Annotated in this window: 55 protein-coding genes (1 of these 55 running past the window's edge); 26 read left to right on the forward strand and 29 right to left on the reverse strand. The window is 58.2% G+C overall.

What is annotated here, in order from left to right; translation table 11 throughout:
• The first annotated feature begins 202 nt into the window (after positions 1-202).
• Both GFB49_RS09875 and GFB49_RS09880 read left to right on the forward strand, forming a co-directional pair.
• The gene (locus GFB49_RS09875; protein ID WP_425505203.1) at positions 203-1939 is read left to right on the forward strand and encodes a tetratricopeptide repeat protein; all 1737 of its coding nucleotides are present in this window, start codon (positions 203-205) and stop codon (positions 1937-1939) included.
• Entirely contained in the window at positions 1932-2765 is an 834-nt protein-coding gene (locus tag GFB49_RS09880) for a 4-(cytidine 5'-diphospho)-2-C-methyl-D-erythritol kinase (RefSeq protein ID WP_153215708.1), read from the forward strand. The genes GFB49_RS09875 and GFB49_RS09880 overlap by 8 nt, the downstream gene beginning before the upstream one ends.
• A 255-nt stretch (positions 2766-3020) precedes the next feature.
• On the opposite strand, the gene GFB49_RS09885 is transcribed toward GFB49_RS09880, so the two are convergent.
• Positions 3021-4019 (reverse strand): polyprenyl synthetase family protein, encoded by a 999-nt coding sequence (locus tag GFB49_RS09885; RefSeq protein WP_153215890.1) that lies wholly within the window; start codon positions 4017-4019, stop codon positions 3021-3023.
• A gap of 57 nt (positions 4020-4076) precedes the next feature.
• Here GFB49_RS09885 and GFB49_RS09890 point away from each other — a divergent pair, with 57 nt between their 5' ends.
• From GFB49_RS09890 to GFB49_RS09900, 3 genes are all read left to right on the forward strand, one after another.
• Positions 4077-4292 (forward strand): putative signal transducing protein, encoded by a 216-nt coding sequence (locus GFB49_RS09890; RefSeq protein WP_153215709.1) that lies wholly within the window; start codon positions 4077-4079, stop codon positions 4290-4292.
• The gene (locus tag GFB49_RS09895) at positions 4264-5058 is read left to right on the forward strand and encodes a tRNA1(Val) (adenine(37)-N6)-methyltransferase (protein ID WP_343032536.1); all 795 of its coding nucleotides are present in this window, start codon (positions 4264-4266) and stop codon (positions 5056-5058) included. The genes GFB49_RS09890 and GFB49_RS09895 overlap by 29 nt, the downstream gene beginning before the upstream one ends.
• 183 nt (positions 5059-5241) lie before the next feature.
• On the forward strand, positions 5242-5409 hold the full coding sequence (locus GFB49_RS09900) for a YdcH family protein (RefSeq protein WP_153215710.1): 168 nt from the start codon (positions 5242-5244) through the stop codon (positions 5407-5409).
• A 160-nt stretch (positions 5410-5569) separates the two neighbouring features.
• Here GFB49_RS09900 and yddG read toward each other — a convergent pair whose 3' ends face one another.
• Positions 5570-6445, reverse strand: a complete 876-nt coding sequence (yddG, locus tag GFB49_RS09905) for an aromatic amino acid exporter YddG (RefSeq protein WP_153215711.1) — start codon at positions 6443-6445, stop codon at positions 5570-5572.
• Positions 6442-7389 carry a transcriptional regulator GcvA gene (locus GFB49_RS09910; protein WP_153215712.1) on the reverse strand — a complete coding sequence of 316 codons (948 nt, stop codon included), beginning with the start codon at positions 7387-7389 and terminating at the stop codon, positions 6442-6444. The genes yddG and GFB49_RS09910 overlap by 4 nt, the downstream gene beginning before the upstream one ends.
• A 112-nt stretch (positions 7390-7501) precedes the next feature.
• Between GFB49_RS09910 and GFB49_RS09915 the strand changes: the two genes are divergently transcribed.
• Entirely contained in the window at positions 7502-7648 is a 147-nt protein-coding gene (locus GFB49_RS09915) for a hypothetical protein (RefSeq protein WP_153215713.1), read from the forward strand.
• Between the two features lie 76 nt (positions 7649-7724).
• Here GFB49_RS09915 and phbB read toward each other — a convergent pair whose 3' ends face one another.
• From phbB to GFB49_RS09935, 4 genes are all read right to left on the reverse strand, one after another.
• On the reverse strand, positions 7725-8447 hold the full coding sequence (gene phbB / locus GFB49_RS09920) for an acetoacetyl-CoA reductase (protein WP_153215714.1): 723 nt from the start codon (positions 8445-8447) through the stop codon (positions 7725-7727).
• Positions 8448-8637: 190 nt separating this feature from the next.
• A complete protein-coding gene (locus GFB49_RS09925) occupies positions 8638-9813 on the reverse strand; it encodes an acetyl-CoA C-acetyltransferase (RefSeq protein WP_153215715.1) in 1176 nt (391 codons plus the stop codon).
• Between the two features lie 244 nt (positions 9814-10057).
• A complete protein-coding gene (locus tag GFB49_RS09930; RefSeq protein WP_153215892.1) occupies positions 10058-10876 on the reverse strand; it encodes an EAL domain-containing protein in 819 nt (272 codons plus the stop codon).
• 210 nt (positions 10877-11086) lie between these two features.
• Entirely contained in the window at positions 11087-11650 is a 564-nt protein-coding gene (locus tag GFB49_RS09935; protein WP_153215716.1) for a TlpA disulfide reductase family protein, read from the reverse strand.
• Between the two features lie 20 nt (positions 11651-11670).
• On the opposite strand from GFB49_RS09935, the gene argH reads away from it, so the two are divergent.
• The 4 genes from argH (at position 11671) to GFB49_RS09950 (ending at position 17585) form a co-directional block, all read left to right on the forward strand.
• A complete protein-coding gene (argH, locus tag GFB49_RS09940; RefSeq protein ID WP_194269306.1) occupies positions 11671-13065 on the forward strand; it encodes an argininosuccinate lyase in 1395 nt (464 codons plus the stop codon).
• A gap of 42 nt (positions 13066-13107) precedes the next feature.
• Positions 13108-13284, forward strand: a complete 177-nt coding sequence (locus tag GFB49_RS21010) for a hypothetical protein (RefSeq protein ID WP_194269307.1) — start codon at positions 13108-13110, stop codon at positions 13282-13284.
• Between the two features lie 292 nt (positions 13285-13576).
• Positions 13577-14842 carry a diaminopimelate decarboxylase gene (lysA, locus tag GFB49_RS09945; protein ID WP_153215717.1) on the forward strand — a complete coding sequence of 422 codons (1266 nt, stop codon included), beginning with the start codon at positions 13577-13579 and terminating at the stop codon, positions 14840-14842.
• 37 nt (positions 14843-14879) lie between these two features.
• The gene (locus GFB49_RS09950) at positions 14880-17585 is read left to right on the forward strand and encodes a TIGR02302 family protein (RefSeq protein WP_153215718.1); all 2706 of its coding nucleotides are present in this window, start codon (positions 14880-14882) and stop codon (positions 17583-17585) included.
• A 15-nt stretch (positions 17586-17600) separates the two neighbouring features.
• Here GFB49_RS09950 and GFB49_RS09955 read toward each other — a convergent pair whose 3' ends face one another.
• On the reverse strand, positions 17601-18533 hold the full coding sequence (locus GFB49_RS09955) for a zinc-ribbon domain-containing protein (RefSeq protein ID WP_153215719.1): 933 nt from the start codon (positions 18531-18533) through the stop codon (positions 17601-17603).
• A 212-nt stretch (positions 18534-18745) separates the two neighbouring features.
• Between GFB49_RS09955 and GFB49_RS09960 the strand changes: the two genes are divergently transcribed.
• The 5 genes from GFB49_RS09960 to GFB49_RS09980 all read left to right on the forward strand — a co-directional run bounded on the left by GFB49_RS09960 (position 18746) and on the right by GFB49_RS09980 (position 22241).
• Positions 18746-19423: a cell division ATP-binding protein FtsE gene (locus GFB49_RS09960; RefSeq protein ID WP_343032543.1), complete on the forward strand. Its 678-nt coding sequence runs from the start codon at positions 18746-18748 to the stop codon at positions 19421-19423.
• The gene (locus GFB49_RS09965) at positions 19420-20310 is read left to right on the forward strand and encodes a cell division protein FtsX (protein ID WP_153215721.1); all 891 of its coding nucleotides are present in this window, start codon (positions 19420-19422) and stop codon (positions 20308-20310) included. The genes GFB49_RS09960 and GFB49_RS09965 overlap by 4 nt, the downstream gene beginning before the upstream one ends.
• Before the next feature lie 50 nt (positions 20311-20360).
• Positions 20361-21053, forward strand: a complete 693-nt coding sequence (locus tag GFB49_RS09970; protein WP_153215894.1) for a lysophospholipid acyltransferase family protein — start codon at positions 20361-20363, stop codon at positions 21051-21053.
• On the forward strand, positions 21031-21636 hold the full coding sequence (locus GFB49_RS09975) for a pyridoxamine 5'-phosphate oxidase family protein (protein WP_153215722.1): 606 nt from the start codon (positions 21031-21033) through the stop codon (positions 21634-21636). The genes GFB49_RS09970 and GFB49_RS09975 overlap by 23 nt, the downstream gene beginning before the upstream one ends.
• 119 nt (positions 21637-21755) lie before the next feature.
• Positions 21756-22241, forward strand: a complete 486-nt coding sequence (locus tag GFB49_RS09980) for a hypothetical protein (RefSeq protein WP_246149671.1) — start codon at positions 21756-21758, stop codon at positions 22239-22241.
• 59 nt (positions 22242-22300) lie between these two features.
• Here the strand turns inward: GFB49_RS09980 and GFB49_RS09985 are convergent, their stop codons facing one another.
• The 10 genes from GFB49_RS09985 to sucC all read right to left on the reverse strand — a co-directional run bounded on the left by GFB49_RS09985 (position 22301) and on the right by sucC (position 33389).
• Complete coding sequence (locus GFB49_RS09985) at positions 22301-22825, reverse strand: hypothetical protein (protein WP_153215723.1); 525 nt, start codon at positions 22823-22825, stop codon at positions 22301-22303.
• Positions 22826-22887: 62 nt separating this feature from the next.
• The gene (gene lpdA, locus GFB49_RS09990; RefSeq protein WP_153215724.1) at positions 22888-24282 is read right to left on the reverse strand and encodes a dihydrolipoyl dehydrogenase; all 1395 of its coding nucleotides are present in this window, start codon (positions 24280-24282) and stop codon (positions 22888-22890) included.
• Between the two features lie 60 nt (positions 24283-24342).
• On the reverse strand, positions 24343-24846 hold the full coding sequence (locus GFB49_RS09995; protein WP_153215725.1) for a hypothetical protein: 504 nt from the start codon (positions 24844-24846) through the stop codon (positions 24343-24345).
• A 70-nt stretch (positions 24847-24916) separates the two neighbouring features.
• On the reverse strand, positions 24917-26413 hold the full coding sequence (gene odhB / locus GFB49_RS10000; RefSeq protein WP_153215726.1) for a 2-oxoglutarate dehydrogenase complex dihydrolipoyllysine-residue succinyltransferase: 1497 nt from the start codon (positions 26411-26413) through the stop codon (positions 24917-24919).
• Between the two features lie 13 nt (positions 26414-26426).
• Entirely contained in the window at positions 26427-29384 is a 2958-nt protein-coding gene (locus GFB49_RS10005) for a 2-oxoglutarate dehydrogenase E1 component (protein ID WP_153215727.1), read from the reverse strand.
• 42 nt (positions 29385-29426) lie between these two features.
• Positions 29427-29702: a hypothetical protein gene (locus tag GFB49_RS10010; RefSeq protein WP_153215728.1), complete on the reverse strand. Its 276-nt coding sequence runs from the start codon at positions 29700-29702 to the stop codon at positions 29427-29429.
• 237 nt (positions 29703-29939) lie between these two features.
• A complete protein-coding gene (gene sucD / locus GFB49_RS10015; RefSeq protein ID WP_153215729.1) occupies positions 29940-30824 on the reverse strand; it encodes a succinate--CoA ligase subunit alpha in 885 nt (294 codons plus the stop codon).
• Positions 30825-30842: 18 nt separating this feature from the next.
• Positions 30843-31682 carry a glycosyltransferase family 25 protein gene (locus GFB49_RS10020; protein ID WP_153215730.1) on the reverse strand — a complete coding sequence of 280 codons (840 nt, stop codon included), beginning with the start codon at positions 31680-31682 and terminating at the stop codon, positions 30843-30845.
• 3 nt (positions 31683-31685) lie between these two features.
• Positions 31686-32192 (reverse strand): hypothetical protein, encoded by a 507-nt coding sequence (locus GFB49_RS10025; protein ID WP_153215731.1) that lies wholly within the window; start codon positions 32190-32192, stop codon positions 31686-31688.
• A gap of 3 nt (positions 32193-32195) precedes the next feature.
• Entirely contained in the window at positions 32196-33389 is a 1194-nt protein-coding gene (gene sucC, locus GFB49_RS10030) for an ADP-forming succinate--CoA ligase subunit beta (RefSeq protein WP_153215732.1), read from the reverse strand.
• Between the two features lie 571 nt (positions 33390-33960).
• On the opposite strand from sucC, the gene GFB49_RS10035 reads away from it, so the two are divergent.
• Positions 33961-35001, forward strand: coding sequence for a glycosyltransferase family 2 protein (locus GFB49_RS10035; protein ID WP_194269308.1), 1041 nt, complete (start codon positions 33961-33963; stop codon positions 34999-35001).
• A 91-nt stretch (positions 35002-35092) separates the two neighbouring features.
• Here the strand turns inward: GFB49_RS10035 and mdh are convergent, their stop codons facing one another.
• Both mdh and GFB49_RS10045 read right to left on the reverse strand, forming a co-directional pair.
• Positions 35093-36055, reverse strand: coding sequence for a malate dehydrogenase (mdh, locus tag GFB49_RS10040; RefSeq protein WP_153215734.1), 963 nt, complete (start codon positions 36053-36055; stop codon positions 35093-35095).
• Between the two features lie 418 nt (positions 36056-36473).
• On the reverse strand, positions 36474-36794 hold the full coding sequence (locus GFB49_RS10045) for a hypothetical protein (protein ID WP_153215735.1): 321 nt from the start codon (positions 36792-36794) through the stop codon (positions 36474-36476).
• Positions 36795-37132: 338 nt separating this feature from the next.
• Between GFB49_RS10045 and GFB49_RS10050 the strand changes: the two genes are divergently transcribed.
• From GFB49_RS10050 to GFB49_RS10090, 9 genes are all read left to right on the forward strand, one after another.
• The gene (locus GFB49_RS10050; RefSeq protein WP_153215736.1) at positions 37133-37987 is read left to right on the forward strand and encodes an HpcH/HpaI aldolase/citrate lyase family protein; all 855 of its coding nucleotides are present in this window, start codon (positions 37133-37135) and stop codon (positions 37985-37987) included.
• Positions 37988-38021: 34 nt separating this feature from the next.
• Positions 38022-38570, forward strand: coding sequence for an NnrU family protein (locus tag GFB49_RS10055; protein ID WP_153215737.1), 549 nt, complete (start codon positions 38022-38024; stop codon positions 38568-38570).
• 23 nt (positions 38571-38593) lie between these two features.
• Positions 38594-38797 (forward strand): DUF1737 domain-containing protein, encoded by a 204-nt coding sequence (locus GFB49_RS10060; protein WP_153215738.1) that lies wholly within the window; start codon positions 38594-38596, stop codon positions 38795-38797.
• Positions 38797-39828 carry a MaoC family dehydratase gene (locus tag GFB49_RS10065; protein WP_153215739.1) on the forward strand — a complete coding sequence of 344 codons (1032 nt, stop codon included), beginning with the start codon at positions 38797-38799 and terminating at the stop codon, positions 39826-39828. Before GFB49_RS10060 ends, GFB49_RS10065 begins: the two co-directional genes overlap by 1 nt.
• A gap of 491 nt (positions 39829-40319) precedes the next feature.
• Positions 40320-40703: a succinate dehydrogenase, cytochrome b556 subunit gene (gene sdhC / locus GFB49_RS10070; protein WP_153215740.1), complete on the forward strand. Its 384-nt coding sequence runs from the start codon at positions 40320-40322 to the stop codon at positions 40701-40703.
• Positions 40704-40713: 10 nt separating this feature from the next.
• The gene (sdhD, locus tag GFB49_RS10075) at positions 40714-41085 is read left to right on the forward strand and encodes a succinate dehydrogenase, hydrophobic membrane anchor protein (protein ID WP_153215741.1); all 372 of its coding nucleotides are present in this window, start codon (positions 40714-40716) and stop codon (positions 41083-41085) included.
• 24 nt (positions 41086-41109) lie between these two features.
• Positions 41110-42918: a succinate dehydrogenase flavoprotein subunit gene (gene sdhA / locus GFB49_RS10080; protein ID WP_153215742.1), complete on the forward strand. Its 1809-nt coding sequence runs from the start codon at positions 41110-41112 to the stop codon at positions 42916-42918.
• A gap of 12 nt (positions 42919-42930) precedes the next feature.
• Positions 42931-43710 (forward strand): succinate dehydrogenase iron-sulfur subunit, encoded by a 780-nt coding sequence (locus GFB49_RS10085; protein ID WP_153215743.1) that lies wholly within the window; start codon positions 42931-42933, stop codon positions 43708-43710.
• Positions 43711-43873: 163 nt separating this feature from the next.
• Positions 43874-44191, forward strand: coding sequence for a hypothetical protein (locus GFB49_RS10090; protein WP_153215744.1), 318 nt, complete (start codon positions 43874-43876; stop codon positions 44189-44191).
• A gap of 315 nt (positions 44192-44506) precedes the next feature.
• Here the strand turns inward: GFB49_RS10090 and GFB49_RS10095 are convergent, their stop codons facing one another.
• Positions 44507-44875, reverse strand: a complete 369-nt coding sequence (locus tag GFB49_RS10095; RefSeq protein ID WP_153215745.1) for a winged helix-turn-helix transcriptional regulator — start codon at positions 44873-44875, stop codon at positions 44507-44509.
• A gap of 93 nt (positions 44876-44968) precedes the next feature.
• On the opposite strand from GFB49_RS10095, the gene GFB49_RS10100 reads away from it, so the two are divergent.
• A complete protein-coding gene (locus tag GFB49_RS10100; protein ID WP_153215746.1) occupies positions 44969-45745 on the forward strand; it encodes a nuclear transport factor 2 family protein in 777 nt (258 codons plus the stop codon).
• A gap of 138 nt (positions 45746-45883) precedes the next feature.
• Here GFB49_RS10100 and deoD read toward each other — a convergent pair whose 3' ends face one another.
• The 8 genes from deoD to GFB49_RS10140 form a co-directional block, all read right to left on the reverse strand.
• Positions 45884-46591 carry a purine-nucleoside phosphorylase gene (deoD, locus tag GFB49_RS10105; protein ID WP_153215747.1) on the reverse strand — a complete coding sequence of 236 codons (708 nt, stop codon included), beginning with the start codon at positions 46589-46591 and terminating at the stop codon, positions 45884-45886.
• 20 nt (positions 46592-46611) lie between these two features.
• A complete protein-coding gene (locus tag GFB49_RS10110; protein WP_153215748.1) occupies positions 46612-46929 on the reverse strand; it encodes an H-NS histone family protein in 318 nt (105 codons plus the stop codon).
• Positions 46930-47041: 112 nt separating this feature from the next.
• Complete coding sequence (locus tag GFB49_RS10115; protein WP_343032544.1) at positions 47042-49066, reverse strand: methylmalonyl-CoA mutase family protein; 2025 nt, start codon at positions 49064-49066, stop codon at positions 47042-47044.
• Between the two features lie 771 nt (positions 49067-49837).
• Complete coding sequence (locus GFB49_RS10120) at positions 49838-52045, reverse strand: PAS-domain containing protein (RefSeq protein WP_425505204.1); 2208 nt, start codon at positions 52043-52045, stop codon at positions 49838-49840.
• A gap of 6 nt (positions 52046-52051) precedes the next feature.
• The gene (locus GFB49_RS10125) at positions 52052-53221 is read right to left on the reverse strand and encodes an FIST N-terminal domain-containing protein (protein ID WP_153215751.1); all 1170 of its coding nucleotides are present in this window, start codon (positions 53219-53221) and stop codon (positions 52052-52054) included.
• A 41-nt stretch (positions 53222-53262) separates the two neighbouring features.
• Complete coding sequence (locus GFB49_RS10130; protein WP_153215752.1) at positions 53263-53949, reverse strand: response regulator transcription factor; 687 nt, start codon at positions 53947-53949, stop codon at positions 53263-53265.
• Positions 53950-54096: 147 nt separating this feature from the next.
• Positions 54097-55860, reverse strand: a complete 1764-nt coding sequence (locus tag GFB49_RS10135) for a PQQ-dependent methanol/ethanol family dehydrogenase (protein WP_153215753.1) — start codon at positions 55858-55860, stop codon at positions 54097-54099.
• Positions 55861-56125: 265 nt separating this feature from the next.
• Positions 56126-56468, reverse strand: the 3' portion of a protein-coding gene (locus GFB49_RS10140) for an SEL1-like repeat protein (protein WP_153215754.1). 206 nt of this gene lie beyond the right edge of the window; 343 of the gene's 549 nt are visible here — the last part of the coding sequence; its start codon lies beyond the right edge, outside the window; its stop codon occupies positions 56126-56128.

The following is a 56468-nucleotide window of genomic DNA, read 5'->3' on the forward strand; positions in this document are numbered from 1 at the left end:
GGGTCACAGTGACCAGACAGATTGGAAACCGCCGGTTCCGTTTTGGAGCTGGCGGTTTTTTATGGTTGGGTAACCTTCCTGCCCATAGAATTTGCGCGCCGTTGTGCGAATGGCAGCAAGTTGATCCAAGTGCCATTGCCTCCGGCAGGCCAAGCGCCTAGCTTAAACGTTAAAGATTTGCCCCTTTGATATGGAGACCCGTGTGGCCCTTCGCATTTTCCGCTCCCTGACCCTCGCCGCCACCTCTGTCGCGCTGCTTGCGACGACATCCCCTGCAGCTTTGGCCCAAAACACAGCCCATGGGCTGGCCGGGGCCTATCTGGCGGGGCGCGCGGCGACCTACGAAGGGGACTATGCCGCCACCGCCGATTACTTTGCCCGCGCCCTGGCGCGCGATCCCGAAAATGTGGTGCTGATGGACAATGTTGTCTTTTCACGCATGGCGCTGGGGGAATTGGAGCGGGCGGAACCCATCGCCCGCCGCCTGTGGGCGCAGGGCGCGGTCAGCCAGATTGCAAATGTGGCCGTTGCTGGCGCCATGGCCAAGGATGAGAACTTCTCGGGTCTCTTGGCACGGGATCTCGACACCCAAGGGGCGGGCAAGCTGACAGATGCGCTGATCAATGCCTGGGCCCAACTGGGCAACGGCTCTGTTAGCAAAGCGGTCGCCGAACTCACCACCCTGGGTGAGGATGAGAATCTGAGGTTCTTTGCCGATTTCCACCGGGCCCTCGTTTTGGCTTCGGTTGGCGATTATCAAAGCGCGGCCGCCTTGATGGAAGAAGGCGATCAACGTCTGGCCCGAGCCTCGCGCCGGGCCGCCTTGGCCTATGTGCAGATCCTGTCGCAACTGGACCGCAACGATGAGGCGGTGGACTATATGGCGCGCGCCTTTGGTGGTGGTTTTGACCCCGCTCTGGCACGGGTTGTGGATGCGCTCCAAGCCGGAGAGACGCTGGCATTTGACATCGCGCCAACGCCAGTTGATGGGCTGGCTGAAACCTTCTTTACCCTCAGCGTGGCATTGAACGGAGAGGCCAGCGCCGATCTGTCGCTGATTTACAGTCAGCTGGCCGTGGCTCTGCGGTCCGACCATGTGGATGCACTGTTGCACACCGCCAGCGTGCTGGACCAACTGGGGCGCTATGACCTCTCGATCGAGGCCTACAGCAAGGTGCCGGCAACCCATCCTGAATTCCACGCCGCGGAACTGGGCCGGGCCGAAGCCCTGCGCCGTTCAGCCAAGCCGGATGCTGCAGCCGAGGTTCTGCGCAATCTGGCCAAGGCACAGCCGGATGATCCCGCCGTTCATCTTGAACTGGGCGATCTGATGCGCCAGCAGGAAGACTACGCCAAGGCCGTGCCAGCCTATGATCGCGCATTGGAGCTGACACCTGCGGGTGCAGGGCGTGCCTGGGTCTTGCATTATGCCCGTGGTATCAGTCACGAGCGGCTGAAAAACTGGGAACAGGCCGAGGCGGATTTTCGCGCCGCTTTGGCCCTGAACCCGGATCAGCCGCAGGTGCTAAACTACCTAGGGTATTCCATGGTGGAGAAACAGATCAAACTGGACGAAGCGCTGTCAATGATCGAGCGCGCCGTCGCGGCGGAACCGCAATCCGGCTATATCGTCGATTCTCTGGGCTGGGTGCTTTATCGCCTTGGCCGCTATGAAGAGGCGGTGGGCCATATGGAAACCGCAGTTGAGCTGATGCCGGTCGATCCGGTGGTCAATGATCACCTGGGCGATGTCTACTGGGCGGTGGGCCGCGCGCGCGAGGCAGAGTTCCAATGGCGCCGTGCGCTGTCTTTCATTGATCCCGAAGAGGTCAATGGCGAAGCAGATCCCGACCGTATCCGTCGCAAGTTGGATGTGGGGCTGGATGCGGTTCTGGCCGAAGAAGGTGCCGAGCCGTTGAAGGTCGCCCAGGATGGCTGAGGCCTTTGCGCCCGCCAAGGTCAACCTGTCTCTCCATGTGGTCGGCCAGCGGGCCGATGGCTATCACCTGCTCGACAGCCTTGTGGTCTTTGCGGATATCGGCGACCGGGTGAGGGTTGAACCACGCCCCAGCGGATCGGGTCTCAGCTTGACGGTGACCGGCCCATTGGCCGCTGGCGTGCCCACGGGCCCCGAAAATCTGGTGATCAAAGCCGCCAAATTGGCGGGCGTTCGCGATGCCGCGATCACTCTGGACAAACACCTCCCCGCAGAGGCGGGGATTGGCGGCGGCTCCTCCGATGCTGCGGCCACTTTGCGGGCGATCCAAACGGCCCTGGATGTGCCAATCCCAAAAGGGCTGGAGCAACTTGGTGCCGATGTGCCGGTCTGCGCTGTGGCGCAGGCAGCGCGTATGGAAGGCACCGGTGAGCGGGTCACTGCCTTGCCCCGTTTCACGCCGCTCTCTGCGGTGCTAGCAAACCCCCGCGTGGCGGTTGCAACACCGCCGGTGTTCAAGGCACTGTCGGCAAAGGATAATGCGCCAATGCCAGCGGAGCTGCCCGATTTTGCAGCACCGTTTGATCTGCTGGAATGGCTGCAAAACACCCGCAACGATTTGCAGGATGCGGCCTGTGGTTTGCACTCTGCTATCGGTGCAACCCTTGATGCATTGTCCGCGCTGGAAGGCGCCAGACTTGTACGCATGTCGGGATCCGGTGCCACGTGTTTTGCGTTGTTCGCCAATCGGACAGCAGCCGAAGAGGCGGCAAGGGTGCTGCAGCAAAGAGAGCCCAATTGGTGGGTTGAGGCCTGTACGCTCTCCTAAGGACGCCTCGCTTTTTGAGCGATTGTCAGACGATGTGCTCCCGCCCGTCCTTGCCCCCTACCGGGGGCGGCGTCCCGTTGGGCGTGGCGCCGTGCTGACGCACGGCGTGCGCGACCGGTTGAATGGTGTGTAACACTGGCGCGGTTACGCAACCGCGCCGCGCGTCAGCGCGGCGCTTGGCCCAATGCTGTTTGCGATTTTTTGCTACAGCAAAGCATCGCACAGGCGCGGGAGACCACGCCTGCTGCCGTTAGCCTACTTGAGACGAGCCACCACATATTCCGCAAGGTCAGACAGGATCTGTCGCAAGGGATGCTCTGGCAATTTGGCCATCGCGGTTTGCGCTTTGGCGGCCCAGGCGAGCGCATCTTGGCGGGTGGCATCCAGAGTGCCGTATTTCGCCATCAATCCCAACGCCTGTTCTAGATCACCGTCTTCTTGGCGACCTTTCTCGATCGTGCGCACCCAAAACGCGCGTTCTGCGTCGGTTGCTTGCGCCACGGCCTTAATCACCGGCAGCGTCAGCTTGCGCTCGCGAAAGTCGTCACCGACGTTCTTGCCGGTCACTTTGCTGTCACCTTGGTAGTCCAACAGGTCATCCGCAATCTGGAAGGCAATCCCCAGCGCATCGCCATAGTCAAACAGCGCCTGCACCGCATCCTCTGACACGCCTGCAATCACGCCGCCCACCTCGGTGGCTGCAGAAAACAGCGCTGCGGTTTTGCCGCGCACCACCTGCAGATATACCGCCTCGTCTGTGCGCAGATCGCTGGCCGCTGTCATCTGCAGCACTTCTCCTTCGGCAATGGTTGCAGAGGCATTGGCCAGAATATCCAGAACCCGCAGGGATCCTGTCTCAACCATCAACTGGAAACTGCGAGAGAACAGGTAATCGCCCACCAGTACCGAGCTTTTGTTGTCCCACAAAAGATTCGCAGTTGGACGCCCGCGCCGCTGACCGCTTTCATCGACCACATCGTCGTGCAGCAGGGTCGCAGTGTGGATGAACTCAACCGTTGCGGCCAGCTTCAGGTGATCATCGCCTGCATAGCCGCACAGTTTTGCGGCGGCCAGCGTCAGCATCGGGCGCAGCCGCTTGCCGCCGGCTTCCACCAAATGCGCGGTCACCTCAGGGATGCGGGGCGCGTGTTTTGATGCCATACGGTCCCGGATCAAGGCGTTTACAGCCGTCATTTCCTGGTCCAATTGTTCCGCCAGCTGTTCATGCGGCTTTTGCGAGTTGACTTGATCCATCATTTTCCCGTTTGCAAGGCTCGACAATCTCGGTCCCTTGGCCTTAGATCCATCCCCATGAAAGAACTCTTGCGCAGCACAGATCCAACCATCCTGGCCTATGCTTCAGCCCTTCTTGAGGGTGAGGATATAGACTGCTTTCAGATGGACGTAAATATGAGCGTCTTGGAAGGTGGAATAGGAATTTTCCCGCGTCGCCTGATGGTGCGTACAGATGACCACGCCGCGGCAGAACGTGTGATGCGTGACAACGACATTCCACTGGGACGCTGAGACCGTGTTTGTGGAGGAAACCCTCAGCCAGGACGCATTCCTCGGCGGGCAAGTCACTCTGTTACAACCAAAAAACGGGTATCGCGCGGGCGTAGACCCGGTGTTGCTTGCGGCAGCTGTTCCGGCCAAGCCCGGCGACAGCGTGCTGGAACTGGGCTGCGGAGCGGGGCAGGCGCTTTTGTGTCTGGGGCATCGTGTCACGGGGCTGTCCCTGACCGGGGTTGAGCTGCAGCCGCCTTATGTGGATCTGGCGCGTCGCAACGGTGATTTGAATGAGCAGACACTCGACATTGTCCAAGCGGATCTGGCCGATCTGCCGCTGGATCTGCGCCAGCGCCGCTTTGATCATGTGATCGCCAATCCGCCGTATTACCGCAATGGCGCGCACAGCCCGGCGCAGGATGATGGCCGTCGCACTGCCCTGGGTGAAGAAACGCCCCTTGCGCACTGGATTGATACCGCGTCGCGCAGGCTTGCACCCAAAGGGTATCTGCACCTGATCCAACGGGCCGACCGGCTGGCGGATGTGCTGGTGGCCTGCACCAACAGACTGGGCAGTCTTGAGGTTTTGCCAATCGCGCCGCGTGTGGGGCGCGCGGCTGAACTGATCCTGGTCCGGGCGCGCAAAGCTGGCCGCGCGGATCTGCGCCTTCATGCGCCGTTGATTTTACACGAACATTCCACCCATCCCGGCGATCGGCCCGATTACCGCGCCGAGGTGGAGGCGATCCTGCGCAGCGGTGCGGCGCTAGAATGGCCAAAGTGATCAATGCTGCGCGCAAAATGCGTAATTTTGGCCCGAATTGCTCTATTTTCGGCATTTTAGCGCCGATCTGCCGAGATTGATTAGAATTTCTCGCAGCTGCAGCGTGACAGATGTTCCTGTTTCTGGTCCACTGTTTCAGCCGGGAACGCCCGGCGCACATCAACGCTCAACAGGAGGATAGCCATGAGCCTCAGCTCGCATCTTAATGAACTGAAAAAGAAGCACGAGCACCTGAGCAATGAAGTCGAGGTCGCCCAGCGGTCGCCAGGCGTGGATGGCCTGGAAATCGCGGTCCTCAAAAAACAAAAGTTGAAGATCAAGGAAGAAATATCCCGACTTTCCGGGGAGTAATAGGCAGATCTGGCTGCACATCCAGTTGGAATACGGCTGCACAACGGGCAGCGTGACACAAGGCTGTGGCAGTCAACACCCAAGGGTCATCGTGAGATGACCCTTTCTTTATTCCACGGGTCATCGTGAGATGGCCCTTTTTAGTTTTTTGGGGGCTAAATCAGGTCTTTGCCGCCTGCGCCCGGCTGGCCATGGCGGCAGATACAGCCGCCAGAGTGATTAAACCCGCCGCCGCTGCCAGGTTCCAGCTGAGCGCCGCAAAGCCGGTCACCACCAAAACAAGCGTCGACAGCAAAGGCGTGGCATAGGAAATCGTGCCCAGCATTTGAATGTCGCCCTTTTTGACCCCAACATCCCAGACAAAGAAGGCAAGCCCCACTGGCCCGAGCCCCAGCCCCAGCGCAGACATCCAGGCAATTGTGGTGGCAGGCCAGATCGTGTCCTCAACGGCGAAATGTAATCCCCATGAGGCGACGGCTGCGATCAGGCAATAAATGGTTACAGAGCTGGTTGGCACCGCCGAAAACCGGCGCGACAGGACCGAATAGCTGGACCAGGTCAGCGCACACAGCAACGCCAGCCCATATCCCGGCAGGTACTCGGTGCGAAACCCCGCGCCGCCGCCGGTCACGATCAACCCCGCTCCCACAAAGCCAAGCGCCGCCCCCAGCAGATGCCCGCCGCGCAACCGCTCGCCGGGCAGCAGCCCGGAAAAAAGCACGATAAGCAAAGGCCAGAGATAGGCAATCAACCCCGCCTCGGCCGCAGGCGCCAGTCGCAGGGCCGAGAAATAAAGCACGTGATAGCCAAACAACCCCAGCGCACCAAAGGCATAGATCTTCCAGGGCACGTCCCGCAGCGCGGCAAACCCACCGTTGACGGCAACCCAGGCCGCCCCCAAGGTTCCGCCGATCGTGAAACAGATCGCATTCAGCAGCAGGGGCGGGGTGGGTGCGGATCCTACGGTGAACAGGGCCAACAAGGCCCACAGTAAAATCGCGACAAAGCCAATGGCGGTTGCGCGGGGTTTGCTCATGTCGGGGAGACATCCTCAACTGGGACAATATCAAAATCTTCCGCGATATAGGCGGTTTTGGCCATCTCATCAATGAACCAATCCCGAAAGGCCACCACTTGGGGGCGATCCTCACTGCCGGGCGCGCTGATCATTCTGAACTTGGCTTTGGTCTGAAGGGCGGTTTTGAACGGGGCCACCAGACGTCCGGTGTGCAGATCCGTCAAAACCATGCTGCGGCGGCCCAACACAACGCCCGCACCGGTGATCGCCGCGTCAACCGCGTGATCAGCCTGGGAAAACCGCAACCCATGGGTCGGAACATAGCCGATGTTTTGGGTGCGAAACCAGGTGGGCCAATCACAGGGCGGATCCAGAAAATCGATGGATTCGTCAAAGATCAGCGGCGCTTTCATCAGGCTTTCAGGCGTGGTGTAGCGATCCGCCAGCTCGGGCGTCATCACCGGTGTGACCCATTCCGGCGGCACCGGAACCACATTCAACCCCTCGTCCGGGCCGAGGCCAAACCGCAGGGCGATGTCCACATCCTCCCGCTCCAGATCCACCATCCGCAAGGTAGCCGAAAACCGCAAATCAATATCCGGGTGACTGCGGGCAAATTCATACAGACGCGGTGCCAGCCACTTGGCGGTCAATGCCGGGCCCGCCGTCACTGTCAACGTGCTGTTGTCCTGCAGGCGTCGGGTTGCGGTCCAGGCTTCTGACAGCGTTAAAAATCCTTCGGCCACACCCGGTGCCAGGGTGCGTCCGGCCTCGGTCAGGGCGACGGCGCGATTGAGGCGGCGAAACAGCTTCTCTCCCAGATGCTCTTCCAAGGTCTTGATCTGGAACGACAAGGCCGCAGGCGTCACGTTCAATTCTTCTGCCGCCTTGGCAAAAGACATGTGGCGCGCGGCAGCATCAAAGGCACGCAAGGCGGTGAGAGGGGGCAGGCGGTCAGACATGTTCACACAAGTAATACTTAACTGAAGGTCTGAAAAGTCTCGTTTGTGCGTTTGAAACGAAAAGTGCATTTTGATTGCAGTTAAGACACGCTAACCCGAACAGGAGGCCAAGATGATTGAAGCAACAACCCAGGCGCATATCGCACAGGCCATGCACCGTGCCCATGCCGAACGGAGCAAGGCATTTTCGGTCCTTTGGGGCTGGCTGTGGAATCTATCAGTTCGGCGCAGCCGCGCCCCGTCTTCCCGCTGGGCCTAGGCGCCAGGTCCTTACGGGATACACAAGAGGGCCGCTCCGGTGTGGGCGGCCCTTGCTGTTGACACTGTAACGTCGCTTAGACGACGAATTGCGCCCCATTGGCGGAAATGGTCGAGCCGTTGATAAACGAGGCATCGTCCGACGCCAGGAAGGCAACACAGCGCGCGATTTCCTCAGGCTCACCCAGGCGGCCGGTTGGGATCTGACCGATGATCATGTCACGGACCTTCTCAGGAACCGCCATCACCATTTCGGTTGCAATGTAACCGGGGCAGATCGCGTTGGCGGTGATGCCTTTGGCAGCGCCTTCTTGTGCCAGCGATTTCACGATGCCCAGATCGCCCGCTTTGGTCGCAGCATAGTTCACCTGACCAAATTGACCCTTTTGACCGTTGATGGAAGAGATCACGATGACCCGGCCAAAACCGCGCTCACGCATGCCCGGCCACACCGGATGCACGGTGTTAAAAACGCCGGTCAGGTTGGTGTCGATCACTTGCTGCCACTGTTCTGGTGTCATCTTGTGAAACGGTGCGTCACGCGTGATGCCGGCATTGGCAACAACAACGTCAATCCCACCCAGCTCTTCTTCAACTTTTGCGATACCGGCTTTCGATTCTTCGTAATCGCCCACGTTCCACTTGAACGTTTTGATACCGGTCTCTTCGGTAAAATTGGCCGCGGCTTCGTCATTTCCCGCGTAGGTCGCTGCAACGGTATAACCCTCTGCTTTGAGGGTCTTAGAGATCGCTGCGCCGATTCCACGGGAACCCCCGGTGACGAGTGCAGTACGTGCCATGATAATCTTCCTCCACTTGAGTAGTCTCTTGGTAATTAAATTGCAAAATTCTGCGTCGCAGCGCAAGCAAATTGCGAGTATGATTTCACTTTTTTCAAAGTTCATTTTGCACGACTTATCGTAACGGGCAGATGTCAAAACAAAAGGGCACCCCTAGGGGTGCCCTCATAAATGACGGTATTTTAATCGTTTATGGACGTTCGACGCACAATGCGACACCCATGCCACCACCGATACACAGGGTCGCCAGACCCTTTTTGGCATCGCGGCGCTTCATCTCAAACAAAAGCGTATTCAGAACGCGGCAGCCCGAAGCACCAATTGGGTGACCGATAGCGATGGCACCACCGTTGACGTTTACGATCGCCGGATCCCAGCCCATGTCCTTGTTCACGGCGCAGGCCTGCGCTGCAAAAGCTTCGTTGGCTTCAACCAGATCCAGGTCATCAACGCTCCAGCCGGCTTTCTCCAGCGCTTTGCGCGATGCATAGATCGGGCCAACACCCATGATCGATGGATCCAGACCTGCGGTTGCATAAGAGGCGATTCGCGCCAGCGGCTCGATGCCGCGCTTTTCGGCCTCATCCGCGCTCATCAGCAGGGTTGCAGCCGCACCGTCATTCAGACCGGATGCGTTTGCAGCGGTGACAGAGCCGTCCTTGGCAAAGGCCGGGCGCAGTTTCTGCATGCCTTCGATGGTGGCACCGTGGCGGATGTATTCATCCGCATCCACGGTGATGTCACCTTTGCGGTGCTTTACGATAAACGGCACGATCTCATCGGCGAATTTACCGGCCTTTTGTGCCGCTTCCGCTTTGTTTTGCGAGGCCAGTGCGAACTCATCCTGCATCTCGCGGCTGATCTGCCATTTCTCAGCCACGTTTTCCGCAGTCTGACCCATGTGATAGCCATTAAACGCATCCCACAGACCGTCGCGGATCATGGTGTCGATGTATTTCATGTCACCCATCTTGTGACCGGCACGCAGGTTTGCGGCATGGGGCGACAGGGTCATGTTTTCCTGGCCACCGGCGGCCACAATCGATGCATCGCCCAGCATGATGTGTTGTGCACCCAGGGCAACAGCGCGCAGACCCGAGCCACAGACCTGGTTGATCCCCCAGGCGGCGCTTTCTTGCGGCAGGCCTGCGTTGATATGCGCCTGACGCGCGGGGTTCTGGCCTTGGGCGGCGGTCAGCACCTGGCCCAGAATGGTCTCTGATACTTCGGCTTTGTCGACGCCTGCGCGTTCAACCACGGCTTCCAGAACAGCTTTGCCCAGATCGTGGGCTGGCGTGGTGGCGAAAGAGCCGCCAAAGCTACCGACTGCGGTACGCGCAGCGGATGCAATTACAACATTGGTCATGACTTTTGGTCCTTTGACATCCAGATATTGCGGAAGCGGGTCACACGTATTTACGCTGTCTGTCGACCGGCATTCCCCCTCCCATCAGCGGTACATTACGCGAAGCTATGCACCTGCAGCAATTCGCAAGGTGTCGCAGCCACGGGTGCAAAGTCAACCGAAACCGGTGTTTTTTACCGTGTGTTGTCAGGGGAAATTAGCGCTAAAGTTGAGGTGGGGGTTGTCCCAACACTCCCCAATTAGGTCACGCGCGATGGCGTTGCTTCAAATCTTCGACCCAAGGTGCGCGCACAGTTGGCGCCCCAAACAGATACCCCTGCAGGCAGTCCACACCAATGGAAATCAGGAATTCTGCATCGTTCTGGGTCTCGACCGATTCGGCAACGGTCAGCATATCAAACTGCTTGGCCACGCCCACCAGCGCCCGCACAACAGCTTGATTATCATAGTTTTCTGAGACCTTACGCACAAACTGCCCGTCCAGTTTCACCGCATCAAAGAAGAACTGCCGGAAATGGGCAATCGACATGCTGCCTGCGCCAAAGTTATCCATGGCAAAGGCGATGCCATGCTCCTGCATCCGGGTCATGAAATCCAACACCAGCTCGGGCGCGCCCTGGGTGGAGGCTTCGGTGATTTCCAACAACAACCGCTCGCCAATGGTGCTGTCATTTTTCAGGAACCGTTTCAGCGCCTGATTCCAACGTTCATAGCCGATAGAGCGGGCCGACATGTTGATCGACAGGCGAATATCGGGATGTTTGCTGAGCGCCCGAAGGCCGTGTTGCAGGGCCAGACAGTCCAGTTCGCGCCCCAATTCTGTGTCTTCGACCACATCCATAAACTCACGCGCGGGAATCACCCGGCCGGTGGCATCCAGCACCCGGATGTAGCCTTCATAAAAGGCCACACCATTGGGCGGCAGCGCCTGCATGATCGGCTGATAGGCCAGCATCGTTTGGTCGTATTTGATTGCATCCGCAACCATATCCAGCGTCGACCGGTCCCGATTGGCCACGGCAGAGCCCAAAGGGGTGTCCGATCCCTCGGACATGTCGGCCATCTTGATGCGATCTTTCTTCACGGCAAAGGCTCCAGGCGGGTCACGTCGTCCAATATGCGTCAAACCACAGGATCCTGCAAAAGAGTGAAGCGGTGATTAAAGTTCGGATTTTAAACAGTGTTCCCGAAACAGAAAGAGAGCGGCTGAGGTCATCAGCGCTCTCTTCAATTTCTGTATCACAGCAGGTCTTTGCGGTTGGTAAAGCCGCGGTTACTCGGCGTCGATCATCGCCTGAACAATGGCCTTGGCGCTGTCGGAATTCCATTCCGCATCCCCCAACAGCCGGGCGACCTCTTCACCGTCGCGGTTGAGCAATACGGTAATCGGCAGACCGATGACGGCCATATTGCGAGCCAGGTTCTGACGGTCGTCTTGGTGGCGGGGCAGGTTGGTGATGCCGTTTTCGTCAAAAAACTTGCGGATGCCCGCCGGTGAATTGCGGCCTGTGGCAATGGTCAGGACCTCAAAATCCTCACCGCCGAACTCCTCTTGCAACTCGGCGATCTGTGGCATTTCCTTGCGGCAGGGCGCGCACCAGGTAGCCCAGAAGTTCAACAGAACAACTTTGCCTTTGTAGTCCTGCAGGGTTGCCGTGCCCGCATCATCGGCCAGGTTAAACGGCTGGTCCGAGACAGCTTTGGGCGCGCTGTGAACCACAAGACGGCGCAGGCTGTCTTCACGCAGCGCTTCCAGCGCGGCAGGATCCGCTGCATGAGCGGCATTTGCACCTATGGCCAAGGCCATATAAAGGGTGAGGTGACGAAACAGACGCATAATTTCTCCAGGGTTCCACCATGACAGATCAAACCTCGAACCAAATGTGGGGCGGCCGCTTTGCCGCTGGTCCAGACGCGATCATGGAGGCAATTAATGCCTCGATCGGTTTTGACAAGCGAATGGCAGCACAAGACATTGCCGGTTCCAGGGCCCACGCAGCGATGCTCGCTGCCACAGGCGTTATTACGGATAATGACGCGGACGCCATTCGGGAAGGTCTGCTCACCGTTTTGTCAGAGATTGAAACGGGAAAGTTTGAATATTCCACCGCTTTGGAAGACATTCACATGAATGTAGAGGCGCGGCTGAAGGAAATCATCGGCGAACCCGCTGGCCGACTGCACACCGGCCGGTCCCGTAACGATCAGGTGGCGACCGATTTCAAACTCTGGGTGCGCGACCAGTTTGACGCGGCGGAGAAAGGCCTGTTGGCGCTGATCGCGGCTTTGGTCGATCAGGCAGAAGCCGGCGCCGATTGGGTGATGCCGGGCTTCACTCACCTGCAAACCGCGCAACCGGTGACCTGGGGCCATCATATGATGGCCTATGTGGAGATGTTTGGCCGCGATCTGTCCCGTGTGCGTGACGCCCGCGCCCGGATGAACGAATCACCCCTGGGTTCGGCGGCTTTGGCGGGCACCTCTTTCCCGATTGATCGGGACATGACCGCCAGCGCGCTTGGCTTTGACCGTCCAACCGCAAATTCGCTGGATGCCGTCTCGGACCGGGATTTTGCGCTGGAATTCCTGTCGGTCGCCTCGATCTGCGCCATGCACCTGTCCCGCTTTGCCGAAGAGCTGGTGATCTGGTCCTCCGCCCAGTTCCGATTTGTGACGCTCTCGGACCGTTTCTCCACCGGCTCCTCGATCATGCCACAAAAGAAAAACCCCGACGCGGCTGAACTGATCCGCGCCAAGGTTGGCCGGATCTTTGGCGCCAACACCGCGCTGATGATGGTAATGAAAGGGCTGCCGCTGGCCTATTCCAAGGACATGCAGGAAGACAAAGAACAGGTCTTTGACGCCGCTGACAACTGGATGCTGGCGCTGGCAGCAATGGAAGGCATGGTCAAGGATATGACCGGCAACCGCGAAAGCCTTGCAGCAGCAGCCGGCTCTGGCTTCTCCACTGCCACGGATCTGGCCGACTGGATGGTCCGGGTGCTCAAGGTGCCGTTCCGCGACGCGCATCATGTGACCGGCACGCTGGTGGCCATGGCAGAAGCCCGCGGCTGTGATCTGCCGGACCTGAGCCTTGAGGACATGCAGGGCGTGCATGCGGGCATCACCGATGATATCTTTAGCGTGCTTGGCGTGGAGAACTCGGTAAACTCCCGTATGAGCTATGGGGGCACCGCACCGGCACAGGTCCGCGCGCAGGTCGCCCGCTGGAAAGAGATCCTGAACAGCTGATCCCGAAAGGGTCAGCGCGTGTAAAAAAGAAGGAGGCCCGATATGTCCAAATTGTTCTGCCTGATGGCGGCTTTGATGGTTCTGGCCTCCTGCGGCGCGGATGGCGAACCCATTCGCCCGACCTTTGGCGTTGGCGTCAATGTCTCCAGCAGCGGTGTGCATGTGGGCAGCAGCGTCGGCGTCAGCAAAGGGCCGGTGTCTGTCGCAGTTGGCCTGTAATCAGGCGACGTGGCAGTACGCACGGCATAACAAAAAAAAGGATATCCCCTTGCGAATTCTTTGCCTCTTGCTTCTCCTCGCGCCACTTGCAGCATGTGAAACAAGCCCGCGTTATCCTGATGCCGAACCCGACGCGTCAGACCAAACCCCAAAAACCGGCATCACGATTTCGGGCAGCGCACGGGTTGGCGTTTCGACAAAGCTGTAATCGCGTGTCATGTCTTTTGCTCTATTGTGTTGATCCACTCAGAAATGATTGATCCCCCGCGCCCTTTTCCCTAAACGCGGGGCCATGGATCATTTTCTCTACCGCGACGGCGCGCTTTACGCCGAGGACGTGCCGGTGGCCGAGATTGCGGCCGCCGTTGGCTCCCCGTGTTACATCTATTCCACCGCCACATTGTTGCGGCACTTCCGCCTGTTTGATGAGGCTCTGGAGGGCACCGAACACCTGGTCTGCTATGCGATGAAGGCCGCCTCCAATCAGGCGATCCTCAAGACACTGGCCCAGGCCGGGGCCGGTATGGATGTGGTGAGCCAGGGCGAATATCTGCGGGCCAAGGCTGCAGGCGTGCCAGGGGACAAGATCGTCTTTTCGGGCGTTGGCAAAACGGCTGAGGAGATTCGCACCGCTCTGACCGGTGGCATCCGCCAGTTCAACGTGGAATCCGAGCCCGAAATGGTTGTGATCAGCCGCGTTGCTCAGGAATTGGGCAAAACCGCGCCGATCACCATCCGGGTCAACCCAGACGTGGACGCCAAGACTCATGCCAAGATCGCAACTGGTAAGTCCGAGAATAAATTTGGCATTCCGATTTCGCGCGCCAAAGAAGTCTATGCGCTGGCGGCCTCGCTGCCGGGGCTCGAAGTGGTGGGGATCGACTGCCACATCGGCTCGCAATTGACCGAATTGGAACCGTTTAAACTGGCCTATGAGAAAGTCGCCGAGCTGACAGAAGCCCTACGCGCCGAAGGTCATAACATTCGCCGTCTTGATCTCGGCGGGGGCTTGGGCATCCCTTACGCGCGCTCCAACGAAGCGCCGCCCTTGCCGGTTGAATATGGCCAGCTGATCAAGGACACATTGGGCCACCTTGGCTGCGAGATTGAGATTGAGCCAGGCCGTCTGATCGCAGGCAACGCAGGCATCATGCTGTCCAAAGTGATCTATGTAAAATCCGGCGAAGACCGCGATTTCCTGATTGTTGACAGCGCCATGAACGACCTGATCCGCCCGGCCATGTATGAGGCGCATCACGATATCGTGGCGGTGAAGGAACCGGCACCGGGTGTCGAACAGCGCCCCTATGACATCGTGGGCCCGGTCTGTGAAACCGGCGACACCTTTGCCAAAGCGCGCAATATGCCCCCCTTGGAGGCGGGCGATCTGATCGCTTTCCGCAGTGCGGGCGCCTATGGTGCGGTGATGGCCAGCGAATACAATTCACGCCCGCTGATTCCCGAGGTTCTCGTTAACGGAAATCAATTCGCAGTTATTCGCCCGCGCCCAAGCTTTGACGAAATGATAAATCGCGATACCATGCCAGAGTGGCTCTGAAGCGTTTCGCCTTCGGAGCAAGCGGAGGCAACGCCAGATGGCCATTCACGACCGCCAAGGCAGCTCTGACACCAACAGGGCTGAACAACAAGACAGGGCTGAAACAGCCAGCGCCGAAAACCCGGCGCGCGCAGCAGGGAAGACAGGGCAACATCGCACGCCGTTTGGCGCGGCGGGTTTGGACGCACGGCTGTGGCCCCTGCGCCGTCAGCTCTGGCTGACCCGTATCGGTCTTCTGAGCGAGCAAATCCTGCGGGCCTTCTGGCCTGCGGCGTCGGTTCTGTTCCTGTCACTGGCTGCGGTGATGATTGGCGTCGCGGATTTCCTACCAATCGAAGCTTTCTGGGCTGGAAGCGTGGCACTTGGCCTGTCTTTGCTGGCGGCCATCATCTGGGGGCTGCGCAATCTGCGCTGGCCCAGCTGGCAGCGAACCCAGGACCATCTGGATAAAACCCTCAAAGGTCGCCCAATTGCGGCTCTGTTGGATGATCAGGCCATCGGGCGCGGCGATGCGGCGTCCTCTGAATTGTGGCGCCTGCATCAGGCGCGCATGGCCAAACGCGCCCAAGCGGCAAACGCGCCTGCGCCCAATTTGCGACTGGCGGCGGCCGACCCCTTTGGCATTCGGTTTATGGCGCTGACATTGTTTCTGGTGGCGCTGCTCTTTGGCTCGATCCTGCATGTGGGCAACCTGCGCCAAATGGCACCGGGAACCCAGCAGGCCCAGATCGGCCCCACCTGGGAAGGCTGGCTGGAGCCGCCCCATTATACTGGCCTGCCGGTTCTGTACCTTGCCGATCAACCAGGCAGCCGCTTGAACGTGGCCGCAGGTAGCACGGTAACGCTCAGGTTTTATGGCGAAATTGGCGATCTCACACTGGCCGAAACCGTCTCAGGCCGCACCGATGCGCTGCCATCTGCCGCTGACCCGGAACAGCGGTTTGAAGTGACACAAAGCGGTGTGATTGAAATTCAGGGCCCCGGCGGTCACAGCTGGCAGGTCACCCTGTTGCCGGACACGCCCCCGCAGGTCTCTGTCGCCGCAGAGCCCGAGGCCTCTGTGGATGGCAGTATGGAGATGCCGTTTACCGGACAGGATGATTACGGCATCGAACGCGGGCAGGTGACGATTGACCTCGACCTCCTGGCGCTGGAGCGCAGCCACGGGCTGGCGGCGGACCCAGACCCGCGTGCCCCAATTGTTCTGGACCTGCCGCTGCCGCTGACCGGTGACCGGCGGGAGTTTACCGAAGTGCTGACCGACAATTTCGCGCAGCACCCCTGGGCCAATATGCCCATGGTCTATACCTTCATGGTCGAAGACGCTGCGGGCCAAACGGGACAAAGCGCGGGCTTTGGCGCGCCCTTGGCCACCCGACGGTTTTTCGATCCAATGGCGGCGGCAATCATTGAACAGCGCCGCGACCTTCTGTGGACGCGCGCCAATGCCCCCCGGATTACCCAGATCCTGCGCACTTTGACCCACCGGCCCAAAGATCTGTTCCGTGACAGCGGCGATTACCTGCGCCTACGCGCAATCCTGCGGCGGCTGGAAACCTATGTGACACAGGCCGGAGCTGACGGGCTGCAAGAACCTCAGCAGGAAGAGATTGCCGCCGCTCTGTGGGATCTGGCGATCGAGTTGGAAGAGGGCGACATCGGCGACGCGCTGGAACGGATGCGCCGTGCACAGGACCGACTTAGCCAGGCGATGCGCGATGGGGCATCAGAACAAGAAATCGCCGAACTGATGCAGGAGCTGCGCGAGGCGACCCAGGATTACCTGCGCCAGTTGCAGCGCCAGGCCGACGCAGAGGCCGAGGATCTGGATCCGGGTGAGCGGGCGGAAAACACGCTTGAGCTCAGCCAGGACGACCTGCAGGCGATGATGGACCGGATCCAGGAGCTGATGGAACAGGGCCGCATGGCCGAAGCGGAGCAGGCTCTGCGTGAATTCCAGCAGATGATGGAAAACATGCAGGTCACGCAGGGCCAGCCGGGGCAGGGCAATTCTCCCGGTGATCAAGCCATGCAAGGCCTGGCAGAGACGCTGCGCGAGCAACAGGGCCTGTCGGATCAGGCCTTCCGCGATCTGCAGGAACAGTTCAATCCCAATGCGCAATCCGGTGAAAGCAGCCAGAATGAAGGTCGCAACGGCGGTCAGGGCCGCGGCCAAAGCCATGAACCGGGCCAAAGCCCTGATGGTCAAAGCGCCGAAGGCCAAGAGGGCGAGGGTGGCCAAGGCGCGCCGCAGTCGGGTCAGCAGCAATCACTGGCAGACCGTCAACAACAGCTGCGCGACGAGCTGCAGCGCCAGCAGGATGGTTTGCCCTTTGGCAGCTCACCCGAAGGCCAAGACACGCGCGAAGCGCTGGACCGGGCGGGCCGTGCCATGGAAAACGCCGAGGATGCGCTGCGGCAAGGTGACATGGCCGAAGCGCTGGATCGCCAGTCCGAGGCGATGGAAGCCCTGCGTGACGGTATGCGCTCCTTGGGCGAAGCGATGGCACAACAGGAAAGCGCACCGGGCAATCAGGGGCAAAACAGCCAGCAATCCAGATCAGAGAGCACCGACCCGCTGGGGCGTGGCAACCGGGGTGCCAGCCAGGGAGGCACCATTGGTGATGAACAGGCCTATCGCCGGGCATGGGATCTGCTCGAAGACATCCGCCGCCGCTCAGGCGATCAAAACCGCAGTGAAAGCGAACGCAATTACCTGCAGCGCCTGCTGGACCGGTTTTAACCGGAACCAGTTAGATTATTCCGCAGGGGCGGGTTGCTGGGCCAATTGTTCAACCTGCGTGTGCAGCCACACGCGGGTTTCATTGACCCAATCCACATAGGATTCCAGATAGGGGGCCGCCTCTGGCACTTGGGCCGCTAGGGTTCCAGCATTCTGATAGATCAACGCCGCGCCCACAGCCAACAGGATCACAATGGTAAACCCGCGCAGAAAGCCACTGCGCTGCCGTGGAGCCATCTCGTCATAGGCCAGCGCCTCCGCGGGGCCTGGGACTTCATAATTGCCCTTAAGCGTCGAGTTGATCTCTTCAATATCGGGCAACAACCCGCGGCGCGATCCCGGTAGATCCTCTGAAGGCTCATCAGGGTCTTCGCCACGCAACCGCGCCATACGCTCGCGGGTTTGCTGTGCGCGATGCGCGGTGTCATCCACCGATACCGCATCCAACCCCAGTTCAGGCTGCGTCTCCACGCCTGTCGCTTCAGCGGCCCGCAGCGCGGCTTCCCGTTCGGCTTCGGCGCGCAAGATATCCTTGACCGAAGTATCAAGCCCCCGGCCGCTGCGTTCTGGTTGAACGACAGGGACCTCTTCGGCATCGGCCTCATCAGGTTCCGGCTCAGGAGGTGGGGTTGCAAAATCTTCTTGCGGTGGATCCAGATCGTCGTCTGCATCAAAATCACTGTCTGCAACAGGGGCTTCTAAAGCTTCATCCTGGTCCAGATCCTCTTCTGGGACCGCTGACGGCACATTCTCAGGTTCAGCCTCAAGTGCGGGTTCAGCCGCAACGGGCTCCTCTTTTGGCGCTGGCGCTTGCAGCTCGTCCACATAGGGGCCGTCTTGAAACCACGTCGATCCGCAATTGGAACACTGCACATCCCGCCCCTCAGGGGGGATCACATCATCGGGCACCTCATATTGGGCCCCGCAATTGGGACATGTCAGACGCATCTGTCTCTCCTCACTCGCAGATGGTCTCAGCGCTCACCACCTTTGATTTTCCAGAAATCATAAGCATTTCCAACACATCGCGAAAGGCACAAATGCCCAAGCCCGGTTCCAATGGGGCGCATCGCGCCCTCAGTGGGACACCAGGGCCACAGCAACCATTGAAACCCGCTCCGGCCTGGGGCACAACGGGCGGGTATTTTGAGGGAGCAGCCGTGATCGAGCTGGACAATATAGCCTATAATTATGGCGGAGGAGAGCTGCTGAGCAATGTCTCGGTCGAGCTTGCGCCGGGGTCGTTTTATTTCCTGACCGGGCCGTCCGGGGCGGGAAAAACCACATTGCTGAAGCTCTGCTATGGCGCGCTGGCCCCCACCGCAGGCCGGGTGCGTGCCTTTAACATGGATGTGAACGGTCTGGACCGGGACCAGATGGCCTATTTACGCCGTCGGGTTGGCGTGGTGCATCAGGACTGCCGGTTTCTGGACCATTTGCCGCTGATCGAAAACATCGCGCTGCCCCTTACCGTATCGGGCAAAGACCTGAGCCAGGAAGAGGCCAACCTGCGCGAACTCCTGAATTGGGTGGGCCTGTCAGACCGCGCCCATGCGCTGCCGCCGGAATTGTCGGGCGGTGAACGCCAACGGGCGGCCTTGGCCCGTGCGGTGATCCTGTCACCGGATGTGATCATCGCCGATGAGCCCACTGGCAACGTGGACTGGGAAATGTCGCAACGGCTTCTGCGTCTGCTGGTCGAGCTGAATAACATGGGCAAGACGATCCTTGTTGCGACCCATGATCTGCCCCTGATCCGCGCGGCCAAAAACCAGGTGCAGGCGCGGGTCTTGCGGATTTCGAACCGGCAGCTGACCCTGGCGGGGGTCGACCTATGAGCGCACGCAACCTGATCCTTGGCGATGCCCAGGCCGACCGCGTGGTGCCCCCCAGCGGCTTTACCGCACAGCTGACCCTGTTTGTAGCGGGCGCGATGGCCTTTCTGACCGTTTTTGCGCTGGCGCTATCCGTCGCCTCTGGCCGTCTGGCAGATCGCTGGGCGGATGAACTGGCGGGTGCTGCAACCTTGCGCATCAATGCACCGGCAGACCAGCGTCAGGCCCAGACCGAGGCGGCAGTGACCATTCTGAACCAGACCCCGGGCGTGGCGAATGTGCGGGTCATCACCCCCGAAGAACAGGCCGCCATGCTGTCGCCCTGGTTCGGGTCCGATCTGCCCATCGACAGCCTGCCGGTGCCGCAATTGGTGGAGGTTCTGGCCGCAAACCCACCCTATGACGCCACCGGTCTGCGCCTGCGCCTTCAGGCCGAGGTGCCGGGTGCCGTTCTGGATGACCACACCCGCTGGCGTGAACCGCTGGTGGATGCGGCCCGTGCGCTACGCCGTCTGGCGGTGGTGTCCATCCTGCTGATCGGTGGTGCCACGGCGGCGATGATTACCCTGGCGGCCAATGCGGCACTGGCCGCCAATTCCCAAGTGATCGAGGTCTTGCGCCTGGTCGGCGCCATGGACACCTATATCGCCCAAGCCTTTATCCGCCGCTTTACACTGCGCGCGCTTCTGGGGGCGGCCGTTGGCGTTGCCTGTGGCATGATCGGTGTTCTGCTGCTGCCCGCCGCGTCCGAAGAAGGCGGCTTCCTCACCGGGCTTGGCTTTTCCGGCCTCAGCTGGCTCTTGCCGCTGGCCATTCCTCCCCTCGGCGCGCTTGTGGCTTTTGTTGCCACCAGCCGCGCCGCCAAGAAACGACTGGGAGAGCTGACGTGATCCTCTTTCAATGGCTGCGCTCGCTGGTGTTTGTGGTGCAGATCTATGCCATGATGCTGATCCTCGGCATCCTCTTTGCCCCATTGGCGCTGGTCTCCAAATCGGGCGCCAAATTCGCCTGCAAGGTCTATTGCGCCTGGGTCCTGTGGTCAGCGCGCTGGATGGTCGGGATCAAGACCGAGATCCGCGGCACCATCCCCACGAATGAGGTTGTGGTGGCCTCCAAACACCAAAGCTTTCTGGATATTTTGATCCTTTTTGGCCATATGCCCTGGCCCAAATTCATTATGAAACGCGAATTAATGTGGACCCCGGTGATTGGCCTTTATGCCAAACGGCTGGGCTGTGTTCCGGTGAACCGCGGCAAGGGCGGCGCAGCCATCGCCAAGATGGTGCAGGATGTCGCCAAAGAGTTCGCCGAACCCGGCCAGCTGGTGATCTATCCGCAAGGAACACGTGTGGCACCCGGGGCACACAAACCCTATAAGATCGGCGCAGCGGTACTTTACGAACAATTGAACCAGCCTTGTATTCCAGTTGCCACAAACGTCGGTCTATTTTGGCCCCGCACTGGGATCCTGCGCAAACCCGGCACGGCGGTGGTTGAATTTCTCGACCCGATCCCGGCCGGTCTGCCCAAGCCCGACTTTATGAAGATATTGGAAGACCGGGTCGAGGCCCGCTCTAATGCACTAATGAAAGAAGCAGGGTTTGACCCAAATGGACTACATCAACACAATTGATCAGCTTGAGGCGATTTACGGAAAACCGGGAGCGCCATCGTTACGTAAAGTGGTGCCCCAAATGACGCCACTGTATCGCAAATGGATTATGGCGTCGCGGTTTTGCGTGCTGACCACGGTCGGCCCCGAAGGCACCGATGGCAGCCCGCGCGGCGATGAAGGCCCGGTGGTGATGGAGCTGGATGCCAAAACCCTGGCGTTGCCTGATTGGCGTGGGAACAACCGCATCGACAGCTTGCGCAATATCGTGCGGGATAACCGCGTGTCGCTGATGTTTATGGTGCCGGGGTCCAACAATGTGATCCGCGTCAATGGCACAGCCCAGCTGACCGATGACGCCGAATTGCGTGCCCGGTTTGAGAAACACGACAAACAACCCGCCACCGTGATTGTGATCACCATCGCCGAGATCTACTCTCAATGCGCCCGCGCCCTGATCCGCTCCAAAACCTGGACCAGCGGCGATGAAAGCGCCGATCTGCCGACCGTAGGCCAACTGCTGGCCGAAGCCACGGATGGCGCTGAAGGCGGCGAAACCTACGACCGCGAATGGGGCCCGCGCGCAGCCAAAACCATGTGGTAAACGTGATGCGACTGGGGGCGATCATCCAATCTTGCCACGCCATGTGATCAATGTACAATGGCTTGCGCAGGCGGAAAGTATTGCCCTCAGAAAAAATAGAAATTTGATAAATTGCAGTTATGCAACAAAATGGCGAATGCGATCAGATTCAATCTGTTTACGGTTGTTTGATTGAGAGTTATCTGCGACATCGCCTCCAAATTTGCAATCGGAGGGGATTAATGTTGAAGAAATTCACTGCAGGAATATTTGTCAGCGCTTTGGTGCTGTCTGGCTGCGCGGAAAAGAGTGAGAACGTGGGGGAAGCCTATGTGTCTCCTTTGGCCTTTCAAAGCATGAGTTGCAAGCAGATCGGTCAGGAGGCGCGACGTGTGAGCGCCCGTGCGTCAACTGTGGCAGGTGTGCAGGATAAGAATGCCAACAATGATGCGGTAGCCACTGGCGTTGCGCTTGTACTGTTTTTCCCAGCCGCGTTCTTTATCAAGGGAAACAAGGAAAATGCGGCTGAGTTGGCGCGTCTCAAAGGGGAATTGACCGCGCTGGAGCAAGCCGCCAACGCCAAGAATTGCGGTATCGAATTTGCCGAGAAGCCTGCCAATTCCTAATTGCCGAAAACGATAACTTCAGGCATTATCCCGCCTTTTGGGTGATATTGCATCAGGCGTCATCGCGGAAGAGGGGCGCGCGCATAGCTTAAAGAACTCCCCGCGCGTTCTCCCAAATCTGGATAGGCAAATGAGTAAATGCCCCAACGTTCGGCTGATTGAACCGCGCCAGTCATCCACGCTGTCGCAAGCTCTGCACGGCCTAATTGGGACTTAGAATCAAACTGCAACTCAGGAAAGCGCTGCGGTGCAAAAGCGTTGACCAAATCGCGCAATTCTGCGGCCTCATCGTGGTCCAGAGCAAAAGGCGCGAAGGTACTTATTGTGCAACGCGTGGCATCAACACTCAGAATACTGCCAGATACGTCGTCCAACCATCCTTGGGATTCGCCAAATGGATGCCACTCATCTAGGTTTTGACGAAGCTCTTCCGCCAAATCTTCCGAATAGGGCGGCAGGCAATAGTGCGAGAACAACCACATAATCCGCTCCGCACGACTGTCACGCGGCCAAAGCCGTGATGCTCCGAAAAGGCCAATCCCAAAGCTAGTCAAAATAAAAAGAGTGAATGTAATCTTGCTCAAACGAAGCCCTTGCGACGAAAAAGCCCGCTCGAAAAACTGAGCGGGCTTTGCTGTGTATAGACTTACGCGTGGATCGCGCCGTCGCCGCAGGCCAGTGCGGCTTCACGCACGGCTTCGGAATAGGTCGGGTGGGCGTGGCAGGTCAGGGCGATATCCTCGGCAGAGGCGCCAAATTCCATCGCCACGCAGATCTCGTGGATCATGTCACCGGCGGCGGGGCCAATGATTGCGGCACCCAGCACACGGTCGGTTTCCGCATCCGCGATGATTTTCACAAAACCATCGGCCTGACCAACGGCCTTGGCGCGGCCATTGCCCATGAAGGAGAATTTGCCAACCTTGATCTTGCGACCTTCGGCCTTCAGCGCGTCCTCGGTGGCGCCCACATTGGCCACTTCCGGCGTGGTGTAGACCACGCCTGGGATCACGCCATAATTCACATGACCATGCTTACCCGCGATCACCTCGGCCACGGCCATGCCTTCGTCTTCCGCCTTATGCGCCAGCATCGGACCTTCGATCACGTCGCCAATGGCATAGATGCCGGGAACATTGGTGGCCCAATGGGCGTCCGTCGCGATCTGGCCGCGCTCGGTCAGTTTGACACCCAATGCGTCGAGACCCAGCCCCGCGGCAAAAGGCTTACGACCGGTGGCAACCAACACTACGTCGGCGTCGATCACTTCCTCATCGCCGCCTTTCTTGGGCTGGTATTTAACCTTGGCTTTGGTCTTGGTCGCATCTACGCCCTGAACCGCAGCACCCATGATGAAGGTGAGGCCCTGCTTTTCCAGGATCTTCTTGAAGGAGCGTTGAACGTCCTTGTCCATGCCGGGGCAGACCGCGTCCATGTATTCAACCACGGTGACCTCGGACCCCAGACGCGCATAGACCGAGCCAAGCTCCAGTCCAATGACGCCCGCGCCGATGACAACCATCTTCTTTGGCACTTTTGGCAAGCTCAGCGCGCCGGTCGAGTCGACAACAACGCCCGTTTCATTGTCCACGGTCACACCGGGCAGGGACGAGGGAACCGAGCCGGAGGCGATCACGATGTTTTTGGTCGCGTAGGTCTCATCACCGACCTTGACCTGACCGGCGGCCGGGATCGAGGCCCAGCCTTTCAGCCAGTCGATCTTGTTCTTCTTCATCAGGAACTCAATACCGCCGGTGTTCTGGCCGATGACCTCATCCTTATAGGATTTCATCTGGTTCCAATCGACCGAAGGCGATTTGCCTTTGAGGCCCATCTTGGCAAAGTTATGCTCTGCCTCATGCAGCTGGTGCGTCGCGTGCAGCAGCGCCTTGGAGGGGATACAGCCCACATTCAGGCAGGTGCCGCCGAGCGTCTCACGCCCCTCAACAATTGCGGTTTTCAGGCCCAGCTGGGCGCAGCGAATAGCCGACACATAGCCGCCAGGGCCCGCGCCGATGATGATGACGTCATAGGATGACATTTTGAATCCCCACCTTTTCTAAAGCGCCGGGTCACCAGCGTCTTGGGTTTCAGGTTGTTTTTACTGGTCTGCAAAAACAACGGAACTATCACGGTATGCGTAGACATCCTCCGAAGGATCCCTGCGCGATTTTTGAATGCCTGCGGAGATGCTACCAATAAAAGCACCAACCAGGCCACTGGCAGCCGCAGAAGAGTTGGAGCTCGCGTTGATGTCCGCCAGCGTTTTGTTATAGGGCTCCAAAACCACATGTTTTGTTTCGCCATTGTAGACGCAGGAGACGGACGCGACCTGCGTTCGGCCCCCCAATTCAGGAGCTTTCACAATGGCGGGCGTAGTGAAATTCGATTTGAAGCCTTGCCCTGTGAATTCGCATGGCACGCCTGTGATTTCTTTGCGTACTCCTGTTTCCCGCGTGTGCGTGCGCATGGTGAAAGCCGTGCTGCTGCGCGCTTGCAAGGCTTTGCTGGTTTGGTATTCGATCGGAGGTTGCTCGATCGTGGTGCCAACACAAGCAGAGAGCGCCGCTAATGCGGGAAAAAGAAAAAGTCGAAAAGAAATCATTGGGTCGTCCGTTCAAGTTTTTTTGTGTCCCTGCTCCAAAAATGTGGAGCAGGGAAGGGCGTAATTTGATTTACAGATCCATCAGCAGACGACGGGGATCTTCCAGCGCTTCTTTGACGCGGACCAGGAAGGTTACAGCGCCTTTGCCGTCAACGATGCGGTGGTCATAGGACAGCGCTAGATACATCATCGGGCGGATCTTGATTTCACCGTTGATGACCATCGGACGGTCCTGGATCTTGTGCATGCCGAGGATACCCGACTGCGGCGGGTTCAGGATCGGCGAGGACATCAGCGAGCCGTAGACACCACCGTTGGAGATGGTGAAGGTGCCGCCCTGCATTTCCGCCATGGACAGTTTGCCGTCACGGGCGCGCTTGCCCTTCTCAGCGATCGCCTTCTCGATGTCGGCAAAACCCATCGCATCGGCGTCACGGATCACCGGAACAACCAGACCAGTGGGGGTGCCGGCCGCGATGCCCATATGGACGTAGTTTTTGTACACGATGTCGGTGCCGTCGATTTCCGCGTTTACTTCCGGCACTTCTTTGAGCGCGTGGCAGCAGGCCTTGGTGAAGAAGGACATAAAGCCCAGACGCGCGCCGTGCTTCTTCTCAAAGAGGTCTTTGTACTCTTTGCGCAGCGCCATCACCTCGGTCATGTCGACCTCATTATAGGTGGTCAGCATCGCGGCGGTGTTCTGGCTGTCTTTCAGACGCTTGGCGATGGTCTGACGCAGGCGGGTCATCTTGACACGCTCTTCACGGGCGGCGTCATCGGCCGGAACCGGGGCGCGCACGGCAGCCGGTGCCGGAGCAGGGGCCGGGGCGGCAGCCGCAGCGGCAACCGCGCGGGCGACGTCGTCTTTCATGATGCGACCGTCGCGGCCTGTGCCTGCAACGCTGGCGGCGTTCAGACCGGCTTCGGCCATGGCCTTTTCCGCGGATGGCGCATTGGCGATGTCCTTGCCCGCAGCTGCCGGAGCCGGAGCTGCAGCAGGCGCAGCCGCCGGGGCAGCTGCCCCCGCCGATCCGCCAATCACACCGAGTTTGGCTGTGGCGTCAACGGTGGTGCCTTCGGGGGCTGTGATCTCGGTCAGGACACCCGCTGCCGGGGCAGGCACTTCGACGGAAACCTTGTCGGTTTCCAGTTCGCACAGCATCTCGTCCTGGGCCACGGTGTCGCCGACCGCTTTGAACCAGGTGGAAACAGTTGCTTCGGTCACGGATTCGCCCAGGGTCGGAACCATAACGTCGGTTGCCGCGCCGGTATCCGCTGCCGGTGCTGCCGCCGCCGGAGCCGCCGCAGGGGCGGGTGCTGCCGCTGCGCCGCCGGCGGTGATCATCGCCAGAAGCGCATCCACACCAACGGTTTCGCCTTCGGGCGCCACAATCTCACCCAGGGTGCCAGCCGCCGGGGCAGGCACTTCTACGGTCACCTTGTCGGTTTCCAGCTCACACAGCATTTCATCCTGCGCCACCGCGTCACCCGGTTTCTTGAACCAGGTGGCCACGGTTGCTTCAGTCACGGATTCGCCCAGGGTGGGCACGCGCACTTCAGTGGTCATTTCTCTGTCTTCCTCAGATGCTTAGCGCTTCGTTTACAAGCGCGGCTTGTTGGGCTTTGTGTTCGCTGGCCAGACCTGTCGCAGGCGAGGCCGATGTGGCGCGACCAACATAAGTCGGGCGCGAATGTTTCGCTTTGATACGGGTCAGCACCCATTCGATGTTGGGCTCGATAAAGGACCAGGCACCCTGGTTCTTGGGCTCTTCCTGGCACCAGACCATATGGGCATCTTTGAACCGCTCCAGCTCCTTCACCAGCGAGATCGCCGGGAACGGATAATACTGCTCGATCCGCATGATATAGACGTCATCGATGCCGCGGGCGTCGCGCTCTTCCAAGAGGTCATAATAGACCTTGCCGGAACACAGAACGACGCGTTTGATCTTGTCATCCGCAACCAGTTTGGTCGCTGAATTGCCCTGTTCCGCGTCATCCCACAACACACGGTGGAAGCTGGAACCGGTTGTGAATTCCGCTGCCTTTGATACCGCCAGCTTGTGGCGTAGCAGGGATTTCGGAGTCACCAAGATCAGCGGCTTGCGGAAGGTCCGGTGCAGCTGACGGCGCAGGATGTGGAAGTAGTTCGCAGGCGTTGTACAGTTCGCCACGATCCAGTTGTCCTGGCCACACATTTGCAGGAACCGTTCCAGACGTGCCGAAGAGTGTTCAGGGCCCTGGCCCTCAAATCCATGTGGCAACAGGCAGACAAGACCGGACATCCGCAGCCATTTGCTTTCACCGGAGGAGACGAACTGGTCAAACATGATTTGCGCGCCATTGGCAAAATCGCCAAACTGGGCTTCCCACAGGGTCAGCGCATTGGGTTCCGCCAATGAGTAGCCATATTCAAACCCCAGAACCGCATATTCCGACAGGGCCGAGTCAATGACTTCATACTGGGCCTGACCGGCGCGGATGTTGTTCAGCGGGTAGTAACGCTCTTCGGTGTCCTGGTTCACAATGCCGGAATGACGCTGCGAGAAGGTGCCGCGGGTCGCATCCTGACCGGCCAGACGCACCGGATACCCTTCGGTCATCAACGAGCCAAAGGCCATCGCCTCACCGGTGGCCCAGTCAAAGCCTTCGCCGGTTTCAAACATCTTGGCACGGGCGCCCAGGAAGCGGTTGATGGTTTTGTGAACCGGATAGCCCTCGGGCAGGGTGGTCAGACCCCGGCCCACTTCGGCCAGTGTTTCCGGCTTGATCGCGGTCTCACCGCGTTGGTAATCCGCATCCTGCTTGTCCAGATGTGACCAGCGCCCATCCAGCCAGTCGGCCTTGTTGGGTTTGAAGTCTTTGCCGGCCTCGAACTCTTCGTTCAGATGCGCCTGGAAGGCCGCCTTCATGTCTTCGATCTCGCCTTCCGGGATCAGGCCGTCTTTGACCAGACGCTCCGTGTACAGCGAAAGGGTGGTTTTGTGCCCTTTGATCTTCTTGTACATGATCGGGTTGGTGAACATCGGCTCGTCGCCTTCGTTATGACCAAACCGGCGGTAGCAGAAGATATCCAGAACCACGTCCTTGTGGAATTTCTGGCGGAATTCAGTTGCCACCTTGGCCGCATGCACCACGGCTTCAGGGTCATCGCCGTTGACGTGGAAGATCGGTGCTTCCACAACCAGCGCGTTGTCGGTCGGGTAAGGCGACGAACGCGAGAAATGCGGCGCGGTGGTGAAACCGATCTGGTTGTTCACCACGATATGGATGGTGCCGCCGGTGCGGTGACCGCGCAGGCCCGACAGGGCAAAACATTCTGCAACCACACCCTGACCGGCAAAGGCCGCATCCCCGTGCAGCAGAACCGGCAGAACCGCCGTGCGATCTGCGCGATCGCCCAATTGGTCCTGTTTGGCGCGCACTTTACCCAGAACAACCGGGTTCACCGCTTCCAGGTGCGACGGGTTCGCGGTCAGCGACAGGTGCACCTTGTTGTTGTCAAACTCGCGGTCGGAGGAGGCACCAAGGTGGTATTTCACGTCACCCGAACCATCGACGTCTTCGGGTTTGAACGAACCGCCCTGGAATTCGTTGAAGATCGCGCGATAGGGTTTCTGCATCACATTGGCCAGAACCGACAGACGGCCCCGGTGCGGCATGCCCACGACGATCTCCTGAACGCCCAGGTTACCGCCACGTTTGATGATCTGCTCCATCGCCGGGATCAGGCTTTCACCGCCGTCCAGACCAAAGCGTTTGGTGCCCATGTATTTCACATGCAGGAACTTCTCGAACCCTTCGGCCTCGACCAGCTTGTTCAGGATCGCCTTGCGCCCTTCACGGGTGAACTGGATTTCCTTGCCGTAACCTTCGATCCGCTCTTTCAGCCATGCGGACTGTTCGGGGTCCGAAATATGCATGTACTGCAGCGCAAAGGTGCCACAATAGGTGCGGCGGACAATGTCCACAATCTGGCGCATGGAAGCGACCTGCAGACCCAGAACATTGTCGATAAAGATCGGGCGATCCATATCCGCTTCGTTAAAGCCATAGGCCTTGGGATCCAGCTCTGGATGCGGGTCACGCCCATGCAGCCCCAACGGGTCCAGATTTGCCGCCAGATGCCCCCGGATCCGGTGCGCCCGGATCAGCATCAACGCCCGGATCGAATCCAGAACCGCGCGTTGCACCTGCGCGTCGGAAACTTCAACCCCTTTGGCAGCGGCCTGTTCCTTGATCTTCTTGCCCGCGCCTTTGACCTCAGCCGGGGCCACCGGCCACTCGCCAGTCAGCGCGGCAGTGTCCTCATCCGCAGGCACCGGCGGCCAGTCACCGCGCGCCCAGGACGGGCCCTGCGCTTCGGCTTTTACGTCCAGCTCTGCATCGCCCATCTGGCGGAAGAACTCACCCCAGGCCTGGTCAACGGCATTGGGGTCATTGGCGTATTGGGCATAAAGCTGCTCCAGATACTCCGCATTGTGCCCCTGCATGAAAGAGGAGGCGTGGAAGATGTCATTTGGGCTTTGTTCGGTCATATTAGGCTCCCGAAGAGACGGTATACGGGTGAAGGGCGCGGATCAGGGTTTGCATTCAAACGTCACCTGTTCCTTGGTCGGGTCTAGGGCCGGTTCCGGTCCGGATGTGATGGTGATGGAACCGGCGCCCTTGCAGATTTCATTGGCAAGCCGGGCTTTGATGTCTTCGATCTTGGTGCCGGGTTCAAAGTTCAGCACCCCCTGACGCGGCGCGGTAATGGCAGCGGCTGAGGTGACGGAAAACAGCACACAGCAAAAAGCGGCGGCTCCAACGGGCAATGGATTTAAGATACGAATGGAGCAAGTTGTCCTGGTCATTGGTGTGCCTCGTTCGGGTTCGGACCGTATCTTTTCAGTTCAATTGCGGCAGCGTGGCCTTGAAGGGGTTTCAGAAGAATGAAACCCGGACCGGATCGCGCTGCGAATAGGGCACTTGTGCCCGATTGGCAGCATGATCGTGCTGATTGCTGCGCCGCATGGGGGCAGAGGCGGGCGCAAAACGCCCACCCCAAATCTTCAGGTCGAGCCTGTCAAAGGGACAGTCTCGGCTCGGCATTACTTGCCGATCGCTTTCAGAACAGCTTCGCCCAGACCGGCAGGGCTGTCAGCAACAACGATGCCAGCGGATTTCATCGCTTCGATCTTGTCGTCTGCGCCGCCTTTACCACCGGCAACAATCGCGCCTGCGTGACCCATGCGACGGCCCGGAGGGGCGGTACGGCCCGCGATGAAGCCAGCAACCGGCTTCCAGCGGCCTTTTTTCTTCTGCTCGGCCAGGAATTCCGCCGCTTCTTCTTCAGCAGAACCACCGATTTCACCGATCATGATGATCGACGTGGTCTCATCATCGTCCAGGAACATGTCCAGAACGTCGATGTGCTCGGTGCCTTTGATCGGGTCGCCGCCGATGCCCACAGCGGTGGACTGGCCCAGACCGATGTCTGCGGTCTGTTTTACCGCTTCATAGGTCAAGGTGCCGGAACGGGACACAACGCCCACGGAACCGCGCTTGTGGATGTGGCCCGGCATAATGCCGATTTTGCACGCATCAGGGGTGATCACGCCGGGGCAGTTCGGGCCAATCAGGCGCGATTTGCTGTCTTCCAGCGCGCGCTTTACCTTCATCATGTCCAGAACCGGAATGCCTTCGGTGATGCAGACAATCAGTTCCATTTCCGCGTCAATCGCTTCCAGGATCGAGTCAGCTGCGAAGGGCGGCGGAACATAGATCACGGATGCATTGGCTTCGGTCACGTGCTTGGCTTCGTGAACAGAGTTGAACACGGGCAGGTTCAGGTGGGTCTGACCGCCTTTGCCGGGGGTGACGCCGCCAACCATTTTGGTGCCATATGCGATGGCCTGTTCAGAGTGGAATGTGCCCTGCGAGCCGGTAAAGCCCTGACAGATCACTTTGGTGTTTTCGTCGATGAGGACTGCCATGATGTCCCTTCCTTTCGATTATGCGGTTTGTGCCTGTGCGGCAGCCGCCGCGCTGTCGTCGGTGAATGTCCGGTCGGCATAGGTCACACGCGCCAGACGCGCGCGACCCGTGACCAGACGAAGGAGTTGCAGGGGCACGGCTTTTAATTCCGCGATGCCCCGCAGGCGTTTTTGACGTTTCAACAGCTCTCCCGAAGGCTTGCGCGCGGCATGCCCCAGAAAGCTGTCTTCGTCAGGAGGCGTATTGCCCTGTTTGATCAGGGCAGGTGCGATTTGATAAGGCTTCAGATCCCGCGCAGGCGCGGAAACCATCGGATTGAACAACAGCGCATCCACCGTCATGTCAAACGGTGCCTGCCCCAGCAGAACCTCGGCCCCTTTGCGCGTCAGCATATAGCCAGCGGCACCGGGGTAGCGGGACAACATCGGCGCAATCTTGCGACCCAGATGAGAGCGTGAAGACGCTCCCAACAGAACTCGCATTGATTTGCTGCGCCAGAACTCCAGGCTGACCATCTGGCAGCCTTCCGGCCACCAGCTGAGGTCCTCAAGCCAGTGATGCAGTTCCGGCGACAGGAAGACATCATCCTCCAGCACCAGCGCCACATCCGCATCCGAGGCCAGAAAAGTCTCCCAGACTTTTGCATGGCTCAGCGTGCAGGCCATATTGCCCGGCGCAAACACACCCCAGGGGCCAAAGCTCTTGCACTGCTGCAACAGCTTGTCTTCCGGGGTGTCCTGCAAATCCACCGCCTCGACGTATTCCGCCTCCACCTGCGCCTCCGCAAGCGTCACGCCCATCTGGGCATGTCGCCCGGTCGCCCGGGTCAGAGATATGAGATACGTCGCGAGTTTCATAAGTTACCGTTGTGACAACAGGCTTAGCTTGAAGTAATTCAATCCGTTCGATCGCGTGGGGTCAGTCAGCAAAACAAGCGTTGTCTTGCCGCCGCTTTGGTAGCCTGCAGTCTGGCCAAGTGGCGTTTGTGCAATCGGTCCAAAGGTTTTTTCATATGCAGCGAATGCCACGTCACGTGACTGTTGGCTCGCGTATACAAAAGAGCAGGACCGACCAGCGCCAGGGCCGTTGAGAAGCTTTACCGAAGCGTCTTCGCGGATGTTGAAAACAGTTCCAGTCGGTTCTTTATGAGTAAACCCGTTCTGCACCAACTTGGACTTCAGGTTTGCAAAATTCGGCAACGATGCACCGCATGTTGCCTTGAAGAGGGCAACAGCACGTTCCGCGGAAATTGGCTGAACAGCTTCGAGCGGAGTGTTATCGTTTTGCACAGGAACACTTGTTGTGGTCTGGCAAGCAGCCAGACCTACAAGTGCTGCAACGAGAAGTAACGGTTTCAACATCTGCAACGATTAACCCTTAACCGCCTTCACGATTTTCTCGGCACCGTCAGACAGGTTGTCCGCTGCGATGACGTCCAGGCCAGAGTTGTTGATGATCTCTTTGCCGAGCTCAACATTGGTGCCTTCCAGACGTACAACCAGCGGTACTTCGAGACCAACTTCTTTTACAGCCGCAATCACGCCTTCCGCGATCACGTCGCAGCGCATGATGCCACCAAAGATGTTGACCAGGATGCCTTTGACGTTCGGGTCAGAGGTGATGATCTTGAACGCCTCGGTCACTTTCTCTTTGGTCGCACCGCCACCAACATCAAGGAAGTTCGCAGGCTCAGCACCATAGAGTTTGATGATGTCCATTGTGGCCATCGCCAGACCTGCACCGTTCACCATACAGCCGATTTCACCATCAAGCGCGATGTAGTTCAGGTCGTATTTCGACGCTTCCAGCTCTTTGGGGTCTTCTTCGGTCTCGTCGCGCAGAGCTGCGATATCGGCGTGGCGGTAGACCGCGTTGCCGTCAAAGCCCAGCTTCGCGTCCAGAACCTTGAGCGTACCGGTGTCGGTTACGATCAGCGGGTTGATCTCCAGCATCTCCATGTCCTTCTCAACGAAGGCTTGGTACAGCTGACCCATCAGCTTGACGCATTCCTTGACCTGTGTGCCTTCCAGGCCCAGGGAGAAGGCGATGCGGCGGCCGTGATACGGCTGGTAACCGGTGGCCGGATCAACAGAGAACGACAGGATCTTCTCAGGGGTGCTCTCGGCAACCTCTTCGATGTCCATGCCACCCTCGGTGGAGCAAACAAAGGAAATGCGCGAGGTCTGGCGATCGACCAGCAGCGCCAGGTACAGCTCGGTCTGGATGCCAGAACCTGCTTCGATATAGATCCGGTTGACCTGCTTGCCCGCCGGGCCAGTCTGATGCGTGACCAGGGTGCGGCCCAGCATCTTCTTGGCTTCCTCAGCCGCTTCTTCGACCGATTTGGTCAGGCGTACACCGCCTTTTTCGCCCGCGTCGGCCTCTTTAAAAGAGCCTTTGCCGCGACCACCTGCGTGGATCTGCGCTTTTACAACCCAAAGAGGGCCGTCCAGCTCACCGGCTGCGGTTTTGGCGTCTTCTGCTTTCAGTACAGCGCGACCTTCAGATACTGGTGCGCCGTAGCTCTTCAAAAGGGCCTTGGCCTGATATTCATGGATGTTCATGAGAAACTGTCCCGTCTGGCTACAATTGTCCGTTTGTATTGAGACTGGATATGACAAAGGGTTAAAGGTTTTTCTGACAGCCGAGCAATAAATATCGAAGATTTTTTGATTTTGTGATCACGGTTTTTTCGGGTGTGATCACATAGCCAGTTCACGTGTCCGCTAACATGATTCGAACTTCCGTTTCGGCTTGTAAAGAGGTCACCCAGGGTGTGGCGCCTGCTTTTTTGTGGTGCTACGCATGTTTGGTTGCAAGCGTATGTAACCAAGCTGCCGCGACTACACAGACGCGCTGCACGCATGGCGCACGCGCAACCCAAGCATCTTTCAGAGGTAATATGCCCAATTTTCCATATCAGGCAAAGTGAAAGAGATCCGCCGCTTGGGGCAATGTCCGCTCTTTTTTGGACCTGAGGAACATTGGTGACACCCCGAAAGCTTTGGCCTCTGTGCGTTTCTTTGCTCTGCCATCTCGGCCGGGCTTGGGTATAACGCGAAGGATGTTGAGTCGCGGTTTTAGATTGGCACAGTCTCGTGCGGATGCCGCAAAAATTATTGGAGATTTCACTTGGTGACTTGGGATGTCGTTACGACTGCGCGTGAGCCTACATCAGTTCTTTTGGCGTTTGTCGCCCATCACTTGCAGCAGGGGGCATCAACGATTTGGCTTTGCCTTGATGCGCCGGACGCTGAGTTCGAAGCCTTGGTTGCAGACAAACCACGGGTCAAAGTGATCAATTGCGATGTTGCCTATTGGCGCAACGAACATGATAGCCGTCGCCCCCGCGATTTTCGCATTCGACAAAAGGCAAATGCGCGATGGGCCTATGCGCATTCAAAAAGCGACTGGATCGCGCATATCGATGCGGATGAGTTCATGACCAATGTTCCGCAGCTTATGGAGTTTCTGAAGGCGCAGCCCGAGGAAATCCTGACGGTCACCATGTGGAATGCCGAACGCGCGCAAATTCGTGGCCTGCCGGTGCGCAATGTCTATGGCGGTCTTTTCCGTGTGCCGCTGGAAAACCGCCGCAATGCGTTGACCACGCGGGTTTATGGCGCCAACGTGCGCTATCTGAACTTTGGCGTGGCCGGTTATAACAACGGCAAATCCATCTCTCGTGTTGGCAAGGGGTTGGACATGCTGTTGCATTATGCGGTGTTGCCCGAAGGGCAGGAAGAGCAAAACATTCGCGCCACGTTTGACGGGTTTTCCCTGCTGCATTTCGACGGTTTTACCCGCAACCACTGGGTCAACAAGATGTTGCTTAAGGCGCCGCGTGGCAAGCTGCTCAAGCGGAAGAACAAGGCGCGGATCAATCAGATTGTGGACACTTGGGAAGCGCGCGAAGACGTGCCTTTGCAGGATGAGATTTTCAAAGCAACCAAGATGCTCAGCCTGCGCCAGATCTTCTTGCTGTTGAAGGCACGCAAACTGTTGCCGCGAACCTTCAACATCACTCAGGCTGTGGCAAAGGAATTTCCAGGTCACAAGGTTGATTTCTCACCCGCTGCAATCGACCAAGAGCTGGTTAAATTGCAGGCCAAAGGGGATGTATTCGGCAAGGCTGCCAACCTCGACACCTCCGATAAAGAAGCGGAACCCGCTTAGAGCCGCGCGCGCCTTTGCGGCTCAAACGAACACAAAAAAACAGCCAGAGCCGTCCAAGCTCTGGCTGTTTTTCAATCTTTCAGGCGGTCGCTTATGCCAGCGAGCTGTCGATGCCTTTGCAGGCGTCAACCAGGCCTTTGACCGCGTTCACAGAGTTGTCGAACATTTCCTGCTCTTCTTTGGTCAGGGTGATGTCGACGATCTTCTCGATGCCGCCTGCGCCGATCACGGTCGGAACGCCAACATACATGTCCTTCACGCCGATCTCGCCGGTGCAGTATGCGGCACATGGCAGAACGCGCTTTTGGTCTTTCAGGTAAGATTCAGCCATCTCAATCGCCGAGGTCGCCGGAGCGTAATAGGCAGAGCCGGTTTTCAGCAGGCCAACGATTTCGGCACCGCCATCACGGGTACGCTGAACAATCGCGTCCAGTTTCTCTTGTGTGGTCCAGCCCATTTTGACCAGATCCGGCAGCGGGATGCCTGCAACGGTCGAATAACGGACCGAAGGCACCATAGTGTCGCCGTGACCACCCAGAACAAATGCGGTAACGTCTTTCATGGAGACGTTGAATTCTTCGGCCAGGAAGTGGCGGAAACGGGCTGAGTCCAGAACACCCGCCATGCCGCAAACTTTATGTGCGGGCAGGCCAGAGAACTGCTGCAGAGCCCAAACCATCGCGTCCAGCGGGTTGGTGATGCAGATCACAAAAGCGTCCGGCGCGTTGTCGCGGATGCCTTCGCCAACGGATTTCATAACCTTGAGGTTGATGCCCAGCAGATCGTCGCGGCTCATGCCCGGCTTGCGCGGGACACCTGCGGTTACGATCACAACATCTGCGCCTGCGATGTCGGCGTAATCCTGGGTGCCTTTCAGCGATGCGTCAAAGCCTTCCGACGGACCAGATTCAGCGATGTCCAGCGCTTTGCCTTCGGGGGTGCCTTCTGCGATGTCAAAGAGAACAACGTCGCCAAGTTCTTTCAGGGCTGCGAGGTGTGCCAGGGTGCCGCCGATTTGGCCTGCGCCGATAAGGGCAATTTTGGGTCGAGCCATTGGAATATATCTCCGGTCCGGTTGAAAGTCACGTGGATGCCTAAGGGCTTACGTCGCGTGGCGCAAGGGCGCAGCCACGTGCAATCCTATTCAAACCCTCTGAGTTGCAATCCATCAGACGACAAAAGAATCTGCAAATAAAGTATTTTCTGCGCTGCAGGAGGATTTAGCAGAGCCGCGAATTTTTTGCGTTTTTCTACAAGTCATTCGCGAAAACACCGGGGCAGTCATACGCTATCATCCTGACGCGGCACTCAAATCACCGGCCGGTTGGGGCGAATCTTTTGGCTATTCCGCTCGATTTGTGCGGTGTTCCACATGCGTTTAATTCGAACAATTGCGCCGCAATGCAGCGCATGCCCCGTCAGCCGCCAGCCACTTGGGGCCGGGGCAAAACGGCGGTCACGCTTGCGTCATCCTACGCGTCTTTTTCCTGTTCGGGCAGAACTTCGGCCAACGTCTCATAGGATTGGCCCGAAGCCACCAAACAGGTCACACCGGTCGGCATGGTCACGGTGATGGTCCAGGTGCCGGTGTCCTCGGACGCAAAGGTCTCCATCACGGTGCCTTGTTGGCCGATGCCAATGCTTTTTCGGCTTTCGCCGTATTTCTCGGCCAGGCGCTGAACCACCACTTCGCGTGGTGCACAGTTTCGACCCGAAGATTGGGCCTCAACAGTCTGCGCGGTCCAAACAGTTGAGACCAGCGCGGCGATTGCAGTCATAGTCGTCTTCTTCATGGGCTTTACCCTTTCAGGAACGGCCGTCGACAAAGGTGCATTCCACGCCCCCCGTTACGCTTCGCAAACAGACCGGTTTGACGAATAGGCAGGGTTTTCCTGCCAACGGATCCGCCTGCACGTGGTCGATGCAACATATTCGGTTCCGTCCTAAAACTGTCTCAGGAAGACCCTGAAAACTAGTTAACGACGCGCGCGCGCCTCCCGAAACACCATAATACATGTGGGAAATGTTGGTTTTTCGCACAAAATTTCTGCATCGCAGAAGAAATCGAGTTGAAATCTTATTTCTCACAGGTTAGCAATTCAGCAACTTTATGACTTCGTGGGAGAGATTCATGGCTTCGCGCAACCGTCCTTACCGTTCTGTTCTGTATATTCCGGGCTCCAAACCACGGGCGTTGGACAAGGCGCGTGGCCTGCCAGTGGATGCGATCATCTTTGATCTCGAAGATGCGGTCTCGCTGGAAGAAAAGGAAAACGCCCGCGCTACATTGGCCGAAGCACTGGCGGCTGGTGGATATGGCGCACGGGTCAAGATTGTGCGCATCAACGGGCTTGATACCGAATGGGGCCGCGCAGATGCCGAGGCGGCGGCGCAGATGGGATGCGACGCGATCCTGCTGCCCAAGGTCGACAGCCCCGCAGATCTGGACGCGCTGGCCGAAATCACCGGTGACATTGCGCTGTGGGCGATGATGGAAACCCCGCGCGGCATGTTAAACGCGGCCGCCATCGCGGCCCACCCCAAGCTTGCGGGGCTGGTGATGGGCACCAATGATCTGGCGAAAGAGTTGCAAACGCGTTTTCGTCCGGATCGCCTGCCGTTGATGGGGGGGCTGTCTCTGTGCCTCTTGGCGGCCAAGGCCGAAGGCAAGATCATCGTCGATGGTGTCTATAACGCCTTTAAGGACGCCGAAGGCCTGGCCGCCGAATGCGCCCAAGGGCGTGACATGGGCATGGACGGCAAGACGCTGATCCACCCGGCGCAGGTTGATGTGGCCAATGCCGCCTTTGCCCCGTCCGACGAAGAAATTGAGCTGGCCCGCCGCCAGATCGCCGCCTTTGAAGAGGCCGAAGCCGCAGGGCAGGGGGTTGCTGTTGTGGATGGTAAAATTGTCGAAAACCTCCATGTGGCCACAGCCCGTGAAATTCTTGGCAAAGCAGATGCAATCGCGGCGCTTGAGGCCTAAGTGTTGAGCAGATTTACATTCTGCGGAGACTGACATGGCACTTCTTGTCTTAGGCATCCTGCTCTGGTGGGCGGCTCATCTGTTCAAACGGCTGGCCCCAGCCGCGCGTGACCAATTGGGCGACAGGGGCAAAGGGCTGGTGGCCCTGGCTCTGGTCGCCAGCATCGTGTTGATGGTGCTGGGCTATAGATCGGCCGAGGTCTATGACCTGGCTGCCCCAAATGCGGCGCTCAAAGGGATCAACAACCTTCTGGTGCTGATCGCCCTCTTTATGATGAGCCCGGCCCCGAAAAAAGGCGCGCTGATGAACGGAATGCGCCACCCGATGCTGATGGGGTTTGGCCTCTGGGCGGTGGCGCATCTTCTGGTCAACTGGGATATGGCCTCCTTCCTGCTCTTTGGCTCGATGCTGGTCTGGGCCGTGGTGGAGATCAAGGTGATCAACCGCGCCGAACCCAATTGGACACCGGGACCCAAGGGGACATTGGCCAAGGACGGGATGTTCCTGGTGGCCTCGATTGTCCTGCTGGGCGCCATTGGCTATGTGCACGGGCTTGTCGGCCCATCGCCATTTGGCGGCTAAGCGGGCTTTAGGAGGCTAACGACATGAAACTTTATCGGTTTTTGAGCGAAGACGACACTTCTGCCTTTTGTCACAAAGTGACCGCCGCCCTGAACAAGGGCTGGGAACTGCACGGTGATCCCACCTATGCCTATGATGCCGCCAATGGCATCATGCGCTGTGGCCAAGCCGTGGTGAAAGAGGTGGAGGGCACCTATACCCCTGACACCAAATTAGGAGAGCACTGATGGCAAAGACCAATCCGGGCCGTTTTTTCGAAGATTATTCTGTGGGCGATGTGATCAAACACGCCGTGCCGCGCACCGTATCCGGTGGCGAGCGGGCGCTGTATCACGCGCTCTATCCGGCGCGTCATGCGCTTTATTCTTCGGATGAATTTGCGCGCGCGGTTGGTCTGCCCAAAGCGCCGCTGGATGATCTGGCGGCGTTTCATATCGTCTTTGGCAAGACGGTTCCGGATGTCTCGCTGAATGCGGTGGCAAACCTTGGATATGCCGAGGGGCGCTGGCATCTGCCGGTCTATGAAGGTGATACGCTCAGATCCGAGTCTGAGGTGATCGGGGTCAAACAGAACTCCAACGGGAAATCCGGCGTGGTCTATGTGCGCACGCGCGGTCTGAACCAGAATGATGATGTGGTCATGGACTATGTTCGCTGGGTCATGGTGCGCAAAGGCAATCTGGATGCCCCGGCGCCAGAGACTGTGATCCCCGAGCTGAGCAAGGTGATTGACCCCGCGGATCTGGTGATCCCCGCGGGCCTGGACTTCAGCAAGTATGATTTTGATCTGGCGGGTGAGACGCATCGCTGGGGAGATTACGAGATTGGCGAAACCATCGACCACGTGGACGGCGTCACTGTGGAAGAGGCCGAACATATGCTGGCCACCCGCCTGTGGCAGAACACCGCCAAGGTGCATTTTGACAGCACCGCCCGCCCCGATGGAACCCGGCTGATTTATGGGGGTCATGTGATCTCCATGGCGCGGGCGCTGTCATTTAACGGTCTTGCCAATGCACAGATGATTGTGGGGCTGAACGGCGGGGCGCATGCCAACCCGTGCCTGTCGGGTACAACCATCCGCGCCTGGTCCGAAGTGCTGGACAAGGCCGAGACATCCGCGCCTGGTGTGGGCGCCATTCGTCTGCGATTGGTGGCAACCTCGGGTGGGGACGCTTTTGCGCTCAAAGGCGAGGATGGCAAATATAAACCAGAGGTTCTGTTGGATCTGGATTACTGGGCATTGATGCCCGTTTGACGGCTGCCTTATGGGGAAAAGGAAGGAGAGGGGGCCAGCCCCCTCGCGCCTTTGGCGCTCACCCCCGAAGTATTTCTGAAAAAGTGAAAGCGGCAGGGCGGTTGCTGCAATCCATTGGTCGCACTCTTTTAGGGCGTGCGCTTTTCATCAAAATTTAAACCTTGTCGCGGCCTAGTATCGAGGCGATCACGCCGTGCGGCGGGGGGAAAACACCAGGTTTCTGAGTGGTTTTGTCGGGGAGCCGTGCGTATTTTACAATAAGGTCTGCATGGCTTACGTATGTGGCGCCTGTTCGCTGTGGCCTTTGCGGAATTGATTCTGATCCAATGCGCCCTGCCTGACGGTTTGTGATCACTTAAAGTGACGCTGTGATCACAATCAAAATTTTTTAGCGCCAACAGCCGTGCTGCAATGCAAAATTTACTCGGCCTTAGCGTGACAGCACGCAAAAATCCGGTAAAACGTGCACAGCTAACCGGAAAGGAGCCAACATGGCCGATGTGAATCGGGGCAATCGCCCGCTATCGCCCCATTTGACCATTTATCGCCCGCAAATGACGTCAGGATCCTCCATCATGGTGCGCATCACAGGGATTGCTGTGCTGGCGCTGGGGCTGTTTGTTGCGTGGTGGCTGTTGGCGGCTTCGACCTCTGCCGAGGCGTTTTCCGGCATTGACGGGTTTATGCGCAGCTGGTTTGGCGATCTGATGCTGCTCGGCGGCACCTGGGCGCTGTGGTACCACATGCTGGGCCGTCTGCGTCACGTGATCTGGGACTTTGGCTACTGCCTGGAAGTTGAGATTTCCGAGAAAATGGGATTGGGCATGTTTATCGGTGCCACCGTCCTGACAGTGTTCACCATGATTGTGGTGTGAGGAGCGAGCAATGCGATATTTGACGGACCGTAAACGGGCGCAAGGCCTTGGTGCGAGCGGTAATGGCACGCATCACCACTGGCAGATGATGGTTAGCTCAATTCTGCTGGTGCCGCTGGTGCCCTTGTTTGTGATCACCCTGGGCCTGGGAATCGGCGGCACTTATGACGAGGTGATCGCCTATTTCAGCCGTCCTGTTCCGGCTCTGATCACCGGGCTTGGTCTGGTTGTGATCACGCTGCATGTGATGCATGAGGCGCAGGTTGCGATCGAAGATTACATGCACGGCGTCGCCGAGAAATTGGCGCGGATCGCCGTTGGCGCCTTTGCTTACACAATCATTGCCGCGGGTCTTTTTGCCCTCGTCAAAATTGCCCTGTAAGCCGCGGGATAAGGAACAAGAACAATGACAGCAGCATATGAATATGAAACCCACGAATACGACGTCGTTGTCGTAGGCGCAGGTGGTGCTGGTTTGCGGGCGACACTGGGCATGGCCGAACAGGGCCTGCGCACCGCTTGTGTAACCAAAGTGTTCCCGACCCGCTCGCACACCGTTGCGGCGCAGGGTGGTATCGCGGCGTCTCTGTCCAATATGGGCCCCGACAATTGGCAGTGGCATATGTATGACACCGTCAAGGGCTCTGACTGGTTGGGTGACACCGACGCGATGGAATATCTGGCCCGCGAAGCGCCCAAGGCGGTTTATGAGCTGGAGCATTACGGCGTGCCGTTTTCGCGCACCGAAGAGGGCAAGATCTACCAGCGCCCCTTTGGCGGTCACACCACCGAGTTTGGTGAAGGCCCGCCGGTTCAGCGGACCTGTGCGGCGGCGGACCGGACCGGTCACGCGATCTTGCACACGCTTTATGGTCAGTCGGTCAAAAACCAGGCTGAATTCTATATCGAATATTTCGCCATCGACCTGATCATGTCCGAGGATGGCCAATGTCAGGGTGTTGTCTGCTGGAAGCTGGACGATGGCACCATGCATGTCTTCAACGCCAAGATGGTAGTGCTGGCGACAGGCGGTTATGGTCGTGCCTATTTCTCGGCAACCTCGGCGCACACCTGCACCGGTGACGGGGGTGGCATGGTGGCCCGTGCGGGCCTGGCGCTGCAGGATATGGAATTTGTGCAGTTCCACCCGACCGGCATCTATGGCTCAGGCTGTCTGATCACCGAAGGCGCACGCGGAGAGGGGGGGTATCTGACCAACTCCGAAGGCGAGCGTTTTATGGAACGTTACGCGCCGAACTATAAAGATCTGGCGCCGCGCGACTATGTCTCGCGCTCCATGACCATGGAGATCCGCGAAGGCCGCGGTGTGGGCGAACATGGCGATCACATTCACCTGAACCTCAGCCACCTGCCGGCCGATGCGCTGGCGGAACGTCTGCCGGGGATCTCGGAAAGCGCCAAGATCTTTGCCGGTGTGGACGTCACCAAAGAGCCGATCCCGGTTCTGCCAACCGTGCACTATAACATGGGCGGTATCCCAACCAACTATTGGGGTGAGGTTCTGAACCCGACCAATGACGATCCAAACGCCGTTGTACCGGGTCTGATGGCTGCGGGCGAAGCGGGCTGTGCCTCGGTTCATGGGGCCAACCGTTTGGGCTCTAACTCCTTGATCGACCTTGTTGTCTTTGGCCGCGCGGCCTCGATCCGGGCGGGTGAAGTGGTTGACAAAAACGCACCGAACCCGGTTTTGAACCAGGCCTCGATCGACAAGGCGTTTGACCGGTTCGACGCGCTGCGCAATGCAAATGGTTCCATGGCAACCGCTGAGCTGCGTCTGGAAATGCAGAAGACCATGCAGTCTGACGCTGCCGTGTTCCGCACCAACAAGACCCTGGAAGAGGGTGTTGAGAAGATGACCGCCATTGCGGCCAAGATGGATGATCTGAAGGTCACCGACCGCTCGCTGGTCTGGAACTCGGACCTGATGGAGACGCTGGAGCTGGACAACCTGATGCCCAATGCGCTGGCCACCATTGTTGGCGCTGAGGCACGTAAAGAGTCCCGCGGTGCGCACGCGCATGAGGATTATGCCGAGCGCGACGACACCGATTGGCGCAAACACTCGGTCACCCGCGTGGACGGCAACAAGGTCGACCTCAGCTTCCGCCCGGTTGTTCTGGATCCGCTCACCACCGAAGACGAAGGCGGCATCTCGCTGGCCAAAATCGCGCCTAAGGCGCGGACATTCTAAGGAGATTTCGAGATGGCCGAATTTACACTCCCAAAGAATTCCCGCATCACCGTGGGCAAGACCTGGCCGAAACCGGCAGGTGCCACCAATGTGCGCAAGTTCCAGATCTATCGCTGGAACCCGGATGACGGCAAAAATCCGAGCTTGGACACTTACTTCCTGGACATGGACAAATGTGGTCCCATGATCCTGGACGCGCTGATCAAGATCAAGAATGAGATCGACCCAACCCTGACCTTCCGCCGCTCCTGCCGCGAAGGGATCTGTGGCTCCTGTGCGATGAATATCGACGGCATCAACACGCTGGCCTGTATCTATGGTCTGGATGAAGTGAAGGGTGACGTGAAGATCTATCCGCTGCCGCATATGCCGGTGGTCAAAGACCTGATCCCAGATCTGACACATTTCTACGCGCAGCACGCGTCGATCATGCCGTGGCTGGAGACCAAGACCAACCGCCCGGCAAAAGAGTGGAAGCAGTCCATTGAGGACCGTAAGAAACTGGATGGTCTTTATGAATGTGTGATGTGCGCCAGCTGCTCGACCTCTTGCCCGAGCTACTGGTGGAATGGCGACAAATACCTCGGCCCCGCAGCCTTGCTGCATGCCTATCGTTGGCTGATCGACAGCCGTGACGAGGCCACCGGTGAGCGTTTGGACAATCTGGAAGACCCGTTCAAACTCTATCGCTGCCACACCATCATGAACTGTGCAAAAACCTGCCCTAAAGGTCTGAACCCGGCCAAGGCGATTGCGCATATCAAACAGATGATGGTCGAACGCGCGCATTAAGTGCTGCGACAGAAGATCTCAAAGATCCCCGCATGTTCCGGCATGTGGGGTTTTTTTGTATTTAGAGGGGCAGGCACATTTGAACGTAAGCTGTTGCTTCCCGTTGACAAACACGGGAGCATTTGACGTGAATTTTGAATGCTAAGAATGGATAGTATGCACCATGAACGGAATTGTTGCGCTGAATTTAGAGGGTTATGTTCTGTTTTTTGGAGTACTTGCCGTTGTTCTGGTGGTGCTCTTTTGGTTCCTGAGCAAGCGTGAGAAGAATGTCAGGACCGAGTACCTTAACCAATTTGATCCGTCGGAACTTCGTATGACGCCCTATAAAATCGGCCTGGTTTACCGGGTTGTTGAAACGCATGAGGATGCGGTGACGGTGGTTCCCGTTTGGAATGGAAAGTCCAAGCTTGAAGGCGCGGCGGAAACACGCGTGGAACACGGGGTGCTCATCCCATTTGATGCGACGCGGTTTCTGTAACGTTTCGCCGGGGCAGCAGAAATACCGCCGCGCACTGTTCAGTGTGGGCGTCGATTTGCTTCGGGGCTGTGTCAGGCGTCTGCCTCAACGTCAGGCGAATAAGAAGGCGGCCGCCGTGAGTGGGGCGGAGAGGTGGCTGGGGCCGGGTGAGGCCCCCTCCCATGTGATGCATTTCCTTGGGGGAGCTGCCCTGCACCCAATGAAGAGGTGGTCTTGGGGAACGGGCCGGATCTCCGATGTAGCTACGTCTGTCATTATGTCGGAGGCGGGTTAACAGGCCGACAGCGCGGCGTGCGCAGGCTGTGCAACACCCATTTAGGTGCGGGCGTCATAGGTGGCGCGGGCGTCCTCCACGTCCGGAAGCCGGGTCACCGCCCAGCTCATCAATCCTTTTTGCAGGTTTGCCAGTTCATGTCCCAGAGGGGTGAGTGTATAGGTCACGGCCACCGGAGGGCCGGGGTCCACATCGCGGGTGAGATAGCCGTCCCGTTCCAGGTTGCGCAGGTTTTCCGTGAGTACGCGTTGGGTCACATCGCCAATGGCGCGGCGCAGCGCATTGAAACGCAGGGGACCGCGCGACAGCTCATAAAGGATCAGCATATGCCATTTGCCCAGTGCCCGGTTCAATACATTGCGCACGGGGCAATCGCCGGTTTTGGGTTCGGGGGCGGTATCCTTGGCCATACCTGGTCTCCTTAAGGTGCGTAATTGACGCCTGGTGCGGAATTGATACCACATGAGCCATCAAGTGACCATACGCGGAACAGGAGAGCGAAAATGGCTGTGAAGGAAATTGTATTGGCGGCGGTGACGGCGCTGTTTGGGAACTACGATGTGGATGCCGCAAGAGAGCTGCTGGCGCCGGATTATATTCAACACAATCCAGCCGTTCCCACGGGTGCAGAGGCGATTTTGGGATTTGTGCCTGCCTTGCAGGAGATGGGTTTGACGGGTGTGCCGCATCGGGTTCTGGCCGAAGGCGATCTGGTGGTGCTGCACTCGACCTATGAAAACGCCCAGGCCTTTGGCGCCGAGAAGCTGGTGGCCTTTGACGTGTTCCGGGTCGAAAACGGCAAAGTGGCAGAGCATTGGGACAATCTGCAACCTCTGGTCCCTGCGTCAGAAACCGCATCAGGACGGTCGATGGTGGATGGCCCGACCGAGATTGTGGACCAGGAGAAAACCGCCGAAAACAAGGCGCTGGTCGAAGGGTTTGTGGATGCGGTTTTGCTTGGCAAGGCACCAGAGACGATCACGGACTATATCTCGACCGAGACCTATCATCAGCACAACCCCCATGTGGCCGATGGGCTGGAGGGGCTGGGCGCGGCTTTTGCTGCCTTTGCCGAACAGGGGCTGCAGGTGAAATATGACCAGGTGCATCTGGTGGTGGCCGAGGGCAATTTTGTCTTTACCGCGGCCGAGGGAAAATTCGGCGATCAGCCGACCGCGTTTTTTGACCTGTTCCGGGTCGACGCGGGCAAGATTGTTGAACATTGGGATGTGGTGTCCGAAATCCCAACCGAGTTTGCCCATGACAACGGAAAGTTCTAAGTCCTACCCTGAGGTATGAACCGTCCCGCCTGTGCGTTGTGCAGGCGGTTTTGTTGAGGGGAAATGTATTAGGCGACCTGCCGACCTTACCCCGCAATGAGGCCCAAGGCAGCCTGAGTGGTGGCTGCCTTGGCATTTTTAACTGGCAAATGCCGCTTTAAGCGCGATGTCGACCATGTCGCCAAAGCTGCGTTCGCGTTGATCTGATGGCAGTGCCTCGCCCGTTTGCAGATGGTCGGACACGGTCAGAACAGCCAGGGCGCGGGCGCCGTGGCGGGCCGCAAGCGTATAAAGCTCGGCGGCTTCCATCTCAACACCCAGGATGCCGTGGCGCACCATCTGTTCATTGAGATCGGGACGTTCATCATAGAAAGTATCCGAGGAATAAATTCCCCCGATGTGAACCCCGACGTCCAAGCCTTTGGCGGCTTGGGCTGCAGCCTGCAACAGGTTCCAGTCCGCGCAGGGGGCAAAATTCACCTCGCGAAAGATGCTGTCCGAGGGGGAGCCCACGGTTGTCGCTGTCATCGCGATAATGACATCGCGCACCTTCACGGAGGGCTGCATGCCACCGCATGAGCCGATGCGGATCAGGGTCTTTGCCCCGAAATCGCGGATCAGCTCGTTGGCGTAGATCGACAGCGACGGCATTCCCATGCCGCTGCCTTGGATCGTGACCACGTGGCCGTTCCAGGTGCCGGTATATCCCAACATGCCGCGCACGTCATTGACCAGGCGTGCATCCTGCAGAAAGGTCTCTGCCGCCCATTTGGCGCGGTAGGGGTCCCCTGGCATTAAAACCGTCTCGGCGATATCGCCAGGGGCGGCCCCAATATGAATGGTCATGAATTACCTCAGAATTGGGTTTAGATTTCCAAGTCCGAGATATCCACACCCGCTGTCAGCGCCGCATGAACCCAATGCGGTTTGCGTCCGCGCCCGCTCCAGGTTTCATCCGGGTTTTCCGGGTTGCGATATTTAGGCGCCGCTTTGCCTTTTTTGGCAGATGTGCGTGCGCTTGCTGCGATCTCTTCCAGCGAGAAACCGAATTTCGCCGCCGCTTCTTCTGCAGCGCGCAGAGCCTCGGTGCGCTCACGCTCTTCGGCGTGTTTGATCGCCTCGTCCAGATTGCCTCGCAATTCTACGAGTTCCATTCTGGACATAGTCGAAAGATCGATTGTCATTAGTCGTCTCCAAATTAGTGCCGTCATAATATATGACGTACTCTGCTTTATGAAATAAAACAGAAGTGGATTTCAGCAACTAATTTGGCAATTTTTCGCTTTTTTTCCCGGATTAACTCTTTTCCTCCCCAGAAATGGCGAGCTTTGTAATGTCACTCATCATAGAATTGAGTTCAAAATTCTTTGGAGTGAATACGAGGGAAACACCCATTTCCTTGAGTTTTGCGGCGTCTTCATCCGGAATAATGCCACCAACAATCACCGGAAGGTTTTCCATTCCGGCATCGCGCAGGCGTGTAAGCGTTTCCTGGACCAATGGCAAATGGCTGCCAGAAAGAATCGAAAGCCCCAGAACATGGGCTTTGTCATCCTGTGCGGATTGCACCAATTCCTCGGGAGTGAGGCGGATGCCGTCATAGGTGATGTCCATTCCGCAATCGCGGGCGCGATAGGCAATTTGTTCCGCGCCATTGGAATGGCCATCCAGGCCGGGTTTGCCGATCACAAACTTGAGACGGCGGCCCAATTTGTCACTGGCAGCGGCGACCTGATCGCGCAGATCTTCGAGGTTCTCAGTCTTGTTGGACACGCTGGCCGAGACCCCGGTGGGGCCACGATAGATGCCGTGGACGCGGCGCATTTCTTCGGCCCATTCACCTGTGGTGACGCCTGCTTTGGCGGCTGCGATCGAGGGTGGCATGATGTTTGCACCGCTTTGGGCCGCCTCCCGCAGGGCCTTGAGCGCGGCGGTGACAGCTGCTTCATCGCGATCCTTGCGCCAGGCATTTAGGCGGGTGATCTGCTCTTCCTCAACCGCGGGGTCCACAACCATGATGCCGCCGTCTTCGGTCTGCAGCGGCGAAGGCTCGCCCTCGGTCCATTTATTGACGCCCACCACAATGGTTTCCGCGCGTTCGATCCGGTTCAGGCGATCGGCGTTGGATTCCACCAGGCGGGATTTCATGTATTCAATGGATTCAATGGCACCGCCCATGGAGCCAAGGTTTGCCAATTCCGCCCGCGCGCCGTCTTTCAGCGCTTCGACTTTGGCGTCCACCACGGGGTTGCCGTCAAACAGATCGCCATATTCCAGTAGGTCCGTTTCATAGGCCATGATCTGCTGCATGCGCATGGACCATTGCTGGTCCCAGGGACGCGGCAGGCCCAAGGCCTCGTTCCAGGCGGGCAGCTGAACCGCACGGGCGCGGGCCTTTTTCGACAGCGTCACCGCCAGCATTTCAATTAGGATGCGGTAGACGTTGTTCTCTGGCTGCTGTTCGGTCAGCCCCAAAGAGTTCACCTGCACCCCATAGCGGAAGCGGCGGAACTTGGGGTTATCAACACAATAGCGTTCCTGACAGATCTCATCCCAGAGGTCGACAAAGGCGCGCATCTTGCACATCTCGGTCACAAAGCGGATGCCTGCGTTTACAAAGAAGGAGATACGCCCCACCAGCGCCGGGAAATCTTCGGGTGCAACGCGGGGTTTCAGCTCATCCAGAACCGCCTGCGCGGTGGCAAGCGCAAAGGCAAGCTCTTGTTCCGGTGTCGCGCCAGCCTCTTGCAAGTGATAAGAGCAGACGTTCATCGGGTTCCATTTGGGGATGTGCTGATAGCAGTATTCCGCCACATCGCCGATCATCTTTAGGCTGGGCTTTGGCGGGCAGATATAGGTGCCGCGGCTCAGATATTCCTTGATCAGGTCGTTTTGGACCGTGCCCTGCAGCTTGGTGGTGTCTGCGCCCTGTTCCTCGGCCACGGCAACATAAAGCGACAAGAGCCAGGGTGCGGTCGCGTTGATGGTCATCGAGGTGTTCATCTGTTCCAGCGGGATCTGGTCAAACAGGGTACGCATATCCCCCAGGTGACAAACAGGAACGCCGACTTTGCCGACCTCACCGCGGGCCAGGACATGGTCGCTGTCATAGCCGGTCTGGGTTGGCAGATCGAAGGCCACGGACAGGCCGGTCTGACCCTTTGCCAGGTTCGCGCGATACAGCGCGTTGGATTTGGTTGCCGTGGAATGGCCCGCATAGGTGCGGATCAGCCAGGGGCGGTCGGTCTTCTTCTCGTGCTGCGTCTGCGACATGGCGAACCTCGTGAATCCTGGAGGGTAATTTTGTTTCGTTGGGGTGATGTAAATCGTAATTTTAGACCCTTGTCAATTCGCTGCGTTGCGGCGCAGTCGGAATATGCGACAGAAGTCCTGCTCGAAAAGCGCGCTTAAGGTGCGGACATGCACATTTTACTCGCATTGGGAGAGTAATGAAATTATCGTTTATTGGCGTGGCGGCTTGTAAACGAATTGTTAATTATGCTTACCAAAAAGATGTGCATCGCCATCAATATTTCAAAATTTAGCTAACAAGATTATGCAAATGGCTTTGCGAGAGATGAAGTCGCGACATTGTGAAATGTTTCCTTGACGGCGTAATGCGGCCTATGCGTACATTTGGTTGGCAGTGTTCCGCTTATTGGTGTTTTGATTTTATTGGGGAAGTGCTCCCTCAGCATTCGTGTATCGCGGGTTTTAAATGTGTTGCAGATAGAGGCAGCGATAACGACGTCGGCAAGATCTGACGGATTAAGTAATGTGCACACTTACTTCTTCCATCCCTTAAGTAAGAATGGGTCTTCAGCTATGGGCTTGTGCACTTCTTTAACCAAGCATTCCGAAGTTTCGGCCCCTTCTACTGTTGCGCAAAGTGCAGTTCGTTTCGTGAAAGCCTTTCGCACTCGTTTTTAGATTAAGCTTTGGGTTTCTGCGGGCGACGGATTATTTTGGTGTGGGACCTTTGACACTTGCTGAATTTATTGACGTCGATAAAGATGAGAGCCGCCCGCTGGTGCATAAGCGGGATAGACTGGGGACAGGCGTGCACAACATCAACAGAAAATCCGCCATGGATCAGGCAGAACTTTCATCCTCCAGAACCGCGCGAAGCTCCTCGGGCGCGAAGGGTTTATAGAGGATCTTGGCGCCCAAGTCGGCGGCAACTGTGTCCAGATCCATACCGCGGTTTGCGGTGATCAAACAGGCGGGTGTATAGCCATAGCGCCGACGCAGATTGGCAATTGCGTCACTGCCCAGTTTGCCGTCATCCAATTGCACATCCGCCACGATGAAGTCCGGCACCACACCAATTTCTTCCAAAAGGTCAAAGGCCTCTTGCTCACCCCGGCAGGGCAGCACGCTGGCGCCCCAGTTTTCAATGGTGATCGACAGCGCATTGCGCAGATCATTGTCGTTTTCGATCAACAGGATGATCTGATCCAGAAACGCGTCTTCTTCTCCAACGGGTGCACGTGTCGCTTCTGGCAGCGGTGTCGCCCATTTTTCCTTGGCTCGTGGTAATTCGACGGAAAACATCGTGCCCCGTCCCAAAGCAGACTCCAGACAGATCGGATGGTTCAGTAAGCGACAGGCCCGTTCCACGATGGCCAGACCCAGCCCCAGCCCGTCGGCGGCGCTGGCTGTGGCGTGGACGCGGTGAAACTCGGTAAAGATCTTGTTGTGCTCAGTCTCGTCAATACCGGGGCCGGTATCCCAGACCTCGACACGTACCCGATTGCCCAAGCGGCGCACGCCAACCAGAACCTTGCCCCGATCTGTGTAACGTAAGGCGTTCGAGATCAGGTTCTGGAGGATCCGGCGCAGATAGGTCGGATCGCTCATGACCACGGCAGAGGTTGGCAAGACACGAAAGTCCAGCCCTTTTTCGACGGCGCGGTGCGCGAGTTCATCCCGCAGTTGGCGCAGAATTTGCTGCAGTGGTACGGCGGAGATATGGACGCTGGCCTGTTTTGAATCCAGTTTTGAAATATCCAGCAGTGCTTCCAGAATGCTTTCCACGCTTTGCAGGGCGCTGCCCGCTTTGTTCAAAAGACCACGCGCGCGGTCCTGGGGAACTTCCTGTTCGACCGTTGCCAGATACAATTTGGCCGCCGACAAAGGTTGCAGCAGATCATGGGAGGCAGCCGCCACAAAGCGGGACTTGGACGCATTGGCCCGTTCCGCATCGCTTAGCGCGTCCTGTAGCTCAAGCGTGCGTTCCAGAACCCGTTGTTCCAGAGTTTCTTTGGCCTCGGTCATGGTGCGGATGGCCTGACGTTCGGCGGTGATATCGGTGAAGCTGATCACAAAGCCACCGTCCGGCATCTCTTGCAGGAACACTGTCAGAAAGCGATCGTCGGAGCCGCGGATCTCAAAGGTCAGAGGGCTGCGTCCGGTGCTGCCGTTGACCCATTCCTCAAGGTCGGCGCCGGAAAACTGACCCAGAAAAGCAAAACCGCGCCGCAGTTGGCTGAAGATCGTTTCAAACCGGCTGCCGATGTGAAACCGGCTGGCGGGGATCGACAGCAGCTCACCGATGCGGCGGTTCCAGCCGACCAGTCGCCCCGGTGCATCAAACATGCAGACACCCTGTTTCAGATGTTCCAGCGTGGCCTGAATGAGGCGGGATTGATCGTCCAAAAGTCTTTCGCGCTCTTTGCGTTCCAGCCGCATAATGTCCGAGACATCGGTCTGCAGAATAACGGTACCGCCGTCCGAGGTGCGGTGTTCGCTGACCTGGACCCAGCGATTTCCAATGAGGCGCACGTTGAAAATGACGCTGACGTCGCGGTGACGCTCCATCCGTTTGGCCGCCCAATCGCGCGGGCATTCTTTGCGCGGCAAGGCCAGAAACCGGCTGCGGGAGACATGGTCCACATAGGCCTCAAACGGCAGGCCCGGTTTGAAGTGGCTGCGGATGTCGGGCATGTGCATGCCAAAGCGGCTGTTGCACATCACCAGTTCTTCTTGTGAGTTGAACAGGGCAAAGCCTTCTTGCACCGTTTCAATGGCATTGGCGAGGTTGGACCGCGCGGCTTCGGTTTCGCGGTTGGCCTGGGTTAGTGCGGCGTTGGATTGGTTCAAAAGATCCAGCGCCCGTTCCAGATCCTGGGTGCGGCTGCGCACTTCCTCTTCCAGCATGACGGCGCGCTGAAACTGGGTATAGGCCAGCCCCGATGCATCGGTGTCCTGTTCGACCCGACGCATCAAGGTTTCGACAATGCGCAACAGCTTTTCGTTCTGCCGTTCCAGCGAGTCTTCTGGGTTGATCAGCATGTTCATCAACCGTTACTCCGTTGGCGGCGGGTAAATGGCGACCCCGGTCAGGGTCTGGTTGACGTGCATAGAATTGACCTGTTCCCCATATGTGGAAAACCCGATCACGCGGTGTTTTCGCAGGATCTGCGACAGGGCGCGGGTCATCTGTTTTTCTTCGGCCTCCTGACGGCGCAGGATACAGTCACAGGCCAGAACGATGGCCGGTGGGTTTTTGTCGCAAAGGTCGGCCATTTCCTGTTGCAGGTGGCTGACCATATCATTGGGGTCCGCCAGCGTCAGGACCACGCCTTCGTCGATAGCGGAAAAAAACACCAGATCGCCATTGTCACAGACCCGCTGAATGGAGCGCACGTGATGGCTGCCGCCGACACGCACGACCACAGGGTGTGCGGCAAAGGTAAAGGTTGTCAGCGTTTCGGGATCTATGCCCAAGAGGCGTGCATATTCACGGGCCGCAGGTTCGGCGTTGATCTCGGTCACGATGCGGCGGGCCGGGTCCGCGCCGGTGACCACCATCCGGTCACGGGTGGGGCTCAGATGGTCGGTGTTGATCATCTGGACCGGGCAGGCGGTGCGCACCTGAACCAACACAGCCGCATTGGAGCGCGCGATCCCATTGTTGATGATAAACGTCCGTTCAAAGGAATCCCCATCCCCGGAAGACCCCCCAAACAGTGGCACAGGCCCCATGCCAGGGGCCATGTCGCTGGTGAGCGTGTCTTCTTTGGTGGAGAGACCATCCACCAGCAAAAAGTTGAACTCATGCTTCCATTTGGGTGTTTCCTGAACCATCTCATGACGGTTGCGTACCAGACGGTCGATCAGGTCTTGGCTGTTGTAGTCATCCAGATTGTCGACCGCCAGGATGCGGGTGCAAAAATGCTGCCGGGGCAGGCCAATGGCCACGATCTGACCCTCGCTGTAGCCCTCTTCGGTCAGTTCGCCTGCGGTGGTGCAGCCCACATAGGGGGCCGGACGAAAAAACCGCGCGGCCTGAGCGGTCACACGCGCCACATCTGCCTCGGGTGAGACAAACAGGATTACTAATTCCAAATCACTCGGCCTAAGCTGATGTGCAAGTTGTTCAATGGCATCTGGGTCACTGGCACTGGCAAAGGCAGAACGCACGATATCATCGGTGCCATCCAGCACCGGTGCAACATTCAGCTGCTTGCGCATTCGGTCTCCTCCCCGAATATAACACTTACAGCTTACGCAGGTCAGGCGCGGTCTTGCAAGACACTGTCAAAACTTGCTTCTTTGGCGATCAACACCGCTTGGGTGCGGCTTTGGACGCCAAGTTTGCGCATGATTGCGGTAACATGCGCTTTGACAGTGGTTTCGGCGATCGACAGGTCATAGGCGATCTGCTTGTTCAGCTTCCCTTCGCAGATCAACCGCAGAATACGAGCCTGTTGGTTGGTCAGCGAGGTCAGCCGTGAGACCGCGTCATTGGCGGCTGTTTCGCCGACGTTTTCCAAAAGCATATAGCCTGGCGGCACAAAGCTCTGTCCGGCCTCCATGGCGCTAAAGGCGTCCTGGAATACGCTGCGTTGGCTGTGTTTGGGCACAAAACCCGAGGCCCCGGCGTGGATCACCGAGCTGATCACCCGGTTGTCCGCCATGGAAGACACCACAACAATCGGCACCTTGACCATATTGCGCAGGGAGACCACCCCTTCGAGCCCGTTTACATCGGGCAGGTTCAGGTCCAACACCACCACATCCGGCGCCCCTTCGGCGCGGATCTTGGCCATGGCGCTATTCAGATCTGGTGCGGTTTCAATTTGATCAATGCCAATGGAAGCTTGAAGCGTCATGGACAGTGCATCACAAAACAGCGGGTGGTCATCTATGATCAGCGCTGTTTGAAACGCCTGAGGCTGCCTGTCACTACGCTGGGTCATCCGGTTCCTCGATCTTTGTCGCTCATATGTGATGCTAGCAAACACAACTCCACAAGCCTACTAGGAGAAAAGTCGTAGAGGCCAACGGAAAAAACTGCGCCCCCGGTGGGGAGCGCAGTCTGCCTGTAATCGCCTGATCTTATTGGATCAGTTCGCTGCCAGTTGACGGGGCAGCTTGAACGTCCAGACCATGCCACCCTGGTTGAGGTAGTTCACCTTCTTGGCCACTTCGCCGCCCCACAGAGGTACCGCGCCGCCCCAACCCGAGAGGATCGAGACAAACTGTTCGCCGTCTTGTTCCCAGGTCACGGGCTGGCCGACGATGCCGGAACCGGTCTGGAAGGACCACAGCTCTTCGCCGGTTTCATCGTCAAAGGCGATGAATTTACCCTCGGGCGTGCCGGTAAAGACCAGGCCACCAGCGGTGGTCATGACACCACCCCACAGAGGCGCGTCGTTCTTGAACTCCCATTTCACGTCACCGGTCATCGGGTCGATCGCCTTGAGGCTGCCGATATGATCTTCATAGTTCGGCTTGATCGTGAAACCCGCGCCCAAGTAAGCGGCACCTTTTTTGTAGGTGATCGGCTCGTTCCAGATGTCCATGCCCCATTCGTTGGAGGGCACATAGAAGTTGCCGGTTTTCTGGCTGTAGGCCATTGGCATCCAGTTCTTACCACCCAGGAAGGAGGGCGAGGCAAAGATGACTTCGCCTTTTTTGCCATCGGCCGCAGCCGCAGGATTGCCGGGGCGGTTGCCTTCGTTAAAGATCGGGCGACCGGTTTCATCAATGCCAGAGGCCCAGGAGATGTCTTTGACAAAGGGTGTTGCCGAGACAAAGGCGCCGTCTTCGCGGTTCAGAACATAGAAATAGCCGTTGCGGTCAGCGGTTGCGAAACGCTTGTTGCCTTCAGCATCGGTGTAGGGAACCACTTCGTTCACACCATCATAGTCCCAGCCTTCGCGCGGGGTGGTTTGGAAGTGCCATTTGATCTCACCTGTGGCGGGATCAATGCCAACGCGGCTGGCGGCATAAAGGTTGTCGCCCTTGTTGCCTTCCACCGGGGTGCCTGCATTGCGCAGGTGGCTGTTCCAGGGGGCGGGGTTGCCCGCGCCAAAGATCAGCGTGTCGGTGTCAATGTCATAAGAGCCGCCCAGCCAAGTCGCACCACCGCCGGTTTTCCACATGTCACCGGGCCAGGTTGCGTTCAGCTCACCGGTCATGGTGGAGGGTTCACCGTTCAGCGTGCCCATATGGCCTTCGATCATTGGACGGGTCCAGACCAGGTCGCCATTTTCAGCGTCATAGGCATAGACCATGCCCACGATGCCAAATTCACCGCCTGAATTGCCGACGATGACCTTGCCGTCCACGATCAGCGGCGCGGCCGTATAGGAATAGCCAGCCTTGTAATCGGCGATTTTCTTGCGCCATTCGACCTTGCCGGTCTTGAGGTCCAGCGCAACGATCCGCGCGTCCAGCGTGCCAAAGTAGAATTTGTCGCCATAGATCGCACCGCCCCGGTTGATCACATCGCAACATGGCAGGATGCCTTCGGGGAGACGTGCGTCATACTGCCAGATTTCCTGCCCGGTTTTTACATCAATGGCATAGACCCGGCTGTAGGAGCCTGTGACATACATGATGCCATCATAAACCAATGGCTGTGCTTCCTGTCCGCGCTGCTTTTCGCCGCCCAGCGAAAAGGCCCAAGCTGGGACCAGGTTTTTGACGTTGTCTTTGTTCAGCGTGTCCAGCGGGCTGTAGCGCTGCAAATGGCGCCCCATGCCGTTGGTCACGATCTGGTCTGTCTTGATCTGGTCGTTTTTCAGATCGTCTTCGGTGACACCTGCGCTGGCTGTGCCCGCAGCCAAAACACCTGCGATAACCGCTGTTATAAACCGGTTCATCCGTTCCTCCCGTTTATGGTCCTCTCCACAGCTTTCCGAAGGGTCGATACCGGACGGGAAGCTGCTGGCAGTATCAGGTTATGGGAGGTGTTATGGTATTGGCCAATGGTCGTACGACCTTGTTAAGAGTTTGATTTAAAATGATTTGTGTGAAGGTGGCTCAAGCCAAGAGACCTGCGTGGGGCCGCTGCCCCGCGCATTTTTTTTAAGTGTGACTTTGCTGAAAAGGGCGGGACCTAATTGGTTTGAAGCCCCGGTGCCATGGTCAAAACAGTGGAGCGTATTTCCAATTGTCCGCGTCGGGCGTGACTTCATCCAAATCATAGTCTGCGCCCTGCAGGCGGCGTGCGATATCCAGCCCTTGGCGGGCGGCCTGATCCACCAACGCGCGCCCCTGTGCCATGTCTTGGGTCACACCGTGGCCGCGCATCAGATCCAGGCCATAGTTGAATTGCCCAACGGGATCCCCGGCCTCGGCCGCACGGCGGTCCCAGTCGGCGGCGGCATCCGGGTTGTAATCTCCGCCCAGACCGTTGTTGTCGAGCTGGCTCATCCAGGTCATGGCACCTGTGTATCCGGCCTCGGCGCAGGCCTCAAACAGGCGACGG

This window comes from Tritonibacter litoralis, assembly GCF_009496005.1.
GTDB classification, from domain to species: domain Bacteria; phylum Pseudomonadota; class Alphaproteobacteria; order Rhodobacterales; family Rhodobacteraceae; genus Epibacterium; species Epibacterium litoralis.

What these genes read in the sequence shown, in the direction of transcription:
- deoD (WP_153215747.1), bottom strand. Translation starts at nt 46,591, where the DNA reads ATGACCATTCATATTGGGGCCGCCCCTGGCGATATCGCCGAGACGGTT.
- GFB49_RS10085 (WP_153215743.1), top strand. Translation starts at nt 42,931, where the DNA reads ATGGCCGAATTTACACTCCCAAAGAATTCCCGCATCACCGTGGGCAAG.
- mdh (WP_153215734.1), bottom strand. Translation starts at nt 36,055, where the DNA reads ATGGCTCGACCCAAAATTGCCCTTATCGGCGCAGGCCAAATCGGCGGC.
- GFB49_RS09925 (WP_153215715.1), bottom strand. Translation starts at nt 9,813, where the DNA reads ATGACCAATGTTGTAATTGCATCCGCTGCGCGTACCGCAGTCGGTAGC.
- GFB49_RS09995 (WP_153215725.1), bottom strand. Translation starts at nt 24,846, where the DNA reads ATGATTTCTTTTCGACTTTTTCTTTTTCCCGCATTAGCGGCGCTCTCT.
- GFB49_RS09880 (WP_153215708.1), top strand. Translation starts at nt 1,932, where the DNA reads ATGGCTGAGGCCTTTGCGCCCGCCAAGGTCAACCTGTCTCTCCATGTG.
- GFB49_RS10005 (WP_153215727.1), bottom strand. Translation starts at nt 29,384, where the DNA reads ATGACCGAACAAAGCCCAAATGACATCTTCCACGCCTCCTCTTTCATG.
- sdhC (WP_153215740.1), top strand. Translation starts at nt 40,320, where the DNA reads ATGGCCGATGTGAATCGGGGCAATCGCCCGCTATCGCCCCATTTGACC.
- GFB49_RS09970 (WP_153215894.1), top strand. Translation starts at nt 20,361, where the DNA reads ATGATGCTGATCCTCGGCATCCTCTTTGCCCCATTGGCGCTGGTCTCC.
- sucD (WP_153215729.1), bottom strand. Translation starts at nt 30,824, where the DNA reads ATGGCAGTCCTCATCGACGAAAACACCAAAGTGATCTGTCAGGGCTTT.
- GFB49_RS09950 (WP_153215718.1), top strand. Translation starts at nt 14,880, where the DNA reads ATGGCCATTCACGACCGCCAAGGCAGCTCTGACACCAACAGGGCTGAA.
- GFB49_RS10110 (WP_153215748.1), bottom strand. Translation starts at nt 46,929, where the DNA reads ATGACAATCGATCTTTCGACTATGTCCAGAATGGAACTCGTAGAATTG.
- GFB49_RS09900 (WP_153215710.1), top strand. Translation starts at nt 5,242, where the DNA reads ATGAGCCTCAGCTCGCATCTTAATGAACTGAAAAAGAAGCACGAGCAC.
- GFB49_RS10060 (WP_153215738.1), top strand. Translation starts at nt 38,594, where the DNA reads ATGAAACTTTATCGGTTTTTGAGCGAAGACGACACTTCTGCCTTTTGT.
- GFB49_RS10100 (WP_153215746.1), top strand. Translation starts at nt 44,969, where the DNA reads ATGGCTGTGAAGGAAATTGTATTGGCGGCGGTGACGGCGCTGTTTGGG.
- argH (WP_194269306.1), top strand. Translation starts at nt 11,671, where the DNA reads ATGACAGATCAAACCTCGAACCAAATGTGGGGCGGCCGCTTTGCCGCT.
- GFB49_RS09975 (WP_153215722.1), top strand. Translation starts at nt 21,031, where the DNA reads ATGGACTACATCAACACAATTGATCAGCTTGAGGCGATTTACGGAAAA.
- GFB49_RS10045 (WP_153215735.1), bottom strand. Translation starts at nt 36,794, where the DNA reads ATGAAGAAGACGACTATGACTGCAATCGCCGCGCTGGTCTCAACTGTT.
- GFB49_RS09915 (WP_153215713.1), top strand. Translation starts at nt 7,502, where the DNA reads ATGATTGAAGCAACAACCCAGGCGCATATCGCACAGGCCATGCACCGT.
- sdhD (WP_153215741.1), top strand. Translation starts at nt 40,714, where the DNA reads ATGCGATATTTGACGGACCGTAAACGGGCGCAAGGCCTTGGTGCGAGC.
- GFB49_RS10130 (WP_153215752.1), bottom strand. Translation starts at nt 53,949, where the DNA reads ATGACCCAGCGTAGTGACAGGCAGCCTCAGGCGTTTCAAACAGCGCTG.
- GFB49_RS10010 (WP_153215728.1), bottom strand. Translation starts at nt 29,702, where the DNA reads ATGACCAGGACAACTTGCTCCATTCGTATCTTAAATCCATTGCCCGTT.
- GFB49_RS10125 (WP_153215751.1), bottom strand. Translation starts at nt 53,221, where the DNA reads ATGCGCAAGCAGCTGAATGTTGCACCGGTGCTGGATGGCACCGATGAT.
- GFB49_RS10095 (WP_153215745.1), bottom strand. Translation starts at nt 44,875, where the DNA reads ATGGCCAAGGATACCGCCCCCGAACCCAAAACCGGCGATTGCCCCGTG.
- GFB49_RS09965 (WP_153215721.1), top strand. Translation starts at nt 19,420, where the DNA reads ATGAGCGCACGCAACCTGATCCTTGGCGATGCCCAGGCCGACCGCGTG.
- GFB49_RS10065 (WP_153215739.1), top strand. Translation starts at nt 38,797, where the DNA reads ATGGCAAAGACCAATCCGGGCCGTTTTTTCGAAGATTATTCTGTGGGC.
- GFB49_RS09930 (WP_153215892.1), bottom strand. Translation starts at nt 10,876, where the DNA reads ATGGCCGACATGTCCGAGGGATCGGACACCCCTTTGGGCTCTGCCGTG.
- odhB (WP_153215726.1), bottom strand. Translation starts at nt 26,413, where the DNA reads ATGACCACTGAAGTGCGCGTGCCCACCCTGGGCGAATCCGTGACTGAA.
- lpdA (WP_153215724.1), bottom strand. Translation starts at nt 24,282, where the DNA reads ATGTCATCCTATGACGTCATCATCATCGGCGCGGGCCCTGGCGGCTAT.
- GFB49_RS09890 (WP_153215709.1), top strand. Translation starts at nt 4,077, where the DNA reads ATGAAAGAACTCTTGCGCAGCACAGATCCAACCATCCTGGCCTATGCT.
- sucC (WP_153215732.1), bottom strand. Translation starts at nt 33,389, where the DNA reads ATGAACATCCATGAATATCAGGCCAAGGCCCTTTTGAAGAGCTACGGC.
- GFB49_RS21010 (WP_194269307.1), top strand. Translation starts at nt 13,108, where the DNA reads ATGTCCAAATTGTTCTGCCTGATGGCGGCTTTGATGGTTCTGGCCTCC.
- GFB49_RS10055 (WP_153215737.1), top strand. Translation starts at nt 38,022, where the DNA reads ATGGCACTTCTTGTCTTAGGCATCCTGCTCTGGTGGGCGGCTCATCTG.
- GFB49_RS09910 (WP_153215712.1), bottom strand. Translation starts at nt 7,389, where the DNA reads ATGTCTGACCGCCTGCCCCCTCTCACCGCCTTGCGTGCCTTTGATGCT.
- sdhA (WP_153215742.1), top strand. Translation starts at nt 41,110, where the DNA reads ATGACAGCAGCATATGAATATGAAACCCACGAATACGACGTCGTTGTC.
- GFB49_RS09935 (WP_153215716.1), bottom strand. Translation starts at nt 11,650, where the DNA reads ATGCGTCTGTTTCGTCACCTCACCCTTTATATGGCCTTGGCCATAGGT.
- GFB49_RS10090 (WP_153215744.1), top strand. Translation starts at nt 43,874, where the DNA reads ATGAACGGAATTGTTGCGCTGAATTTAGAGGGTTATGTTCTGTTTTTT.
- GFB49_RS09980 (WP_246149671.1), top strand. Translation starts at nt 21,756, where the DNA reads ATGCAACAAAATGGCGAATGCGATCAGATTCAATCTGTTTACGGTTGT.
- GFB49_RS09955 (WP_153215719.1), bottom strand. Translation starts at nt 18,533, where the DNA reads ATGCGTCTGACATGTCCCAATTGCGGGGCCCAATATGAGGTGCCCGAT.
- lysA (WP_153215717.1), top strand. Translation starts at nt 13,577, where the DNA reads ATGGATCATTTTCTCTACCGCGACGGCGCGCTTTACGCCGAGGACGTG.
- GFB49_RS09885 (WP_153215890.1), bottom strand. Translation starts at nt 4,019, where the DNA reads ATGGATCAAGTCAACTCGCAAAAGCCGCATGAACAGCTGGCGGAACAA.
- GFB49_RS10120 (WP_425505204.1), bottom strand. Translation starts at nt 52,045, where the DNA reads ATGAACATGCTGATCAACCCAGAAGACTCGCTGGAACGGCAGAACGAA.
- phbB (WP_153215714.1), bottom strand. Translation starts at nt 8,447, where the DNA reads ATGGCACGTACTGCACTCGTCACCGGGGGTTCCCGTGGAATCGGCGCA.
- GFB49_RS10020 (WP_153215730.1), bottom strand. Translation starts at nt 31,682, where the DNA reads ATGAAACTCGCGACGTATCTCATATCTCTGACCCGGGCGACCGGGCGA.
- GFB49_RS10050 (WP_153215736.1), top strand. Translation starts at nt 37,133, where the DNA reads ATGGCTTCGCGCAACCGTCCTTACCGTTCTGTTCTGTATATTCCGGGC.
- GFB49_RS10135 (WP_153215753.1), bottom strand. Translation starts at nt 55,860, where the DNA reads ATGAACCGGTTTATAACAGCGGTTATCGCAGGTGTTTTGGCTGCGGGC.
- yddG (WP_153215711.1), bottom strand. Translation starts at nt 6,445, where the DNA reads ATGAGCAAACCCCGCGCAACCGCCATTGGCTTTGTCGCGATTTTACTG.